The 57,671-nt window shown below is 32.0% G+C and carries 49 protein-coding genes (1 of these 49 running past the window's edge); 34 read left to right on the forward strand and 15 right to left on the reverse strand.

Annotated elements, in window-relative coordinates; translation table 11 throughout:
- A partial coding sequence (locus LBP67_03325; protein ID MDR2084006.1) for a T9SS type A sorting domain-containing protein occupies positions 1–585 on the forward strand: 585 nt, incomplete at its 5' end.
- Between the two features lie 93 nt (positions 586–678).
- Here the strand turns inward: LBP67_03325 and LBP67_03330 are convergent.
- Entirely contained in the window at positions 679–2,886 is a 2,208-nt protein-coding gene (locus tag LBP67_03330) for a T9SS type A sorting domain-containing protein (protein MDR2084007.1), read from the reverse strand.
- Positions 2,887–3,061: 175 nt separating this feature from the next.
- Here LBP67_03330 and secDF point away from each other — a divergent pair, with 175 nt between their 5' ends.
- Positions 3,062–6,220, forward strand: coding sequence for a protein translocase subunit SecDF (secDF, locus tag LBP67_03335; protein MDR2084008.1), 3,159 nt, complete (start codon positions 3,062–3,064; stop codon positions 6,218–6,220).
- Between the two features lie 128 nt (positions 6,221–6,348).
- Here secDF and LBP67_03340 read toward each other — a convergent pair whose 3' ends face one another.
- From LBP67_03340 to LBP67_03350, 3 genes are all read right to left on the reverse strand, one after another.
- Entirely contained in the window at positions 6,349–6,852 is a 504-nt protein-coding gene (locus LBP67_03340; protein MDR2084009.1) for a PaaI family thioesterase, read from the reverse strand.
- A gap of 3 nt (positions 6,853–6,855) precedes the next feature.
- The gene (locus LBP67_03345) at positions 6,856–7,578 is read right to left on the reverse strand and encodes a hypothetical protein (GenBank protein ID MDR2084010.1); all 723 of its coding nucleotides are present in this window, start codon (positions 7,576–7,578) and stop codon (positions 6,856–6,858) included.
- Positions 7,579–7,740: 162 nt separating this feature from the next.
- Entirely contained in the window at positions 7,741–8,427 is a 687-nt protein-coding gene (locus LBP67_03350) for a hypothetical protein (protein ID MDR2084011.1), read from the reverse strand.
- Between the two features lie 127 nt (positions 8,428–8,554).
- Here LBP67_03350 and LBP67_03355 point away from each other — a divergent pair, with 127 nt between their 5' ends.
- The 11 genes from LBP67_03355 to LBP67_03405 all read left to right on the forward strand — a co-directional run bounded on the left by LBP67_03355 (position 8,555) and on the right by LBP67_03405 (position 19,710).
- A complete protein-coding gene (locus LBP67_03355) occupies positions 8,555–9,547 on the forward strand; it encodes an ABC transporter permease (protein ID MDR2084012.1) in 993 nt (330 codons plus the stop codon).
- Positions 9,548–9,627: 80 nt separating this feature from the next.
- Entirely contained in the window at positions 9,628–10,557 is a 930-nt protein-coding gene (locus tag LBP67_03360) for an ATP-binding cassette domain-containing protein (GenBank protein MDR2084013.1), read from the forward strand.
- Positions 10,558–10,578: 21 nt separating this feature from the next.
- The gene (locus tag LBP67_03365) at positions 10,579–11,307 is read left to right on the forward strand and encodes an ABC transporter permease (protein ID MDR2084014.1); all 729 of its coding nucleotides are present in this window, start codon (positions 10,579–10,581) and stop codon (positions 11,305–11,307) included.
- 116 nt (positions 11,308–11,423) lie between these two features.
- Entirely contained in the window at positions 11,424–12,929 is a 1,506-nt protein-coding gene (locus tag LBP67_03370) for a GldG family protein (GenBank protein MDR2084015.1), read from the forward strand.
- On the forward strand, positions 12,919–13,884 hold the full coding sequence (locus LBP67_03375) for a DUF4340 domain-containing protein (protein ID MDR2084016.1): 966 nt from the start codon (positions 12,919–12,921) through the stop codon (positions 13,882–13,884). Before LBP67_03370 ends, LBP67_03375 begins: the two co-directional genes overlap by 11 nt.
- Before the next feature lie 189 nt (positions 13,885–14,073).
- Positions 14,074–15,408 (forward strand): cyclic 2,3-diphosphoglycerate synthase, encoded by a 1,335-nt coding sequence (locus LBP67_03380; protein MDR2084017.1) that lies wholly within the window; start codon positions 14,074–14,076, stop codon positions 15,406–15,408.
- A gap of 105 nt (positions 15,409–15,513) precedes the next feature.
- Positions 15,514–16,422: an aspartate carbamoyltransferase gene (pyrB, locus tag LBP67_03385; GenBank protein ID MDR2084018.1), complete on the forward strand. Its 909-nt coding sequence runs from the start codon at positions 15,514–15,516 to the stop codon at positions 16,420–16,422.
- A gap of 8 nt (positions 16,423–16,430) precedes the next feature.
- On the forward strand, positions 16,431–16,901 hold the full coding sequence (locus LBP67_03390; protein ID MDR2084019.1) for an aspartate carbamoyltransferase regulatory subunit: 471 nt from the start codon (positions 16,431–16,433) through the stop codon (positions 16,899–16,901).
- A 207-nt stretch (positions 16,902–17,108) separates the two neighbouring features.
- Complete coding sequence (locus tag LBP67_03395) at positions 17,109–17,720, forward strand: FKBP-type peptidyl-prolyl cis-trans isomerase (GenBank protein MDR2084020.1); 612 nt, start codon at positions 17,109–17,111, stop codon at positions 17,718–17,720.
- Positions 17,721–17,858: 138 nt separating this feature from the next.
- Positions 17,859–18,959, forward strand: coding sequence for a hypothetical protein (locus LBP67_03400; GenBank protein ID MDR2084021.1), 1,101 nt, complete (start codon positions 17,859–17,861; stop codon positions 18,957–18,959).
- Between the two features lies 1 nt (position 18,960).
- On the forward strand, positions 18,961–19,710 hold the full coding sequence (locus LBP67_03405; protein MDR2084022.1) for an RNA methyltransferase: 750 nt from the start codon (positions 18,961–18,963) through the stop codon (positions 19,708–19,710).
- Between the two features lie 128 nt (positions 19,711–19,838).
- On the opposite strand, the gene prmC is transcribed toward LBP67_03405, so the two are convergent.
- On the reverse strand, positions 19,839–20,774 hold the full coding sequence (prmC, locus tag LBP67_03410; GenBank protein ID MDR2084023.1) for a peptide chain release factor N(5)-glutamine methyltransferase: 936 nt from the start codon (positions 20,772–20,774) through the stop codon (positions 19,839–19,841).
- 56 nt (positions 20,775–20,830) lie between these two features.
- On the opposite strand from prmC, the gene LBP67_03415 reads away from it, so the two are divergent.
- From LBP67_03415 to LBP67_03440, 6 genes are all read left to right on the forward strand, one after another.
- The gene (locus tag LBP67_03415) at positions 20,831–21,697 is read left to right on the forward strand and encodes an EamA family transporter (protein MDR2084024.1); all 867 of its coding nucleotides are present in this window, start codon (positions 20,831–20,833) and stop codon (positions 21,695–21,697) included.
- A gap of 53 nt (positions 21,698–21,750) precedes the next feature.
- On the forward strand, positions 21,751–23,424 hold the full coding sequence (locus LBP67_03420; protein MDR2084025.1) for a bifunctional metallophosphatase/5'-nucleotidase: 1,674 nt from the start codon (positions 21,751–21,753) through the stop codon (positions 23,422–23,424).
- Positions 23,424–24,053, forward strand: a complete 630-nt coding sequence (locus LBP67_03425; protein MDR2084026.1) for a YigZ family protein — start codon at positions 23,424–23,426, stop codon at positions 24,051–24,053. Before LBP67_03420 ends, LBP67_03425 begins: the two co-directional genes overlap by 1 nt.
- A gap of 350 nt (positions 24,054–24,403) precedes the next feature.
- Positions 24,404–25,837: a chromosomal replication initiator protein DnaA gene (gene dnaA, locus LBP67_03430; GenBank protein ID MDR2084027.1), complete on the forward strand. Its 1,434-nt coding sequence runs from the start codon at positions 24,404–24,406 to the stop codon at positions 25,835–25,837.
- A 5-nt stretch (positions 25,838–25,842) separates the two neighbouring features.
- The gene (locus LBP67_03435) at positions 25,843–26,577 is read left to right on the forward strand and encodes an SAM-dependent methyltransferase (protein ID MDR2084028.1); all 735 of its coding nucleotides are present in this window, start codon (positions 25,843–25,845) and stop codon (positions 26,575–26,577) included.
- A gap of 122 nt (positions 26,578–26,699) precedes the next feature.
- Positions 26,700–28,097, forward strand: a complete 1,398-nt coding sequence (locus LBP67_03440) for an alkaline phosphatase (protein ID MDR2084029.1) — start codon at positions 26,700–26,702, stop codon at positions 28,095–28,097.
- 116 nt (positions 28,098–28,213) lie between these two features.
- Here LBP67_03440 and LBP67_03445 read toward each other — a convergent pair whose 3' ends face one another.
- The 4 genes from LBP67_03445 to glmM form a co-directional block, all read right to left on the reverse strand.
- The gene (locus tag LBP67_03445; protein ID MDR2084030.1) at positions 28,214–28,984 is read right to left on the reverse strand and encodes a DNA/RNA non-specific endonuclease; all 771 of its coding nucleotides are present in this window, start codon (positions 28,982–28,984) and stop codon (positions 28,214–28,216) included.
- Positions 28,985–29,129: 145 nt separating this feature from the next.
- The gene (locus LBP67_03450; GenBank protein ID MDR2084031.1) at positions 29,130–29,576 is read right to left on the reverse strand and encodes a SoxR reducing system RseC family protein; all 447 of its coding nucleotides are present in this window, start codon (positions 29,574–29,576) and stop codon (positions 29,130–29,132) included.
- 3 nt (positions 29,577–29,579) lie between these two features.
- Positions 29,580–30,776, reverse strand: coding sequence for a [FeFe] hydrogenase H-cluster maturation GTPase HydF (gene hydF / locus LBP67_03455; protein MDR2084032.1), 1,197 nt, complete (start codon positions 30,774–30,776; stop codon positions 29,580–29,582).
- On the reverse strand, positions 30,757–32,172 hold the full coding sequence (gene glmM / locus LBP67_03460) for a phosphoglucosamine mutase (protein MDR2084033.1): 1,416 nt from the start codon (positions 32,170–32,172) through the stop codon (positions 30,757–30,759). The genes hydF and glmM overlap by 20 nt, the downstream gene beginning before the upstream one ends.
- Positions 32,173–32,270: 98 nt before the next feature.
- Between glmM and LBP67_03465 the strand changes: the two genes are divergently transcribed.
- Positions 32,271–35,312, forward strand: coding sequence for a lamin tail domain-containing protein (locus LBP67_03465; GenBank protein MDR2084034.1), 3,042 nt, complete (start codon positions 32,271–32,273; stop codon positions 35,310–35,312).
- Positions 35,313–35,402: 90 nt separating this feature from the next.
- On the opposite strand, the gene LBP67_03470 is transcribed toward LBP67_03465, so the two are convergent.
- The 4 genes from LBP67_03470 to nusB are packed head-to-tail and all read right to left on the reverse strand — an operon-like array spanning position 35,403 to position 38,829.
- Positions 35,403–36,173 (reverse strand): shikimate dehydrogenase, encoded by a 771-nt coding sequence (locus LBP67_03470; GenBank protein MDR2084035.1) that lies wholly within the window; start codon positions 36,171–36,173, stop codon positions 35,403–35,405.
- A gap of 1 nt (position 36,174) precedes the next feature.
- Entirely contained in the window at positions 36,175–37,383 is a 1,209-nt protein-coding gene (locus tag LBP67_03475; GenBank protein MDR2084036.1) for a hypothetical protein, read from the reverse strand.
- On the reverse strand, positions 37,364–37,816 hold the full coding sequence (locus LBP67_03480; GenBank protein MDR2084037.1) for a DUF1573 domain-containing protein: 453 nt from the start codon (positions 37,814–37,816) through the stop codon (positions 37,364–37,366). The genes LBP67_03475 and LBP67_03480 overlap by 20 nt, the downstream gene beginning before the upstream one ends.
- Before the next feature lie 26 nt (positions 37,817–37,842).
- Positions 37,843–38,829, reverse strand: a complete 987-nt coding sequence (gene nusB, locus LBP67_03485; protein ID MDR2084038.1) for a transcription antitermination factor NusB — start codon at positions 38,827–38,829, stop codon at positions 37,843–37,845.
- 152 nt (positions 38,830–38,981) lie between these two features.
- Between nusB and LBP67_03490 the strand changes: the two genes are divergently transcribed.
- The 14 genes from LBP67_03490 (at position 38,982) to LBP67_03555 (ending at position 56,259) form a co-directional block, all read left to right on the forward strand.
- A complete protein-coding gene (locus LBP67_03490) occupies positions 38,982–39,368 on the forward strand; it encodes a PUR family DNA/RNA-binding protein (protein MDR2084039.1) in 387 nt (128 codons plus the stop codon).
- A 48-nt stretch (positions 39,369–39,416) separates the two neighbouring features.
- Positions 39,417–40,202, forward strand: coding sequence for an AAA family ATPase (locus tag LBP67_03495; GenBank protein MDR2084040.1), 786 nt, complete (start codon positions 39,417–39,419; stop codon positions 40,200–40,202).
- Between the two features lie 4 nt (positions 40,203–40,206).
- Positions 40,207–41,103, forward strand: a complete 897-nt coding sequence (locus LBP67_03500) for a ParB/RepB/Spo0J family partition protein (GenBank protein MDR2084041.1) — start codon at positions 40,207–40,209, stop codon at positions 41,101–41,103.
- Positions 41,104–41,105: 2 nt separating this feature from the next.
- On the forward strand, positions 41,106–41,681 hold the full coding sequence (locus LBP67_03505) for a DUF5683 domain-containing protein (protein ID MDR2084042.1): 576 nt from the start codon (positions 41,106–41,108) through the stop codon (positions 41,679–41,681).
- Between the two features lie 4 nt (positions 41,682–41,685).
- Positions 41,686–42,366, forward strand: a complete 681-nt coding sequence (gene dapB / locus LBP67_03510; protein MDR2084043.1) for a 4-hydroxy-tetrahydrodipicolinate reductase — start codon at positions 41,686–41,688, stop codon at positions 42,364–42,366.
- Between the two features lie 22 nt (positions 42,367–42,388).
- Positions 42,389–43,915: a signal peptidase I gene (lepB, locus tag LBP67_03515; GenBank protein ID MDR2084044.1), complete on the forward strand. Its 1,527-nt coding sequence runs from the start codon at positions 42,389–42,391 to the stop codon at positions 43,913–43,915.
- A 32-nt stretch (positions 43,916–43,947) separates the two neighbouring features.
- Positions 43,948–44,598, forward strand: coding sequence for a hypothetical protein (locus LBP67_03520; protein ID MDR2084045.1), 651 nt, complete (start codon positions 43,948–43,950; stop codon positions 44,596–44,598).
- Between the two features lie 12 nt (positions 44,599–44,610).
- Positions 44,611–46,578, forward strand: coding sequence for a fructose-1,6-bisphosphatase (locus tag LBP67_03525; GenBank protein MDR2084046.1), 1,968 nt, complete (start codon positions 44,611–44,613; stop codon positions 46,576–46,578).
- 115 nt (positions 46,579–46,693) lie between these two features.
- Positions 46,694–48,820 (forward strand): C10 family peptidase, encoded by a 2,127-nt coding sequence (locus tag LBP67_03530; GenBank protein MDR2084047.1) that lies wholly within the window; start codon positions 46,694–46,696, stop codon positions 48,818–48,820.
- Positions 48,821–48,895: 75 nt separating this feature from the next.
- Positions 48,896–49,375, forward strand: a complete 480-nt coding sequence (gene trxA, locus LBP67_03535) for a thioredoxin (protein ID MDR2084048.1) — start codon at positions 48,896–48,898, stop codon at positions 49,373–49,375.
- Between the two features lies 1 nt (position 49,376).
- Entirely contained in the window at positions 49,377–49,952 is a 576-nt protein-coding gene (locus tag LBP67_03540; GenBank protein ID MDR2084049.1) for a WbqC family protein, read from the forward strand.
- 1 nt (position 49,953) lies between these two features.
- Positions 49,954–52,005 (forward strand): HDIG domain-containing protein, encoded by a 2,052-nt coding sequence (locus LBP67_03545; GenBank protein ID MDR2084050.1) that lies wholly within the window; start codon positions 49,954–49,956, stop codon positions 52,003–52,005.
- 36 nt (positions 52,006–52,041) lie between these two features.
- Positions 52,042–52,773 (forward strand): C40 family peptidase, encoded by a 732-nt coding sequence (locus tag LBP67_03550; protein MDR2084051.1) that lies wholly within the window; start codon positions 52,042–52,044, stop codon positions 52,771–52,773.
- 219 nt (positions 52,774–52,992) lie between these two features.
- Complete coding sequence (locus LBP67_03555; GenBank protein MDR2084052.1) at positions 52,993–56,259, forward strand: TonB-dependent receptor; 3,267 nt, start codon at positions 52,993–52,995, stop codon at positions 56,257–56,259.
- 436 nt (positions 56,260–56,695) lie between these two features.
- On the opposite strand, the gene LBP67_03560 is transcribed toward LBP67_03555, so the two are convergent.
- The gene (locus LBP67_03560) at positions 56,696–57,469 is read right to left on the reverse strand and encodes a hypothetical protein (protein MDR2084053.1); all 774 of its coding nucleotides are present in this window, start codon (positions 57,467–57,469) and stop codon (positions 56,696–56,698) included.
- Between the two features lie 103 nt (positions 57,470–57,572).
- A protein-coding gene (gene sppA, locus LBP67_03565) for a signal peptide peptidase SppA (protein MDR2084054.1) crosses the window boundary here: on the reverse strand, positions 57,573–57,671 show its end. 1,677 nt of this gene lie beyond the right edge of the window; the window shows 99 of its 1,776 coding nt (coding positions 1,678–1,776); its start codon lies off the right edge, out of view; the stop codon is at positions 57,573–57,575.

A 57,671-nucleotide genomic window follows, 5' to 3' on the forward strand; every position in this document is an offset into this window, starting at 1 on the left:
TCATATACTCCTAACAACTATATTTCCACAATAATCACACAATATTATATAAATGATGAATGGCAAGATAATGCAAAAAGAACTTATTTATATGATATCAATAATAATTTGACAGAAGACATATTAAGTTCAGATTATTTTGATTCTACAAAATTTCTATATGAATACGATGAAAATAATAACGGAATAAAAGGAGGATATTATGCCATATATGGAGACGAGTGGGCTAATGGTCAGTCAAATATAGAAATGTATTACAATAATATGCAAAGTACTTATAATGATACTAGGCAATGTTGTTTGATAACTATCTCCTACACCAAAACCCCTAAACCCGCCGGAATAGAAGAAATAGAACCATCAACATCAGAAATAGCCATCTACCCTAATCCATCAAAAGATTATATTAATATCTCCGTAGAAAACGATAAAATAGAAAATGTTGAAATCTATAACATAACCGGTAAATTAGTAAAACAAGAGAAATCAAACAAAATCAATATTAATGATTTGCCTGTAGGAATATATCTTATTAAGGTTGAAACTAATTGGGGAAAAACCACAGAGAAACTAGTAATAGAATAATTGTATCTATTATACATTCAATTTTTATCAATTATGAACAGTTAATTCGTAAAAGATTAAAATTATGTTCATATTAAAATATTGTCATTTTAACTATTCTTTCATCCATTTAAATGAATTACTTCCATCTTTTCCGCTAAATTTCAGGATATAGAGAGAATTTTTCGGCAATTGTTTAACATCAACCTGATTAATTCCTACTGAAATATTTTTCGTAAACACTATTTTACCGGATAAATCAAAGATATTCAATAAATAATCATTCTCAGAATCAATATAAATCACATTATTACCCGGATTCGGATAGATTTTGATGTTAATTGGTTTAATATTTTCAATTCCTTCAAGTGTAGATTTTACACCTTCATAAAAATGTAGTCCGCCGGAAAAATTCCCGATAATCATTTCGGGATAAGAAACATTGTTAAGATTACCTACAGCAGGTGCGGTACGATAACCTAAATTTTCAGGACTCAATATTTTTTCTTTAAAAACACCTTCTAAATTATTATCAATATCGTAATAACAAAATACATTTCCACTTTCGGAACCGACAAACAAATAAGTTGTATCATTATGATTAAATGCGCATGGCGTGCTATATCCTGACCAGGAGGCACTTTGGTCGCGAACATCTATTTCACCTAATGAATCCGTTATGTGAATAAATTCATTATTTCCATCATTCTCATAATAAACTATTCTTCCACGTTCATTACCTATTACCAAATCTGATTTTCCATCCTTATTAAAATCATAAAAACAGGGAGTTGAATATGCGAGATTCATTGAACTCAGATTTAACCAATCTGCATTCCGCATAAAAAAATCATCATTTCCTAAATTTTCAAATAAAATAATAGTTCCATCCGAATTTCCGCAGAACAAATCAAAATCACCATCATTATTATAATCAAAAAATGCCGGATAAAGTCCAAGCAAATCGTAATTCGACAAAGAAGCAAAATCATCTGTAATCATAACAAATTCAGGATTGCTACTATTCCCAACATTTTCAAAATAAGCAATTTGAGAGGTATATTTACAAGTTAGATTCATATATTGATCATAAGAACATTCTTTCCAATAACCATAATTTCCAACGAATAAATCGAGATCACCGTCATTATCATAATCAAACAACAAGGGATAAGCTCCTGAGCCAACGTCAATCATCTTATCCTGAAAGAATGATTTTGTTTCCAGAACAAATTGCGGAGAATTTTCCTCAGCAATATTTTTATAAAGCCAAACAGAATTAGTGTTAGCTATTTTAGTTTGAGCAGGATCAAAGGTTGAAACAATTAACTCTTTTTTTCCGTCTTTATCAATATCCAAATAATTCATCACCGGAAATGAAAAAAGATTTATCGGATTATTATCCGGAAAAGAAAAAGTATAATCGGTAATCAAAGCTTCATCAACAGTACCTTTATTAAATAATAAACACGGCGATGTGTAATCGACATCGCCGAGTAGTAAATCTAAAAGTCCGTCCCCATCAGCATCAAAAAGCAAAAAAGTTGAGCCTGTATGTTTTTCATTTTTAGTATTATCAGCTTCTAATTCAGATTTTCCCGGACAAGTATTAAGAGTAATAACGTTAGATTCTTCGCTTTCGGCAAATCTTCCCCAGCAATCGGATTCTTTATAATACAAAAGGGAATCGGATGTACCGTAACGTTCCATCGAATAATTTTTATGAAATTCAACATAAGAGCCTAAGGGTCCGAAAACAAGAATATCCAAATCTCCATCACCATCAATATCTTCAATAGCTGGATAATCAGCTGAAGTAGCAGGAATATTGGAATAAATCTGATTATAGTAAGATTCAATAAACGGCGATGTTACCTGTTTAAATTTCAACTCATTATTATTTGATTCATTTCTATAAACTTTAATTCCGAAACGCGTATAAGTAAAAATATCGTTTTTACCGTCATTATCATAATCTTTACAAATAATCCAATTAGTAATTTTAGGAAAGGAATTAAAATATTGCGGAGAGTAGATATATTTTACAGAAGAATTTTCAAAATTTGCGACGAAAAAGAGTAGTTTATCTCCTGTTCTGTCGAAGAGAACGAGATCGGAAATTCCGTCAAGGTTTAAATCCAATTCACAAAATTGAACTGAATTTAATCCGCCCGACCAGGCAAATTGAAACTCTAAATTTAAGGTATCATAAACTTTAACCGAATCGTCAAACTTAAACCCAAAACTAATTTCATTCTGACAATAAATTAGTTGAGAACAAAAAATAATAGTTGTTATGATAAATATCTTTATTATTTTCATTAAAAAACAATTTTTCAAACATATAATAAAAATGCGAATTATGCAAAGTTAAAATTTTATTAAAAACAAAGGGAAATAAATTTTGTATATTTTGCCAATATGTCGTATATTTGCACGCTAAAAAATTAGCTTAATAAAATTAACTTAAAAGATTAATAATTAAATTTTAAATAAGATGCAGATCAAGGGTACAATTAAATTATTTGCGATTTTACTCGCTTTGGTATGCCTTTTCCAATTATCCTTTACCGTTGTAACGAGGGTTGTTGAGCGCAAGGCTGACAAATACTCCAAGAGTGAGTATGTAATGAATCAATTTAACAAGATTAAATCGGGAGACGAGCTCCGTGATGCTAAGAGTTTGGATTCGTTAATGACAGCTAAAAAAGAGTATTATTTAGATTCAATTTCCTCAGTTCCGGTTTATAATCTTTTGATAAAGAAATACACATATTCCGATTGTAAAAGCAGGGAATTAAATCTTGGTCTTGACCTTAAAGGCGGTATGAACGTTGTTATGGAAGTTGCTGTTGTTGATGTTATTGAAGCATTATCACACAATTCGATGGATCCTACGTTCAGAAAAGCTATTGATATAGCAACCGAACGCCAGGCGAACAGCCAGTCAGGATTTTTACAATTATTCTACGAAGCATATCAAGAAATAGATCCTTCCGCACAGCTTGCGGGAATATTTGCATACGAGTTTAAAGATAAAGGAATAACCACAACATCTTCGAATGCAGAAGTTTATAAAGTATTGGAAGCTGAAACGAAAGATGCTATCGACAGATCTTACAGAATTTTACGTACACGTATAGATAAATTCGGTGTGGCACAACCCAACATTCAAAGCATTCCGGGAACAGGAAGAATTTCTATTGAATTACCCGGCGTTAAGGATGCTGCTCGTGTAAGAAAACTTTTACAAGGAACTGCAAGTTTGGAATTTTGGGAAACACATAAATTTTCCGAAATATATATGGTTTTTATTGATGCTAACAATAAATTAGCGCTTCTTGAAAATATGAATACGGAAGCTTCCGACAAATCAGTTGAGGAAGCACCTGTTACAATTGAAGAGGATGTTATTATTGAAGATATTATCACTCCAGAAGGGGAAGAAAGAACCGAATTGGAAGCCTTAATTACCGACGGCGATACAATTACGGAATCCGGTGAAGATGACCAATCTTTGGCTGAATGGGAAAGCCAAAACCCATTATTTAGATATTTAATTCCGGCTTTCTATACAGGTGATGACGGTCGTCAATATCCGTCTGAGAATGCGGCTGTTGGTAGCGCATTTATTAAGGATACAGCTATGGTTAACTCTTTATTAAGAAAAGTTGACTTACCAAGGGATATTAAATTAGCTTGGACAAACAAACCTGAACCGTCAACTCCCAATATGCTTCAATTAGTAGCATTAAAGGTGACCAGTAGAGACGGAAAGCCTCCATTGACAGGTGAAGTTATTACCGATGCCCGTCAAGATTACGATCAAAACGGTAATGTTGAGGTTACGATGATAATGAATCCGGAGCCGGGAGCTCGTTTATGGAAGAATTTAACAGGCCAAAATGCCGGTCGTCAGATTGCCGTAGTGCTTGATGATTATGTTTATACATATCCGGTAGTTCGTGGTGAGATTGCCGGCGGACGTTCTTCTATTTCCGGCGGCGGTATGACAGTAGAAGAGGCTCAAGATATTGCAACTGTATTGAAAGCCGGTAAATTACCTGCTCCTGCAAGAATTATCCAAGAGGAAATAGTTGGTCCTTCATTAGGTCAACATTCCATCAAATGGGGTATGATATCTTTCGGTGTTGCACTTCTTTTGGTAATAATAACAATGGCTGTCTATTACAATAAATCAGGTTGGATTGCCAATATTGCATTATTGTGTAACGTATTTTTTATAATAGGTATTCTTGCATCAATAGGTGCCGTACTAACTTTACCGGGTATTGCGGGTATCGTATTGACAATAGGTATGGCGGTGGATGCCAACGTTATTATTTTCGAACGTATTAAAGAGGAGTTAAAAGCAGGCAAGGGTATAAAACTCGCAATTGACGATGGGTATAAAAATGCATATTCGGCTATTATTGATAGTAATATTACCACTTTAATTACGGCTATCGTTCTTTATTTCTTAGGAACAGGTCCTGTTAAAGGTTTTGCTACAACTCTTATTATAGGTATTCTCTGCTCGCTGTTTACAGCAATATTTATCACAAGACTTCTATATAATAGAGCTTTAAACAAGAAAAAAGACATCAAATTTACTCGTAAATTTAATGCTAACTGGTTTACAAATGTTAATTTTGATTTTATAGGAAAAAGAAAAATCTTCTACATCATAACATTAGTGGCTATTGTTATTGGCGGTATTTCTTTAGCAACAAGAGGTTTATCTTTTGGTATTGATTTTGCCGGTGGTAGATCTTACGTTATTCGTTTTGATCAAGATGTAAATACTGTTGATATTGCAAACGCACTTGCAGAAAATTTAGAGTCAACTCCTGAGGTTAAAACTTTCGGGCCTAACAGACAAGTAAAAATTACTACTAAATATAAAGTAAATAATTCAGATGCTGCAATTGAAGACGAAATTACAAGAATATTATATGATGATCTGAAACCTTTCTTTAATACCGAAATCTCATATGACGATTTTGCAACTGAAGGTTCTGAAAAATATTTAGGTATATTAACCGTAACTAAAGTAGGTCCGACAATTGCAACGGATATGAGAACAAAATCCATTTGGGCTGTTGTTATCGCTTTAGCCGGAATATTCTTGTATATCATTTTAAGATTCCGTCGCTGGCAGTTTGCATTAAGCGGTGTATTATCTTTGGCACACGATGCTTTTATAACAATTTCATGTTATTCATTATTCTACGGAATCTTGCCGTTCAACTTAGATGTTGACCAAACGTTTATTGCAGCTATATTGACTATTATCGGTTATTCTATCAATGCGTGCGTTGTTATCTTCGACCGTGAAAGAGAGAATATCGGTTTATATCCAAAACGCGCATTTAAAACGAACCTCAACACTGCTATTAACAGCACATTAGCTCGTTCTGTAATGACTTCCTTCACAACTTTAATAGTTCTATTAGCTATTTTTATTCTCGGAGGTGAAAGTATCAGAGGTATGGCATTCGCATTACTTATAGGTATTTCTGTAGGTACTTATTCTTCCGTATGTTTAAGTTCCGCTTGGGTATATGACTTCACAAGAAAACGTGATGATGTTTCCAAACTCGGAAAAGTAGCAAAGAAAGAAGAAGCAATTATGGGCGCAGAAGCAAATAAATAGAAATATATATCTCAATATATTAATAAAAAAGCTGTTTCAATTACGAAACAGCTTTTTTATTGTTAAGTCTTGTTAGAATTTAATTCAATCTTCGGATCAATTTCTACACTTATTCAAATTATTTCTTTCTATAAATCATCAATTACTTCCACTCTTTCCATTCCATTTTCCGGAAAACCATAACTATCAACAGATTCATCCTTAGTAAACATCCAGAAAATTGTTTCACCTTCGGCACAAAGTTCTCCTGTCCCATCATAAAGTTTAATCTCAATTGTTACGAATCTATCGCGTTTGATTTCTGTAATTTTAGATTTAAGAGTGATATTTCCTTTTTCAATAAGTACAGGTTTTTTATACTTCATTGTCAGTCGGGAAGTAACTCCTGACCTATTACATTTTACATATACAGTCCAACTTGCAAGTTCATCGCATAAAGTTGCCTGAATACCTCCATGCAAGACATCATTATAACCACAGAAATATGATTTCGGCTCCCAAACCGAAATCATATATTCACCTTCTTCATAAAAAGACATCTGCAATCCGTGCTCATTGTCCGAAGCACAACCAAAACAAGAATAATTTGGAATATCGTTAAACGGGTTTTTAATGAAATATTTTTTACTCATATATTATTTTAATTCACCGTTAACATACTTCTTTTTACCAACAACTTGACCGCCTTTATTATATTCAGTCCATTCGCCATTACGTTTACCGCTATTATTATATTCACCGGTTAACTTTAGTGTAACACCATCATCAAAATATTCTTTATAAGTACCTACAGGAACATCATTATTATACTCTTCTTCCGACATCTTTTTCCCGTTATCATAATACAAAATATTTTTACCTTGGAATCTACCGTTACTATAAGAATATTCCGCAAGAAGTTTGCCTTCATTATTATACCATTTGCTTATCCCATTTTTATTTCCGTTAACATAATTAACTTCTTCCATCAAAACAGTCGGTTTATCAGTATAATATCTTTTATATGGACCTTCTTTCACTCCCATATTATAGGTTGTAATTTCATTTAAATAATTACCTCTTAAATATTTTCTGATTTCGCCATGATAAACATCATCTACATAATGTTCTTCCATCTCGAGCGAACCCTGATTATTAAGAGTGACAGCAACTCCGTTCTTTTTATCATTCTTATACTCGGTAACATCGCGCAATAAATCTTTTTCATTATAGTGCACCCAACAACCTTCTTTTTTACCATTTACATAATTGCCGGCATAAGTCTGATTACCTGATTTTTCTTTAACATAACCATTTTTTGTTTGTCCGAAAGATATAACCGGAACCAAAATCATTAAAATAAAAAATAACTTTTTCATATGAATCTAATTTTAAATTGTTTATTTTATCTCTTTGTTTTGATTATTTGCAACTTCTATACAATAATATATTTCAATCAAAATATTATTAAAGACAGAATCACAAAATTTATATAATTAATTGACTATTAAGAATCATTTATTTTTTCAAAAATTTCTAAACTATTTCTTTCTGTTTGCAATCGATAAAATTATTCCGAGAGCAACTCCCAAGAGTGCTGCAAATAACACCTGCCATTCTTCGGGAAGAATAAAAGTTATTGTATGCGCCGGAATCCAAAAGAAAGGTATTGTTTTGGCAAATACGAAATTCCACTGAACTTTCCAGTTCAGATTCTGAGAAATCTGGCCGAAATGAATCGGAGTAAAAAAACCTTTTAATGTTCCGCCGGTATTAAGGATATGCGCATCGGTAATTTTATGTAATGTCATAAATACAGGGGCAAAAATACAATTCATTGTTGTTGATACACAAAAAGCAACGAAGACTTTCTTCCAGGTTAAAGTACCAGCAAGTGCGGTAATAGAATTTTTCACTCCAAGATATTCAAGAAAAACAGGTGTTCCGGCAGAAAAAATTGTCATCGCCATTTTTATTCCAAGCCCGAAAATTCCCCAAACAAGAGCTCTCGGAACTAAACCGAAACCTTTGTAATTATATACACCTTTAGATAATCTTAATCCGATTGCTTCTCCCGTAGTTGATAAAAGTGCGAATTTAACAAAACTCATTATCATTCCATGTTCTCTATTCAGTCTTTCATAACATTCATAAACAGCAGGGAAAATAAAAAAAGGAAGTAATACTATAATTACAACAAAAATAAAAATAAAATCTTTTTTCTTCATACAAATATCTTTTTCGTCATAAGCAAACTATTCAAATTAATTGGTTGACATAGCTTGCAAAGTAAAATTTCTGCAAATTTAATAATTATTGAAGTATATTTGCACATTAATTTTATAAATAATCGGATTGAAATTAAGCGAGCCAAACAAGCGGGTACTGAAAAAATTATGGAAGAACAAGTTAACGGTTGTTTCGGCCTCTTATATTTTTTTATGTATAATAATTGCCGTTTTCGCTTATCAAATCATTCCAGACAAAACTAAAAACGCTAATACACAAAATATTGAAATAGCCATAAAGAAACCCGGCTTTAGAGTTGATATGCTTATAATTGACTCGGTTGTTCATATTCCATTAAGCGAATACAAAAAATCAAATGATACTTTATATTATACTTCTTATGATGGAGATAAAGGATTTACGACTTCCACTAATTATAAGATTGAAAAGAAAAAATATATTTTCGGTACTGATAAGTTCGGCAGAGATGTTTTCAGCAGGTTGATTTTGGGCACAAGAATAAGTTTATCTATCGGAATTATCGCTGTAGTATTATCACTTCTGATAGGTGTTTTCTTCGGATCATTAGCAGGTTATTTCAGAGGAAGAGTAGATTCTGTGATAATGTGGCTTATAAACGTAGTTTGGTCGATTCCTTCGGTTTTATTAGTTATTGCCATAAGTTTTGCATTGGGACGAGGATTTTGGCAGGTATTTGTTGCTGTCGGGTTAAGTTTATGGGTTGATGTTGCGCGATTGGTTCGCGGACAAGTTATTTCAATTAAGGAACAGGAATATATAGACAGTGCAAAAACATTAGGGTTTAAAACAAGCAGAATAATAATGAAACATATCTTGCCTAATTTAATTGGCCCACTACTTGTTATATCTGCCAGCAATTTTGCAAGTGCAATTTTGTTGGAAGCCGGATTAAGTTTTCTCGGAATTGGCGTTCAACCTCCTATGGCATCATGGGGAACAATGATAAAAGAAAGCTATGCTTATTTAATTCTCGGAGATCCTTACCTCTCTATACTTCCAGGAATAGCAATAGTTTTGATGGTATTGGCATTTATGTTACTCGGCAATGGATTGCGTGATGCTCTTGATGTTAAATAATGTTAAGCACTTCCCCATTCATATATTTTAATATTCATTTTTCTTATTTTTGCTCCCGAAAATTTAAACTAAGATAAAACATGGACATAGAAATTACCAATTTGACGAAGAAATACGGCACACAAAAAGCTGTCGACAATATTTCTTTCAAAGTTAAGACAGGAGAAGTTCTCGGATTTTTAGGTCCGAATGGTGCGGGGAAAACTACAACCATGAAGATTATTACAACTTACTTCTCTCCTACCTCGGGAGATGTCACTGTCGGTAATTATTCTGTTACAAAAGAACCCGAAAAAGTGAAACCGTTAATCGGATATTTACCTGAAAGCAATCCGCTTTACCAAGACATGGCAATTATTGATTATCTTCGTTACTCCGCTCTATTACAAGGTGTAAAGAAAAGTGAATTAGATAACAGATTGATTGAAATGATTAGCATTTGCGGACTTGAACGTGAAAAACACAAAAACATCAATGAGTTATCTAAAGGTTACAAACAACGCGTAGGATTAGCGCAAGCATTAATTCATGACCCTGAAGTTTTAATCTTAGATGAACCTACTTCCGGTTTGGATCCGAATCAGATTATTGAAATCCGCGAACTTATCAAAAGAATAGGAAAAGAAAAAACAGTTATTTTAAGTTCTCATATTCTTGCGGAAGTTGAAGCTACTTGCGACAGAATCTTGATTATCAACAAAGGTAAGATCGTGGCCGACGGCAGTCCCAGCGAATTAAGAAACCGCGCGCATGACGCCGAAATTCTTACTATTAAAATTGAAGACGGCGAAACAAATGAAATTCACAGAATATTAATGGAACTACCGACCGTTTACTCTGTTGATATAATTGAAGGAAGAGAAAACACTTTCGAAATACGTTCAAATAAAGATTGTTCATCCAAACGCGACATATTTTATACTTGCGTAAAAAACAATTGGATACTGACTGAAATGGTGGGTATTGAAACTAAATTAGAAGATATTTTCCGCGAATTAACCAGTAATTAATAACACAAAATTAAAATTACAATGAATAAAACATGGATATTAACACATAAGGAATTGAAAGCATTTTTCGATTCTTTAATAGCTTATATATTAATTGTTATATTTCTTGGGTTTACAGGCTTTTTCACTTGGCTACCATCAGGTGCCGACATCTTTTTTCAAGGTCAAGCTAATTTAAACTCTTTCTTCTCAATATGTTTCTGGTCGCTATTCTTTTTTATTCCGTTAATAACAATGCGTTCATTAGCAGAAGAAAACAGATCCGGAACAATTGAATTATTACTAACAAAACCTATTAGTGATTGGCAAGTTGTTTTAAGTAAATATTTATCGGCACTGATTTTAATCTGCACAGCATTATTATTAACCGTACCGTATTATATTACTGTAGCAAACATCGGTAATGTAGATCACGGCGCAATAATTTCCGGCTATGTAGGACTAATATTGATGAGCAGTGCATACATCGGTATCGGAATTTTTGCCAGCAGCATATCTAAAAATCAGATTGTGGCCGTATTACTTGCATTATGTTTTGGAATATTTTTTCATTTTATTTCCGGAATTTTGGCAGGAAGTTTAAGCGGTTTTTTCGGCAATCTATTCAACTATTTAAGTACCGGTACCCATTTCGAATCATTTGCAAGAGGTGTTATTGACACAAGGGATATCATCTACTTTTTATCATTGACGGCAGCCGGATTAATAGCAGCCGAATCCGTATTAGGAAGAAGAAAATTGTCAAACTAAAAAAAGATGATAATGAAACCATCATGGCAAATAAGTCTTCCCAACGAACAAAAAGAATCCATGTGGTTACATATGAACGAATAAATTAAACATCAATGAATTAAACTTATTTTCATATGAAAACAAAAAAACAATTAACATATAGTCTATTAATAATATTAGGTGCGCTTATTCTGGTAAATGTTATCTCTGTTAATTTCTTCAAAAGATTTGATAATACTCAGAATAAAGATTATACTATGAGTAAGGCTACAAAGAATATTCTAAAAAATCTTAATGAACCTGTTACAATTACTGCATATTTTACCAAAGATTTACCCCCGCAATATTCTAAAGTAAGAAAAGATTTTCAAAATGTATTGAGTGAATATTCTACCATTTCCAAAGGAATGGTCAGGTATCAATTTATTGACCCTAATACTCCCGAATTACAACAAGAAGCAGCTCAAAACGGCATTTACCCTGTTATGATTAACGTTCGTGCAAAAGATAAGATTGAGCAACAACGTGCATATATTGGAGCAGTAATTAAAGCCGGAACAGGTGTTGAAACTATTCCAATTGTTCAGAGCGAATCAGCAATCGAGTATAATTTAACAATGGCCATTAAAAAATTAACTATTGTTGAAAAACCATTTATCGGAATTATTCAAGGACATGGTGAGCCCAACATGCAATCTTTAAACAACGCTTTAGGCGAAATATCTTATTTGTATAATATTGAACCTCTTTACTTATCCGATTCTATTAATTTAATTAAATATAAAACTCTTGTTATTAACGCACCGAAATCGGAATATTCTCTTGATGAAATTGCCAAATTGGAAGAATATTTATCTTACGGAGGTAAATTACTTCTTAATTTAGAACACAACACCGCTGACCTACAATCAAATATGCAAATCACTGCTAATCATACAGGATTGGAAGCTTGGCTTTCAAATTACGGATTAATCATTGAAGATAATGTTGTTATTGATAAACATTGCGGCAATATAGGAGTACAGCAACAACAGGGTCCGTTCAACATGACAATTCCAATGTCATTTCCATACATGCCAATCATTTCTAATTTCGGAGACCATCCGATTACTGAGAAACTTCAAGGATTAATATTTCTGTTTCCAGCATCAATTCAATATACAGGAACAAACATGGAATATACTCCTTTATTGCTTACATCAAATGCTTCGGGAACTCAAACTCTGCCGGCATATGTTAATTTACAGAAAAAATGGACTAATTCGGATTATCCTCTCTCAGGAATTGCAATCGGGGGAGTTCTGTCAGGTAGTTTCAATAATGGCCCTAGCACGTCAATTATTGTGATTGCTGATGGAGATTATATGTTAAGCCAGGGACAACAAAGGGTAAATGCAGACAATATTAATTTGTTTGCCAATTCGATAGATTGGTTATCCGATGATACCGGATTAATAGACTTACGCTCTAAAGGTTTATCTTACAGACCAATTGATGACATGGAAGATAGTAAAAAAGCATTTTTAAAATGGTTGAATTTCTTATTACCAATAGCAATAATTATTTGTTTCGGATTAATAAATATGCAAATCAGAAGATCAAAACGAGTTAAAAGAATGGAGGAAAATTATGTCAAGTAAAAAAAGCAAAAGATTAATTTTAAGTATCTGTATTTTTGTAATTCTTGCAGTAATTGTAATTTTACAATTCACTGTTTTTAATAAAAGAGGTGAGCGGAATTTCAAAGAAATATTAAATCCTGTTGATTATAATACAATTGACAGAATTGAATATATTATGCCATCTAATAATATACCTGCAATATTAACAAAAGAAGGCAATATTTGGAAAATAACAAGAAACGATACTACATACACTGCTGATTATTTGCTGGTAGAAAATGTATTAAGAGAAACTACAAAAGTCAAACCTGCGCGTATTGTAGCTGTAAGTAAAGATAAATTAGAAGAATATGATTTCAAAGACGATAAGACAATTCCGGTAAAATATTTTTCAAATGGAAAAGTTGTAGCCGAATATCATATCGGAGGTTATGAATTTTTGTCGTTACCGTCTACCGATCCGAATGGAAGACCCCGTGACGGAATGTTTACATTTATTAAAGAACCTAAAAGTGATATTATTTACTCTATATGGGGGTTTCTAAGAACATTCTTTAACAGCGATATAAACTTACTGAGAAATAAAATTATCTACAATATAAATAACAACGATGACATACTTGAGGTTGTAGGCTTGTTCAACGATGAAAGTAATAATTTTTTATTAGTCAAAAATGCTGATAATTTATGGGTATATAACGGCAATATTGTTGATGATGAGAATATTAATAAGATAAATACTTATCTTCAAAAAGTAAAATCGCAAACCGGAATCGTATTCTATCAAGACGAGTATTCCAAAGATAATGTTGAAACAATAACCATTAAGGGCAATAACTTTTCTCCTATAGTACTTAACTTCTATCCCATCGAAAACACGAAAGACTATGTATATGAGTCGAATACTTATAATGAAGGTGTCTTTTACGATAAAAACGGTTCCCAGCGAGGAAGGCTCATTTTAGAATTTTAATGTTTAAATACAAAAACACAAAGCTTTATTTCTTGAATTTTCAAAGTTAAAAAGAATTCTATTTGCGTTTTTCAAAGTTAAAAACACTTTAACTTTTTTTGTAGTATTTATTCCATTTAAAAAATTAATTCCGTTTTAAATTATTATCTTTGCAGAAAATTTTTAATAACCAAATTTATTATATTAATTATGAAAAGAAATGTAATCATTATCGGTGCAGCCGGGAGAGATTTCCACAATTTCAACATGTACTTTAGAGACAATCAGGATTATAATGTGGTAGCCTTCACTGCTGCGCAAATCCCTGACATTGACGGAAAAAAATATCCAAAAGAGTTAGCCGGAAAATTGTATCCGAACGGAATTCCAATTGTAGCAGAAAGTGAACTTGTAGATTTAATCAAGAAAAACAAAGTTGAAGAGTGTATATTCTCATACAGTGATGTAGAATATAATAAGTTAATGAGCTTGGCTTCTATAATCAATGCTGCAGGTGCTGATTTTAGATTACTTGGCTTAGATTCAACAATGTTGAAATCTACGAAACCAGTTATCGCTACAGGTGCCGTTAGAACAGGCGGCGGAAAAAGCGAAGCTTCAAGAAGAATTGTTGATGAACTTAAAGCTTTAGGTCTTACAGTAATTGCCATACGTCATCCAATGCCATATGGTGACCTTGTAAAACAAGCTGTTCAACGTTTTGCAACTGTTGAAGACTTGAAAAAACATGAGTGCACTATCGAAGAAATGGAAGAATACGAACCACACGTAATGCGTGATACCATTATTTATTCAGGTATAGATTATGAAGCAATATTACGTGAAGCTGAAAAAGAAAATCCGGATGTAATCCTTTGGGATGGTGGAAATAATGACTTCCCATTCATCCGTCCTGACCTTATGATCACAATGGTAGATCCACAAAGAGCAGGTCATGAATTACGTTACTACCCCGGAGAAACAACTTTAAGAATCGCTGATGTTGTAGTTGTTAATAAAATTGAAAGCGCTGATTTAGACGACCTTATGTTTGTTAGAGAAAATGTAGCATATGCTAATCCGAACGCTTTGGTAATTGATGCCGTTTCTCCTACATTTGTCGACAAACCTGAACTTATCAGAGGAAAACGCGTTTTAGTAATTGAAGAAGGTCCAACTGTTACTCATGGAGAAGTGGAATACAGCTACGGTAGTTTAACAGCTTTGAAATACGGTGCTGCTGAATTAGTTGATCCGAGACCTTACGCTGTGGGTAAATTGAAAGAAACATTTGAAAAATATCCGGATTTAGGTCCAATTTTACCTTCTATGGGCTATAGCGCACAACAAGTAAAAGATTTGGAAGCAACAATCGAAAATACGCCTTGCGATTTAGTAGTTATTGCCACACCTATTGATATTAACAGAATTATCAAAATCAATAAACCTTCAGTGAAGATCGGTTACGAACTTCAAGAAATCGGGAAACCTGATTTCAAAGATGTTATTGGCGATTTTGCTGCTAAACACAACTTGAAAAAATAATTTTTTAGAAAAGGCGACTCTTTGAAGGTCGCCTTTTTTTTGCCCTAATGTTAACAAAAACAACATCAAAGCAAAAAAATAAAACCAACAATATATCTTTACCAAATGAAAAACAAAAGTTTAATTTCAATTACCGATTACAATAAAGATGAATTATTGCAACTCATCAATTTGGCCGAATACTTTGAAGAAAATCCGGAACCAAGCTTGCTTCATGACAAAGTTATTGCTTCTCTCTTTTTTGAACCATCCACAAGAACAAGATTGAGTTTTGAAACGGCAATACAAAGGCTTGGTGGTAAAATCATCGGATTTACCGACGCTTCTACCTCAAGCGTGCAAAAAGGAGAATCATTACGCGATACTATTACCAACATCAGTTTGTATGCCGATTTGATAGTTATGCGTCATCCTCTCGAAGGTGCGGCAAGATTTGCTTCTGAAGTTTCGCATGTGCCTATCATCAATGCGGGCGACGGTGCAAATCAGCATCCTACACAATGTATGCTCGATCTTTTTTCCATAAAGAAAACCCAAGGTACACTCGAAAATCTTAACATCACTTTAGTTGGCGATTTAAAATACGGAAGAACAATACATTCTTTAGTGCAAGCAATGTCTAATTTTAATGCAACATTCTATCTCGTCTCCCCAGATGAATTAAGATTACCGGCTACTATCATTCAAAATATTAAAGATGCAAATCTCAAATATTACGAAATGAAATCACTCGAAGAAGCAATTCCATTATCCGATTTACTTTATATGACTCGTGTACAAAGAGAACGCTTTGCCGATCCGCTTGAGTATGAAAAAGTTAAAAACAGTTACATTTTGAAAAACAGTATGCTTGTAAATTCAAAACCAAATCTTAAAGTTATGCATCCGTTGCCGAGAGTTAACGAAATCAGTATTGATGTAGATGAAAACCCAAAAGCATATTATTTTCAACAAGCATTAAATGGAGTTTACATGCGAGAAGCACTTTTAGCAAGAATTTTAGGTCTTAAATAATAATTTAAATGATAATGGAACAAAGAAAACAATTGATAGTTTCTGCTATCGAAAATGGCACAGTAATAGATCATATACCTGTTGACAGTTTATTTACAGTAGTAAAAATCTTGGAATTAGAAAAGCTCAACGAGCAAGTAACAATAGGCTACAATTTTGAAAGTAAAAAATACGATAAAAAAGGTATTATTAAAGTAGCTAATAAATACTTTAAAGACGTAGAATTGAACAAAATAGCATTAGTTGCCCCAAGTGCATCAATTATTGTTATCAAAGACTTTCAAGTTATTGAAAAGAAAAATGTTGAATTACCCGAAACAATCGGAAATATAGTCTCTTGCATCAATCCTAAATGTATTACAAACAATCAGGAAGTTGACTGTAAATTTACATTAGTGAACAATAAAAACGAAGAGTTGAAAATCAAATGTCATTATTGCGAGAAATATACCACTAAGAAAAATATGACTTTTAAATAATTATTGATTTCTTTATATCAGTTCGATATTTAGCACGGCATTACAAAAACTTTACCATAATTTTTATCGCAAGCCTGTAAGTATGTGATAAAAAATTAATTATCTTTGCAATAATCAAAACATTAAAATTAAATAACAATGAAAAAAATATTAACAATAACTTTAACTGTATTTTGCGCAGTTATGTTATGCAAATCCCAAGAAAACATGAAATTAGAATTCAAAACTGAAAAAGAGAAAGCAAGCTATGCTTTAGGAATGCAACTAGGAAATAATTTTCAACAACAAGGTTTTTTGACAAATCTTAATTTTGATTATATAATTGCCGGCATAAAAGACCAGGTCAATAATCAAGCACAGATAGATATAAATGAAACAGATCAAATTTTAACCCAATTTTTTACCGAACTGCAAAAAGTACAATCATCCGGTAATATTGAAGAAGGGGAAAAATTTCTTGCCGAAAATGCAAAACGCAAAGAAGTTGTTGTAACCGAAAGCGGTTTACAATATGAAATCTTAGTTGAAGGAAACGGTCCAAAACCTAACGCAACAAGCACAGTAAAAACTCATTACAAAGGCACTTTACTCGACGGAACAGTTTTTGACAGTTCATACGACAGAGGCGAACCTTTATCATTTCCATTAAATCAGGTAATAAAAGCATGGACTGAAGCATTGCAACTAATGCCTGTAGGATCAAAATGGAAACTCTATGTTCCCTACTATTTAGGTTATGGCGAAAGAGGTGCCGGAGCACTTATCGGTCCGTATGCAACTTTGATTTTTGAAGTTGAATTACTTGATATTGAAAAATAATTAAATAATATTTCATTACGAGAAATATGCAATGAAATAATTTATTACTGAATTAACTTGTTTAATTGATTATTTCGGGGCTATATTTCTCGTAATAATATAAAAATATGAAACTTTGGGTCTTAAACTTTAAATTTCATGAAGATTAAAATAGCGACCTACTCTAATCCCGAAACTTCTATAATCTCAAAATCGAAAAAAATTTTAACTGATTTTCTTTTTGATTTTGATTTTACATTTACCGATAATGATGCCGATGTTATTTTTTTCGCATCGGGCGGTTCGGAGCAAGACGCTTTAGATAGCTTTTCGAGAACTACAGGCACAATTATCCTTTTAGCAAATTCCCGTGGAAACTCTTATGCGGCTGCTACTGAAGCATTATCTTATCTTATTGATAATGGCATTAAAGCTCATTTAATCAATATTGAAGAAGAAAAAGCTAAAGAAGATTTCCAAATCGCATTTAAAGAAAAAACTACCGGAAAATTAAAAGGGAAAAAAGTTGCTCTAATTGGCGAAGTCAGCGATTGGCTTATTAATTCGAAAGTTGAAGAAAAAAGTATTCAAAAAATCTTCGGAATCGATTTGATTCATTTACCTTGGAATAAATTACCTGATTACAGAACACTTGATATTGACGAAACATTCATAAACAATTTTGATAATATTAATCGAAATGATTTACTTGAGACATCTAAAGTTTACAGATTGCTTAAAAACATCATTTACGAATATCGACTTTCAGGATTCAGCATCGAATGTTTTCCAATGGCAAAATCGCATAAAACAACAGCCTGTTTACCACTTGCATTGATAAACGCCGAAGGTATTACTGCTTCCTGTGAAGGAGACCTTACATCATTAATCGGAATGATGTACATCAAAGAACTGACTGGAAAAATTCCCTGGCAGGCAAATTTAGCCGGTATAAATGGGAACAAAGTTTTATGGGCGCATTGTACTGCACCTCTAAATATGCTTAATGAAATTAATATTACAACTCATTATGAAACAAATTCCGGCACTGCAATTCAAGGTAAAATCAAAGGTGAAGAATGTAATATTTTTCGTTTCAACAAAACATTAACAAAACAATTCTATTGTAAAGGAAAAATAATTGCAACACCAAAACATAATTTTGCCTGCCGTACACAAATTGAAACAATATTACCTAACGAGTGTATTAATTTATTAAGGAACAATCCTTTAGGAAATCATCACTTAATTTGGATATAAAATGTTAGGAATTAAGCAAATAAAATCGTTACAACAAAGGAAGAATAGAATTGCTTACGGAATGTTTATTGCCGAAGGAATTAAAACAGTTTCGGATATAATGGACTTGGGTAGCAAACCTGAAATTTTATATTATATTGATGGCCCCAATATCCCTTTGAAAATCAAAGAACAAGGCGAACCTGTTGACCAATCTCTGATTGAAAGAATTTCTTGTCTAAAGACTCCCCCACCTGTTTTTGCCGTTTTCAAAAACTTTAAGGAAAATAATACTAAAATTGATCAACGCATTTTTTCCGAAATGATTAAAGATCATATAATTTTCCTTGATAACATTTCCGACCCGGGTAATTTCGGAACTATTATCAGAACTGCCGACTGGTTCGGATTCAAGAACATTGTTTGTTCCGAAGATACCGTTGAGATGTATAATCCAAAGGTTGTACAATCAACTATGGGTTCTATCGCCAATGTGAATATTTACTACGTAAAATCTAAAGATTTTCTCAGTCTTGCTAAAAGTTGTAACACAAAGATATACGGCACTTTTTTAAACGGTAAAAATATCAGAGAAGACCGGTTCGATGAGAATTCAGTCTTCATTATTGGTAATGAAGCAAATGGAATATCAAAAGAAGTAGAAGATTTCGTCAGTGACAGAATATTTATACCTGATAACAATCCATCAAAAATAAGTGAATCTTTAAATGCAGGAGTGGCATTTTCTATTTTATGTTACAGATTAAGATAGTTAATTTACAGACAAATATACTCCTAACTATACCGAAAGTAAATTTTGATATTTCCCAAAGTAAGATATTAAAAAAATAATATTCTAAAATTCCTATATCATTAAGAGAGATTTCGCAATTTCATTCGTTATGATTTAACACCTTTTGCCGCTACAAACCTGTCATTTCCCCTAAAATCTTTATTAATCGTAACTCCGTTAAAATATTGTTTAAGAAGAGTTATTATCTCTTCGGCAAAAAGGTTATTTATCTCTAAATACAGTCTTCCCGTATCTTTTAACAAAAAAGGTAAAGCATCAATAATTGCTTTATAATATTTTAGTCCGTCATCATTAGGAACAAAAAGCGCAAGTTCCGGTTCATAATCCAAAACATTCTTTTTCATCAAAGATTTTTCCTTTTCCAAAATGTAAGGAGGATTTGAAACGATGATATCAAACAGTTCAGTGCCACGGGTTTTTAATTCCGAGTTAAATATTTCGGGTTGCGAAAAGTTTTGTAAATCATGGCTTCTAATATGCATATTTACTCTCCAATCACTATCGTTTATCAGAAAAACATCACCATAAAAAAAATCAATATCAACACCTAAATGTTTCATATTCCGCCTTGCAACATTCAATGCTTCTTCAGAAATATCCATTCCGGAAACTTCAAAATTTTCACTTTCTAAGTCTAAGGTAATCGGAATACAACCCGAGCCGGTACCGATATCTAAAACTTTCAATTTTTCATCTGTTTTTTCAGAATCTAAAATCAACTTAACAAGTTCTTCAGTTTCATTACGAGGAATTAAAACATTCTTATCAACATAAAATTCCCGACCATAAAAATGTGCTTTATTTAAAATATATTGAATCGGTTCATTATTCATAAGCCTGCGGAAATAAACATCTAAAATCTGTTGTTGTTCCTGAATTTCATTATTTTCCATTAACAATAATCCCAATTGTTTCTCAAGAACACTTTCATATAAAAGTCTCAGAATACTTTCCGCTTCATTTTTGTCATACAACTTAGAAAGTAAACTCAAATGCTGTTTATAAATATTTCTTATCATCATAATTAATGGATGCTAAATTACAAAATTTTATTGTACTTTTGACAAATTTTAAATTTATGTACTATTTAATTATTGCTATTCTTACTGCCACTGCTATACTTTTGGCTTTTAAAATTGCGGGAAAATTCAATGCCAACAATTTACACATAGTTACAATAAATTATTTTGTGGCTGCCTGCTTGGGAATGATTATATCAATAAACCAAGGTTCAAGTATTAATTATTTTAATTATGACTGGTTTGGGTGGTCTATTTTATACGGAGTATTTTTTATTTTAGGATTTTTATTATTCGGATATTCTACGCAGAAATCAGGAATTTCGGCTACGGCCATTAGTTCTCGCGTATCAGTCATTATTCCGGTAATCTTCGGATTCTTTTTATTCAAGGAAGCAATTAATAATTATATTATCATAGGTATAATAGTAGCTATTTTAGCATTGATACTGATTAATTTACCTGCCGGAAATGCGAAGGCACTAAAAAATACGGGCACGAAGGTTAATATGATAATGTTTGTCCCTATCTTACTGTTCTTTGTTATTGGTATTAATGATACTATTATCAAAATTGCCCAACATTATCTGATAAAGAACAATGATTACTCCGAATTCATTTCGTCAGGTTTTTTCTTTTCTTCTCTAACCGGTGTTGTAATAATGTTAATTAAAAAGAATTGGAAAGTAAAACTCTCTTCAATCATTATCGGATTTATTTTAGGTATTATCAATTATATAAATTTCAGATCGTTAATAATCGGACTTGGGGAAATGCCTGTTACCGTTTTTATGCCTGTATATAATATCGGTGTTGTTGTTTTATCATTGCTTATAGGCATTATTGCTTTCAAAGAAAAAGTTTCGCCAACAAATATTATTGGTATCGTACTTGCAATTTTGGCAATAATTTTATTAACAATATGAACTTAAAAAAAATATTATTCATAATTATCTTACTAATAAGTATTACCCATTCTATGCCCGCACAAAAAACTGTAGAAATAATAGCAACAAGTGATGTTCATGGAGCTATTTTTCCTATTGACCTTGTAATGGATAAAGAAGATGTTCCGTCATTAACGCATATTTTTTCTTACATCAGAATGCAAAGAAATTTGAGCGACAGGGAAATTTTACTTATTGATAACGGCGATTACCTTCAAGGAAACCCGATTGTTTATTATTACAATTTTATTAATAAAGATGATGTTCATATAGGTGCACAGGTATTTAACGATATGGGATACGATTGCATGTGTATTGGAAATCACGATTTTGAAGCAGGGCATAGTGTTTATGATAAATTTAATAAAGATTTGAATTGTCCGCTTTTAGGCGCTAACGTTATCGATATCAAAACCGGAAAACCTTATTTTAAACCTTATGCTGTTTTTGAGCGCAGCGGAAAAAAAATAGCGGTTCTCGGATTAACAACACCCGCCACTCCTACATGGATTCCGGAAACAATGATTTCTGGACTTGAATTTCAAGATATGATTGAAGCGGCAAAATATTGGGTACCTTATATTAAAGAAAATGAAAATCCCGATTTATTGATAGGATTATTTCATTCGGGGGTTGATTTTACTTTTAATTATCAAGATTCTACAACATATAAAAACGAAAATGCAAGTTATTTGGTTGCAAAACAAGTTGACGGAATTGATGTTATCATTGCAGGCCATGATCATCAAGGGCATAATATAAGGATGAACAATGATTTCGGCAATGAAGTAATCATTGTTGCCCCAACAGCTAATGCAAAGGATTTCTGCAGTATAGAAGTTAATTTTGATGATAACAAAAAAGAAATCAAAACTCATATTTACACAACATATTCACTAAGTATTGATTATCCGTTTTTAAAAAAATATAATAATCAAATACTTGAAATTGAAGATTACTTCTTGAAACCTTTAGGAATAATCACAGAAAACATGAATGCTGTTGAAGGTGTATTTAAAAACGATGCAATCACAAATATTATTCATTCGGTACAAATGGAGGCAACTAATGCGGATATATCTTTATCCGCGCCATTATCAACATCAAGTAAAGTTCATAAAGGGATGCAAAAACGTAAGGATCTGTTTAAACTTTACAGATTCGACAATTTTTTGTATTGTATGGAATTTACCGGTCAAGAAATTCTTAATGTATTGGAATTTTCATATTGGCAATGGTTCAACCAGATGAAATCGAAAGATGATTATTTGATAAGATATAAAAACCCGAGCAAAAACCATTCTTTCAAAAAACATCCCACTACATTTACTCCGCCTTACAATTACGAATCTGCAAAAGGAATCAATTATATTGTTGATGTTTCAAAGCCCTTTGGAGAAAGAGTTAAGATTATTTCAATGGCTAACGGAGATAAATTCGATCTTGAAAAGAAGTATAAGGTAGCTGTGAATTCTTATCGGGGAACCGGTGGTGGCAAACATTTTACAGATGGAGCCGGATTAACTGCCGATGAGCTGAAAGACAGAATAATTTTTGTTTCCGAATATGATGTTAAGTATTATATTGGCGAATGGTTAAAAAAACATTCGCCGTATACTCCGAGCAAAGAAGAAAATTGGAAAATTGAACCGGAGAAATGGTTTAAAGCCGGATACAATCGCGAAAGAAATATGTTTAATCATTAATGAGCGATATTAAAGACACATATAAAACTTTAGCAAAAACATCAGAAGGATATTTTAGAGATAAAGGTAGTAAATTCTATGCTTTTGCTTATCCGGTAAATTCAGAAAAAGATATAAAGGATATTCTAAACGAATTAAAAAAACAATATTATGATGCTCGTCATCATTGTTATGCATACAGATTAGGAATTGAGAATGATGAGAGGTACCGTATAAATGAAGATGGAGAGCCATCCGGAAGTGCGGCAAAACCTATATACGGACAAATTTTATCTCACGAAATAACAAATGTACTAATTGTTGTTATCAGATATTTCGGCGGTATCAAACTTGGTGTTCCGGGATTAATAAATGCGTATAAAACAGCAAGTAAAGAAGCTATTGACAATAATGAAATTGTTGAAAGAATTTTATACGAAAATTGTAGAATCGAATATAAATATGACAATATCAACTCGGTAATGAGAATAATAAAAGATGAAGAATTAAATATTTCAAATCAAGAATATATTGATGATAAAATTATTACCACAATAGAAATCAGAAAGTCTAAAATTGGTAGTATAAAAGAAAAATTTTCGTCTATTTATAATGTTAATTTTTTTGATAATGACGATATTTCAGCATAAAGTTTTCTAAGTACATATTTTAGAATTTTTTACAAGGTAATTTTGAAAGAATAAAATAATAGTAATATTTAAAATATCAAACATAAAAACATGCTACACGCTGTAAAACAACAATATGCTTATTTTTATTCGATCTAAATAAACGATAGGAATTTATAACTTAAAGTGTATATTAACTAATAGAATTTTTATAAAAAATTCTCATATACAAAAAAAAATCTAAAGATAAAAGAGTCTGAAAGAATTTTTTTTAACTATTTTTTTATGACTTTTGCACAATAGAAAATATAAAAACTATTTTTTTAAAAGTACTGACTAATTACTAATTTTTTCAAAATTTAGAGGATATTATGAAGAAAGATTGCTTAACTGTATGGAATAATTGTCTTGCAATAATTAAAGATAATGTTAGCGCGGAAAATTTCGAGACATGGTTCAAACCTATTAAAGCAATTAAATTAGATAACAGCATATTAACTATTCAAGTGCCGTCGAGTTTTTACTATGAATGGCTTGAAGAACATTACATAGATATTTTAAGAAGGGTTGTAAAAAGAGAGATCGGAAATGATGGTCGCTTGGAATATAGTATTATTGTAGATAGTGGTGCGGATAATGTTAAGAACACTATAAATTTGCCCGCGACAAGCAAGAAGGAAACCAATAATCCATCTATATATATGCCCATTGATATCAATAACAACAAATCTTATATACCAAATCCCTTCATTATCCCCGGTCTGAAGAAAATAAAAGTAAACTCACAATTAGTCGACACATATTCTTTTGACAATTTTATTGAAGGTGATTGTAATCGTGTTGCTCGTTCGGCCGGATATGCAATTGCGGCAAATCCTGGTAAAACAAGTTTCAATCCTTTATTCATTTACAGTAATGTAGGATTAGGCAAAACACATTTAATGCATGCAATAGGCTTGCAAGTCAAAAAAATATATCCGGATAAAACCGTTCTATATATTACTGCAGAACAATTTATTCAACAATATGTTGAATCTTGTAAAACCAATAGTGTTAATGATTTTGTCCATTATTATCAAATGATTGACGTATTATTGGTTGATGATATACAAGCAATATCCGGTAAGGAAAAAACTCAAGAAACTTTTTTTCACATATTTAATCATCTACATCAGAACGGTAAGCAGATTGTTATTTCGTCTGATAAACCGCCGTTACAATTAGTTGGGTTCGAACAAAGATTATTATCCAGATTCAAATGGGGATTATCTGATGAGCTGCAGCCACCTGATTATCAAACCAGAATAGCTATTCTAAAAAAGAGAATATATAAAGACGGAATAGAGTTTCCGGAAGAAGTAATAGAATATATGGCTCAAAGTATTAATTCTAATATCAGAGAACTTGAAGGCGCATTGATATCAATAATAGCACAATCATCATTAAACAGAAAAGAAATAACACTGGATTTGGCTAAACAAATTATTGAAAAGTACGTCAAACAAAGCTCTCCTGATGTTACAATTGATTATATCTTCAAATTAGTTAGCACTCATTTTGGAATCTCAATTGAAACATGCAAATCTTCAACCCGTCGCCGCGAGATTGTACAAGCAAGGCAATTAATCATGTATCTTACAAAAAAATACACGAAATTATCTCTAACTTCTATCGGGCAGCAATGCGGAAATAAAGACCACGCCACTGTTTTACATGCATGCAAAACCATCAGCAATTTATTAGAAACAGACAAACTATTTAAAGGTCACGCCGATACTATTGAGAGAAAACTCAAACAAGTCTAAATATTATGAATAAACAAGCCGGAACATTATTCCTTATCCCGTCGTTAATCGGTGATAAACCGGCTGAAACTTGTATTCCGGAATATAATCAACAAATTATAAATACCTTATCAGATTTTATTGTCGAAGAGGAGAAATCATCATATAAAATCTTACGCAAAATAGGATTTAAAAATTCTTTCGATAGTGTTAATTTTTATCAAGTTAACGAGCATACAAAAGATTCCGATATAATTAACTTTTTAAATCCGGCTGAGAATGGTATTAACATGGGATTATTGAGTGAAGCGGGCTTACCGTGTATTGCGGATCCGGGCAATATTATTGTTAAAGCCGCACATGAAAAGAATATTAAAGTTGTTCCTTTAGTTGGACCTAATTCAATAATTTCTGCACTGATAAGCTCAGGATTAAACGGGCAGAATTTTGCTTTCAACGGATATTTACCGATCAAACCTCATGAAAAAGAACAAAAAATAAAACAACTTGAAAGGATATCGCGAGAATTTAATCAAACTCAAATATTCATTGAAGCGCCATATCGCAATATCCAATTATTTCAATCCTTACTAAAAATCTGTAATCCGAACACATTATTAACCGTTGCTTCCAACATTCATTGTTTTAATGAATTTATTTTAACAAAACCAATATTCGAATGGAATTTATTACCTTTGCCGGAAATTCATAAAAAACCAACCGTATTTTTATTTGAGAGTAACGGGTTTAAGATAAAATAATGGACTTCAAAACGAAGCGAAATCACAAAAAATTTAATTATTAGTTTTTTCACCTCGACAGATAAGATGTTATGAATCCGAAGGTTTAGATACGAATCTTAGAATTATTAAATATATAACTTATGAAAAAGATATCATTATCATTAATAATCGCAGTTCTGCTATTTAACGGATGTACCTGTCCGCAAGAGAAAGCTAAATACATCTTTTACTTTATCGGTGATGGGATGGGCTTAGCACAAACAATATTAGCGGAAAATTATCTTGATGTTAAAGCTTCTGATACTGCTACAATTCATTTGGAATTAAATGAAATGCCTGTAGCAGGGTTTTCTACTACATATTCTGCAAACAATTTGGTAACATGCTCTTCTGCAGCTGGAACCGCACTTTCAACAGGAAGAAAAACAAACAACGGGATGTTGGGAGTTAATCCGGATACAATTCCTTTAACTTCAATTGCTCAGATTCTACATGAACAAGGATATAAAGTAGGAATTATTTCTTCTGTATCAATAGATCATGCGACGCCGGGTGCCTTTTATGCACATTCCGTAAGTAGAAACGAATATCTTGATATTGCCAAAACTATTCCTGAAACCGGTTATGATTATTTCGGCGGCGGCGGATTATTAGCCGCTTATGAAGACAGCACAATTTATCAGTATATAAGTGAGAATGGTTATTTAGTAAGCAATGACAAGAGCGTCATTGATAATCACAAACTTGAAGACGGCAAATTGTATGCTTACAGCAAATTGCTCTGCGACGCAGGAGACATTCCATACTATATAGACGAACCTAAATATGAAATGAGGTTACCTTATTTCTTGAAAAAAGCTATTTCACTTTTTTCTAAACCAGAAGACAAATTTTTTATTATGATTGAAGGCGGAAAGATAGATTGGTCGTGCCACGGCAATGATGCTGCCACTACCCTATTTGAAGTCATTGATTTCAATGATGCATATAAAGTCGCTTATGAATTTTATCTAAAAAACCCAAAGGAAACTTTAATTGTAATGACTGCCGATCATGAAACCGGAGGATTAAGTATAGGACAGAAATCTACTCATTACAACAATTTTCCTGCATTACTTGAATATCAAAAGGTTTCAGAAAGCAGATTTAATGAAATTATTGATGAAATTTCCGGAAACAAACCGTCCTTGGATAACATATACAAACTAATTGAAGAAAATTTCGGTTTTAATAATCACGAGAAAAAATTAAGATTAAATCATGATGACTCTGCCCGAATCGAGTTAGTTTATCAAATGAAATTTAAACACGATAAAATTTCTTCCGATAAAATTGAAAAGTACGATATAAGAAAGAGGGAAACTCTGGCTTCAATTGCAGTAAAAATTATGAGTGAGAAATCCGGTACCGGATGGACAACAAACGATCATTCCGGAATTGCTGTCCCGGTAAGAGCTATTGGTGCTGGAGCAGAGAAATTTGCCGGATTCTATGATAATACTGATATTCCAAAGTATATCTTACAAATCGCACAATAAGGAAAAAATTTTAGAATTGATTAAGCGCATGAATTATTTTTTACGCTCTTAATTTATTGTGTGTTTAAAAGTAAAATTTTTGATTCGATATCTTAACTTCGGATATTAATTTAAAATTACCAGCTCCAATCATCCAAATTCACCTTAAACTCAAGGCAATCCTGAAGATTTTCATCAAGATTGACACAGAAATTTTTCTCAATGATCAGTTCAACAACATCAACTGGGACAACAAAATCTTGCAGTTTATCGGATTTACCTTTTTCATTTCGAATGAAGAAAGCCAAAGCCTGCTGAGTTTTCTCAGTATTAACCACAATTATTTTATAATAATATTCCGGAACAGCCACTCCCGAACCTATTGTACTCAGGTAATCTTTCAAATAAGCACCGGTAACTACGTAGATTGTATCGTACTCAACAGCCCAGTCGCGAACTTTCGCTTCCATTTTACTCCAAATCCCACGATTAAATGGTGGTACTTGAGGCGACATATTTGTATAGTAAAACGACTCATTCATAGCTTCTTTCGTACATGAGTTAGCAGCCGGAAAAAGGTGTCCTCTATCATAACCGCTTTTGGAATAATCCCTATCATTTGCGCAATTCTTATATTCAGGGTCAACTCTAAAATTATCAGTACGTTTTACGTTAGATTTTTCCAGCTCACTGCCAATCAAGCAATAAGACACCCATTCCGCATGCTTATACTTATCAATATAAGATATAGTAAATGCAGAATGTTCAATCAAAATCGCATTTTCAGTATAATCCGGTGCGGCATAATTAGTTAGAAAGTGAATACTAGAAACATTATCCTGCGCATAAATTGAGTCAACCAAAATAATAAACAGAATAAAGATAAGGAGTAAAATATTTTTTTTCATAGTAAAAACCTTATAACACGCGATATATTAATATTTAAATATTGTCTATGTTTAATAAAATTCATTTTAAAACAAAGATTTATTTGTACGATTAAGATTTTTTTCAAGAAACAATCAGGGAAAATTGTTACAACATTTTATCAAATTAATTCGTCTCATTAATCAAAAAAAATCTGATTTTTTTATTTTTATTTCCGAATTTCTTTAGCAATACGTAATAAATAACTAAGGCTGAAAAGGAAATTAACACCCCTAATAAATCGTTACCGGTAAGTTTTATTGTTAATATTAATACTGCAATTAAAATTATTACCGGATAAAGATATGAAAGCCGTGCGGCCGATAATCCTGCAGTTGTTGTCATTCCAAGTTGAACTTTCTGTCCGAGCGATAATTCCGATATATCAACATCACTATAATCTTCGTTACCTTTATTGACATTTATTGAAATTGTTTTAGTAGAAGATTCCGTCATACCGCACACTCTTTTTGCGGCACAACTTCCACAAGCTGCATTTGCTTCAATTTCAACCTTTATTATATCATCATCTATAGAAATAATTTTTCCGCAATGTTTAACAATTTCACTCATAATTTATTTCAAGAAAATTTTAACTGCACGCTCAAATACACCCGTCATATATGAAATAGCCATTCCGTAATTAGTTATAGGAATATTATTGTCAATCGATTTTTTCAGCCTATTTGCCAATTGTTTTTTTGTGAACATACAACCACCGCATTGAATAAGCAAAGCATAATCATCAATATTTTCAGGAATTTCACCGAAACCCGAAACAATTTCAAACTCAAGCTCTTTACCTGTAAAACTTCTTAACAAATTAGGTATTTTCACTCTTCCTATATCTTCGCAAGTCGGGTGATGCGTACATGATTCCAAAATTAGAATCTTATCTCCGTTTTTCAATTCGGAAATCTTCGGTGTCCCTTCCAAATATTTTTCAAAATTTCCTTTAAGTCGAGCCAGAAGAATACTGAAACTCGTTAATGGAATTTCCTGCGGAACAAGCTCATCAACATATTTAAAAACCTGACTATCAGTAACCACTAAAGCAGGTTTAATATTATAATCTTTCAAAACATTTTCCAACTCAGTTTCTTTACACACAATACTTATTGCATTATAATCCAGGATATTTCTAATTGCCTGAACTTGCGGCAATATCATTCGTCCTTCAGGTACTGCAGAGTCAATCGGTGTAACCAAAACCACCAACTCTTTAGGTTTTAGAATTCCATAAAACAAATCATTTGAATTATAAGATGTTTCGGGAACCTTCTCCAAAAGAATCTTAATAAAATCAATAATCACCGGTTTCTTAGACGAGAATAGTAATACTTTCTCCCCCGTTTCCTTTTCAACACCGGCAATAAATTCTTTCGAAGGAATATCAATATCAATCTTATTGTATATTAAAAGATAAGGAATTTCTCTATCATTAAATTTTTTAATAATATCTCTTTCCGGCTCGCCAAATTTCGAATTTGCAACTATTAAAATTGCAATATCAATTTGATCAAGTATCGCATGTGTTTTTTGAATCCTTTTAAGTCCTAACTCACCAACATCATCAATTCCGGCAGTATCTATAATAATAACGGGACCAAATCCGTGTATTTCCAATGATTTCTTTACAGGATCGGTAGTTGTACCGGGTATATCCGAAACTATTGCAATATCCTGACCTGTTATTGCATTAATAAAGGAACTTTTTCCGTTATTCCTTCGTCCGAAAATACCGATATGTATTTTATTTTCTTTTGTTTTCAATATTTTTGATAAGTTTTTCAATAAATTCTTTTGATTCTTTTACTATTGAAACTGCTTTTTCATGTGTTTTCGCTTCGGCATAAATTCTGGCAATAGCCTCTGTATTAGAACCTCTGATATGTATCCAAGAATCTTCAAAATCGACTTTCAATCCGTCATCTTCATTAAAAATTCCCGACTTAAAAAATTGTTTGATTTCAGATATAACAATTGAGATATCTTTTTTATCCTTCAATTCGATTTTATCTTTCTCCATAAAATATTTCGGATAAGACTTTCTAAGTTCAGTCATCTTTTTTCCTGATTCAACGAGGTAAGAAATAATTAAAGCTATTCCGAGTAATGCATCTCTACCGTAATGAAGTTCGGGAAGAATAATTCCGCCGTTGCCTTCGCCACCGATAACAGCATCAACTTCTTTCATTTTCTTAACAACATTCACTTCGCCTACGGCAGAAGCAAAATACTCACAGCCAAACATTTGAGTGAGATCTCTAAGTGCTCTTGATGATGAAAGATTAGATACAGTACTTCCTTTCTTATTTTGAAGAATAAAATCGGCACAAGCAACGAGAGTATATTCTTCACCAAAGTATTCCCCGTTTTCGCTCATAAGTGCAAGTCTATCAACGTCCGGATCAACAGCAATTCCTAAATCGCAATTATTACCCACAACAACTTTTGATAAATCAAGAAGGTTCTCAGCTAAAGGTTCAGCTGTATGAGCAAATTCGCCGGAAATCACACAATTAAGTTTAGTAATATTATCTTTCCTTATTCCTAATTGTTCCAATAAATAAGGTACGGCAAAACCTCCGGTGGAATTAATTCCGTCAACAGCGATTTTAATATTAGAATTCTTAATATTATTTAAGTTTCGTTTAATATAAGGAAGTTCTAATATTTTTTTTACATGAAGTTCCAAAACATCAGGTAATTCCTCAATAATACCGAAATCATTATATTCAACATATTCGAAAACACTTTTTTTAGCAAGTTTATTAATCTTCTCGCCATCGGCGGCATCAATAAACTCACCTTTATCATCAAACAGTTTTAAAGCATTCCAATTCATCGGGTTATGGCTGGCAGAAATCATAATTCCGCCATCAGTATTATAATAAGGTATAGCAACTTCTATTGTAGGAGTGGTAGTTAATCCGCAATCAAGAACATCAACCCCACTCATAATTAATGCATTAACAATAAGCGATTGAACTATTTCGCCGGTAATTCTTCCATCACGACCGACAATAATTTTAGGTCTGTCATTTTTTTCTCTTAATATTAATGCATATGCAGAAGTATATTTAACAATATCTAAAGGAGAAAGGCAATCCCCGTTAATACCTCCAATTGTACCTCTTATACCTGAAATTGATGAAATTAATGTCATGGATTTTTTCTGCAAATGTAATTTTTTTTTTTAAGATATGGTAATGTTGAGCATATTTCTGCAATATAATAGTAAACTTTATTTAAAATTTTAAAAGTATGAAGAAGTATATTATTTATTCAATCAGTATTATTGTTGCAATGGTTGCGGCAATAAATTCGGTTTTTGCTCAATATAATGAGTCAGATATTATTATTACAGAAATTCTGTATAACCCTCCCGGCACAGATTCATTGGAATTTATTGAAATTTACAATTCCGGAACTGTTTCATACAATCTCAACGGTTACAAATTAACCGGTCCGTTTACATATACATTCGACAATATTACAATTCAACCAGGCACATATTATGTGCTTGCTAACGATTCGGCTATAATGCGTAACGCCTTTGGTATTATTACAGGTCAATGGGGTTCGGGGAGTTTGGTTAATACAAATAAAATGATTAAGATTGTTGATAACCAGCAAAATTTAATCGACAGTTTACATTATCAAAACACACTTCCGTGGCCTGCAGTAAACAGCAGTAGCGGCGGTCCTTCGATAGAACTGAATAATATGTTTACAGATAATTCCGATGGAAACAAATGGAAATTTTCGACAAAAATTGGTGTTATGCTGAATAATGGAAATTATCTGTATTGTACGCCGGGCGCATCAAACACGCCATATATTCCTGAAGCAGAATTCAGTGTTCAAAACAGAATTATTCCGATCGGAAGTAACACAAGTTTTCAAAATAATTCTTTCGGCGATAATCTGATTTACAACTGGAGTTTTGAAGGCGGTAATCCTGGCATATCTACAACGCAAAATCCGACAATAACTTACTCTAATTACGGTATTTTTGATGTAAGTTTAAATGTTGTAAATGAAGCCGGAACAAATTCCCGCACAAAGGAAAATTATATTGGAGTTTTACAAACCGATTGTAATATTGTAAATTCATTTCCCTTAGAGGAAAAGTTTACCTCAAACCCACAATGCTGGATAATTCAAAGTGTTAATGGCATCGGAGGATGGGAGCTTTGCAATAATTTCGGTATTGATGACAATTATTCAATAAAATTTGATTGTACAAGCTTACCTGTAGAAACAACAAGCAAAATTATTACCCCGAAATTAGATTTATCAACTTTGCAATTAGCTTATCTACATTTCAACTATTTCGCCGAAATCAGTAATAGTTCTCCTGCAATTTTAAAAGTTCAAGAATTATCATCCGAACTAAACATAATAAACTCACAAGATGTTGAACTTACGAATGGATTATGGAGCACTTATAACAGCGAATTAAACCTTGGTACAGCCTACATTATTATATCAGCTATCAACAAACCGGGTAATACAAATATTTATATTGACAACTTCTCCATCAGTAATTCTCCGGCAAATTCGGTTAAAGTTTCCGGTACTTTAGTCGACATCTACAACAAGCCTGTTAGTAATTTATTGATCAGTGCAGGAAATGACAGTTATGCACACACTAATTCGGATGGTTACTATGAAATTTTTATTGAAAAATCTTGGTCAGGAATTATCAGGGCGGAAAATCCGCAATATTTATATTATCCGGAGTATCATCAGATATTTAATATCGAAGAAAATGTTGAAAATTTAAACTTTGAGGCAGCATTATTACCAAGCGGCTGGATTCACAATAAAACTATGGATTCGCATTCGTTTTGTATTTTGTATGATGCATTTCCATCTATAAATGAGATAACCACCGGTTCATGGATAGGTATTTTTTATAAAGATAATGATAATATTGAAAAATGCTGTGGAGCAGTTGTTTACAAATCACCGGGCACATATTGTCTAAATGCGTGGGGCAGAAATTTATTTACAGGCGATGAGGGTTATTCAGAAGGTGGAGAAATTATCTGGAAATTGTATGATGCTTCGGATGGCACTATTTTCGATGTTGCCGTTGAATATTCATACGGACCGAACGTTTTTCAAAATGACGGAGTTAGCATAATAAATAGTTTCAGTATTGACGTAACAACTCAAACATTAATAATCCCTGAAGGCTGGAGTGCAATATCATCATATGTGATTCCAAATAGTTTGTCTCTTGATAATATTTTTAACAAACATCTTAATCAAATTGTTGCAATTACTAATGACAACGGCATTTATTTACCCAATAATCCAAACAGCACAATAAGTGATTGGGATAGTGAAACCGGTTGGTTAATAAAAACAAATGAAGATATTATTGTGCCATTTAATGGAGGTTCAAACAGCAATTTAAGTGTAACTTTTCCTATCGGCTGGACATTATTTCCGGTAAAAACAGACGTTCCGGTGCAAATAACCGAATTATTTGCAGACATTCTTAATGACATTGATATTATTAAGGGTTATGGTTATAATGACATTTATATTCCAGGAATTTCTCCGAGTTTTGAATTAATTCCAGGAAAAGCATATAAAGCCCGATTAAACAAAGAATCTAATATAATTTTTAATCTCGGAGGTAAGGCCGGTTCCCCGATTATCTACAATCAAGATGAAAATTCGGAAAAAAACATTTACGGGAGTATAAGTCTAACATCATCTGACCATGTGTTTGTTTTTAACGATAATCAGGCATTGATTATCGGGGATAGAATATATGCATACACAAATAACGGACTTTGCGTAGGTGTTGGTGAGGTAAATGAGAATAAAACAGCTATATTTAAAGTATATGGCGACGATTTTATAACTAATTTTATTGACGGTTTATATGAAAATGAGAAAATAAATTTTAAAATAACCCGTGATGACAAAACATATATTATTAATGTTCAGTTCGCTTCTAATACTATTAATTATGATTATTTCGTACATGATGGCATAAGCTATGTTTCAAAAGTAAAAATTAATTTTGACGGATTAGAAGAATATAAAAAAGTTATAAATATTTATCCAAATCCTGCAAAGGATGTAATATACATTGAATTGGAAGAATTACAAGCACAAGATAACTTAATTGATACAATTAACATTTACGATTTCACTGGAAGGTTAATAAAAACGGAAAGCATATCTTTCAAAGAGAAAAATAAAATATTTGTAGGAGATTTAACAAACGGTATTTATATTATTAATTGTGGAAATTATAATGTCAGTTTTGTAAAAGAATAAATATCATAATAGAACACGCATTATTTTAATTTATATTCTTCTCTAAATTATTCAAGTCAGTCTGTCGGGCATACTAATGTCCGACATTCTTTATTTTAATAATGGGAGAAAATAATCTTGCCACATTATTGTTGCTTGCAAAATAAGCATGTCTTCACCATTCTTTGTGAAGCATTTCTTATCAATCCCTTTTTGAATAAATAAAGTAACGTTAGTATTGTACACCAAATCATACATTAAAGAATTTTCCTTAATTAATTCAAAAGGAAATAAATCAGATAAATCGCATGTATTTCCAATAGTACCGCAAGGGGTAGTATTTATAATAATATTATATTCATTAAAATCCAGATATATTAAATCATCATAAGAAATAATCTTATTTTCAAATAACATATACTTAAAATTGTCGGAATTACGAGAAGTTACGAGATAATCAATATTAGAATGTTTCAAGGCATAAGCAACAGCTTTAGCAGCGCCTCCGGAACCAAGAATCAAAGCTTTTTTATGGAAATCTTTTTTTATTCTATCAAATGTAATTTTAAAAGCAATCCAATCCGTATTATATCCTGTCAGTTTTTTATTCTCATCAATCACAACACAGTTAACAGCCGCTATTTCAGCGGCAATTGGAGAAAGATTATCTAAATATTGGATAATTTCAGTTTTGTATGGAATTGTAACATTGAAACCTACCAAGTCGTCGTATCCGGAAATAATACTTTGAATTTCCATAATATCCTGAACATCAAAAATATGATAATTGATATTAACATTACTTTTTTTTGACAAATAATTAAATATTTCTGGTGATAGTGAATATGAAATATTTTGACCTAAAAGTCCTAATGTTGCCATCTCAAGAATTCATATTAGCAATAAGATCAGATATAACCGGATCGTTTACAAAGTTTTCAAAATGATCGTATAGGAAATCAAATAAAGCGGCATCACTATTTTCGACATTAATAAATAAAGCATATGATTCTTGTTTATTACCTGTATAATAATAACATGCACACAACAAATACTCCGCTTGCATTTTATCTTCGCCAGACATATCGGGTAGATTTTCTTCCAATATACCAATTACATCATTGATTCTGTTTTCTTGTAAATAAAAAACAGCTATTTCCAAATGACATTCAAAAAGTGTAGGATCCAACTTAACTGCTGTTTTGAAAGATTCTTCTGCAAGCTGAGTGTTATCAAGATTAAGACTGATATATGCTTTCAAAGAATAGAATTCACTTATTTTGTCATCACAATCAATAGCTTTTTGAACAAAGTCGGCGGCTAAATTATAATTAGAATATTTAAAATATGTTTTTGCCAAAAAGTAATAGGCATATTCATAATTATTATTCAAGCTAAGCGCCTTCTTCTCATACTCAATAACGTTTTCATAATCTTCAAGATAAAAACAACACTCGCCTAAATTTGCATAAACGGCAGCGTCTTCTTCATCATACTTTAAAACTTCGAGATAAATCAAATAAGCTTTATCATATGCACCTTTAATGCAATATAAGTTTCCGAGATTAAAGTATGTGGCAATACTTTCCGGATTAAGGGCCAATGACAATTCGAAAGCATCGATAGCATTATCAATTTCATCCTTTTTTATATATACCGTACCCAAAGCAAACCAGCCCGCAGATGAATTCGAGTTGACCTTATCCAAGTAATCAGTAAAAACCTCAATAGCCTGATCTTCTTCTTCCAACATTTCCCAGCAAAAACACATCTCAAAAACAACAAAGTCATTTTCAGCATCATCTAATAAAAACTTCTTAAAATGAGTTATAGCTTTTGTATATTTATTAGTAAGCATAAAATATTTTCCCGAATAATAATGAAATTCCACATTATGCGGATAATATTTTAATGCCAATGACAAAGCATAATGCATCATTGACAATTTGTTATTATTTAGGCAGAATTTGATAATACATTCGAATTCATCTTCCGACCAATAATACTGTTGTTTGGTTTTATAAGCTGAGAAAAATTGTTTAAGAAGATATCTATTGAACTCAGCATCAAGATTATCGTCCTTTCTTAACATTTGCTTTTATATAAAGAATTGTTGTATTGGGTTGTCCATTGGTAAGTATAGATATATTCTTATTTTGAAATCCATATGTACCTTTAGAGTCGAAAGTTATATCAATATAATTTACCTCACCCGGTTTAATCGGTTCTTTAGGATAATTTGCAATTGTACATCCGCAGCCTGCTTTAGCGTTTGATATAATCAAATCGGATTTTCCTTCATTTTTAAATTTAAAAGAATATCTAATACTCTCGCCCTGCGACACATCTCCAAAGTCATGTACGGTTTTATCAAACTTAATTATCGGTAACTTACTAAGATCGGCTTCTCCCGAAGCGGTTATCGGATTATGTATTAATGCACCGGATACTTTTTTATCATTTTTACACGACACACATAAAGCCGTGATTAAAAGTAAACTTATAATAAATATTTTATTTTTCATAATAACAAATTTATATAATTTAAAGATCACTTATCAGAATTATCTGACGATCTATTTACAAGACCACGTCCTGTTTTTTTAATTTTACCTTCTTCCAGCAAATAATTATATGCTGAATCTAACACGCCATTGATAAATGTTTTACTCTTTGGTGTACTAAAAATTTTAGATATATCGATATATTCATTCAAAGTAACTCTTACCGGAATATGAGGAAAATGTACAATTTCGGTAATTGCCATAATAATAATAAGAACATCCATTGCCGATATTCTATCAGGATCCCAGTTTTTAGTAAATTTATTAACTATCTGAGTATATTCTTCTCTATGAATAATAACTTTCGAAAATAAAGATATTACAAAATCTTTATCTTCTTTTTCATCGGATACGCCGCTAATTGCTTTAAAAATTTCCTGCAAGGGTGTAAATTCATCATAACTTTCTTTATAATCATCAATAAATTTTGCCATTAAGAAATTCATCATACAAAAATCGGTATACCAATACATGTTTTTTGTTTCATAAAAATCAATAAAAAAATCGTCTTCATAAACAAAATCATTATACAAACAGATTAAAATATCTTTATCATTAGCATAACTATCTTTTCTTTCAAGATATTTTGCATACACCTCAGAACTTTCAAAATTATTCGCCAATCGTCTAAATGCCTCAATATTTTCAATCCAAGAGACTTTATAGTATTTAATCAACTTCACAACATCTCTGTTTTCTTTCCATTGAGTTAATATTCTATTATTAACGAATCTATAATTGGGATTTAAATCTTTTTCCGTAGGTAAGAATTTTCTTTTCCTATCATCTAATTTCTGCGACATAAGGTCGGCGAGTTCAATAGCAACAGATATCTGCCATACAAACAGCTCCTTTGTTTTTTCAATACTAGAAAGCAATTCCTTCTCTCCTTTGATTAAATTATCATTTTCCGAAAAAATGAAAGCATAAAGAGCTTGTAAGACTTTTATTCTGAGTTGGCGTCTATTTAGCATAATATTTCAAATAACAGAATGCAAAGGTAATCTTTTTATACTAAGCAGCCAACACTTTGTAAGAGCTTTTTTTAATTTTAGATTTTTTGGGTGAAATGTTATCAAATATCCATCAAGAATTGTAAATTTGCAGTTGAAATCAAAATTTAAATATGATGGAAGAATTCAACAAAGCAGAACAAGCGGACTTTGCTAGAGGTGAGGATGTTGTGTCGATACCGGTTAGAGCGGGCAGACGTACATATTTTTTTGATCTGAAAAAAACCAAGGCAGATAATCATTATTTAGTAATAACGGAGAGTCAGAAGAAATTTGACGATTCACAGTTAAAACATACTTTTCAAAAGCAGAAGATATTCGTTTACAAGGATAATCTATTGAATTTCGCAAAAGCTCTAAACGCTATTATTGATTATACAAAAGAAAATATAGGATTGGAAGAAGAAATTGAAAATCATAATGAAAAAATGAAATTTTCAAATGATATTTCCGACGAAGATTTTCTTAAAGAGATTGGACTTGAGGAAACAGATAATTAGCAAAGTACATTTATACGGAAAATATTTTAAGTATATATTTAATTTAATATGACAAAAGTTATTGCAGTTGCCAATCAAAAAGGTGGAGTGGGAAAAACAACGACAGTTGTTAATTTAGCAAGTAGTTTGGCCGTGCTTGAATATAAAAGTTTGATTATTGATGCTGACCCGCAAGCTAATGCTACGATAAATTTGGGTTGCGATCCTCGTAATATTGATAAAAGCATTTATGAGTGTTTGATTGACGAAATAGAACCTCAGGAAGCTATTATTAAAACCGAAACGCCTAATTTAGACATTTTACCTTCAAACATTAATTTGGTAGGTGCTGAAATAGAATTAATTAATATCACCGAGAGAGAATACAAACTCAAAAAAGTTATTGATAAGATTAAAGAAAATTACGACTTTGTTTTTATCGATTGCTCACCTTCATTGGGTTTAATTACTGTGAATGCACTAACCGCAGCCGACTCCGTAATAATTCCGGTTCAAGCAGAATTTTTTGCTCTCGAAGGATTGGGAAAATTACTTAATACTATTAAGATTATACAGTCGAGACTTAATACTTCGTTAGACATAGAAGGTATATTGGTTACAATGTACGATAAACGTGAAGTTGTCAGACGAAATGTACTTGAAGATGTAAAAACACATTTTCAACAATTAGTTTTTGATACTATAATAAGCAGAAATATCAAATTAGTTGAAGCGCCGAGTTTTGGTAAAACTATTATAATGCACGATGCAACAAGCACCGGTGCAGTTAATTACCTAAATTTAGCAAGAGAAATTTTAATGAAAAACAATTTAATATCTAAAGAAACAGTATAAATAAATGGCAAATTCAAAGAAGAAAGCTTTAGGTAGAGGATTAGGAGCAATATTGGAAAACCCTAATACTGATATCACAACCAAGGATATGTCGGGCAATTTTGTTGTAGGAGCGGTTTCCGATATCGCCTTGGAGCTTATAGAAACAAATCCTTTTCAACCAAGAACCGAGTTCGAAGAAACAGCATTAGCAGAATTAGTCGAATCAATAAAAGAACACGGTATAATACAACCTGTTACTGTAAGAAAAATCGGCAACGATAAATATCAACTTATTTCCGGAGGAAGGAGATTTAAAGCTGCCAGCATACTCAAACTTGAAACAATTCCTGCATATATTCGAGTTGCAAATGATGAACAAATGCTGGAAATGGCATTGGTTGAAAATATTCAAAGAAAAAATCTCAATCCTATTGAAATAGCATTAAGTTATCAAAGATTAATAGAAGAATGCAATCTCACTCAGGATGAACTTAGTACAAAAGTCAGTAAAGACAGGTCAACAATCTCAAATTTTTTGCGTCTGCTGAAGCTTCCCGATTTAATTCAAAGCGCACTAAAAGAAAATAAAATTACAATAGGTCATGCTAAACCTTTATCAGCTATTGATAATGAGGATGTCGCAATTGATTATCTCAGAATTATTCTTGAAAATAATTTATCTGTCCGTGAAACTGAAAAGCTAATAAACAGCAATAAAAGCAAAACGACAAAAAAAACATACGGAAAAATACCGCAAGTTCTTTCTGTACGCATGGCAAATTTTCGTCAGAACTTTTCAAACAAAACAGGCCTTGATCTTAAAATAAAGGTAGATAAAAATGGCAAAGGATCAATTACAATTCCTTTCTCATCTGAAAAAAAGATTGAGGAGTTTATGAAATTATTTGAAAATGAATAAACATGAAGGTTATCAAAATATTATCATTTATTATGCTTTTCTCTACTGCATCTCTATTCGGGCAAAATGTTAATATTGAGCAAACCACAATACCTATTGAAATTCCAAAAAAACATTCACCCAAAAAAGCCGGTTGGTATTCCACCGCATTACCGGGCTTAGGGCAAGGTTATAATAAAAAATATTGGAAAATTCCTATTATCTGGGCAGGATTCGGAGCTACAGGATATTTCATTTACACAAATGCAGTCCAAATGTCGAAAGCAAAAGCTGCTTATATATGGATGAGTAACGGTTCAGAAGGTGAAGCCCCGAATAATTTAGTAAATGAGTATGATTCTCCGGCTAAATTATTAAGTGTATATAATCAATACACATCTAATGTTGAACTATTTGCTGTGATTACTTTAGCCTGGTATGCGCTTAATATAATTGATGCCGTTGTTGATGCTCATTTAAAAGACTTTAATGTATCGGATGACTTATCTATTAATATTTCTCCTTTCGTTATCCCACCAACAGGAATCTATCCGAACTCGTATGCAACAGCAGGTTTTAGGTTAACAATCAATTTCTAATAACATGAATTACTGTATTATAGGATATGGAAAGATGGGAAAGACCATCGAACGGATTTTATTTCAAAGTGATGATAAGATCCTTACAATTGCAGACAACGACATTGATTTAAGAAATCAGATCACAAATATTAAACAATGTGATATTGCTTTCGAGTTTTCAACACCGGAAACTGCATATAAAAATATTCTTTTTTGTTTTGAAAATAATATTCCGGTAATTTGCGGAACTACCGGTTGGATGGAAAAATTAGATGAGATTAAAAAACTTTGCATTGAAAGTAACCAAAGTATGATTTATGCGTCTAACTTTTCGATTGGCATGAATATTTTCATGCAAGTTAATAAGTACTTGTCTAATTTAATGTCCAAATTTGATTTATACGATGTATCAATCAGTGAAACTCATCACATTCATAAAAAAGATAAACCTAGCGGTACCGCTTTATCTTTAAAAAATATCATTTTAGAACAAATGCAATTTGATGATATACATATTGACAGTTTCAGAGAAGGCGAGACAATTGGCGAACATACTATTAGATACAAGTCAAACGTTGATAATATAACATTAACCCATGAAGCCACAAATAGAGATGCTTTCGCAATTGGTGCAATCCTTGCTTCAAAATGGCTCATCGGTAAAAAAGGTTTCTTTGAGATGTCGGATGTAATTAACTCATAAAAAAATAAAATACAATTAAACTATGGATGGTGTAATCTTAACTTTCTTAATTATCAAATGGTTCAATCCAATTTTTGCATTTAAAATATTTCAAGATGCGGGCTACAAATGGTGGTATAGTTTTATCCCCGTTTATAATTATTATATATGGATGAAAATAACAAAACGACCTTTGTGGTGGTTTGCGATTCTGATTATTCCTTTTATTGGTTTTTTTATGATGTTCCTTTTGCAAGTTGCAACTGCAAAATCCTATGGGAAATTTGCCCTATGGCAAGAAGCATTAGCGGTCTTATTTCCATTTATTTATTTCCCTTATTTAGGCTTCAGTAAAAATGAAAAATATTATCCTGAACGCCCGAAATATAAAAAAGGCACTGTTAGAGAATGGGTTGATGCGATAATCTTTGCCGTTGTTGCAGTATCTATTCTGAGGATGTTTATGTTTGAAGCATATACCATTCCTACTTCTTCAATGGAAAAATCTCTTTTAGTAGGTGATTATCTTTTTGTTGACAAAATAAAATACGGTGCCCGGGCTCCAATGACTCCCCTATCCTTTCCTTTTGCACATCACACTATGCCGCTTACAAAAAACATGAAATCATATAGTGAAATCATTAAATTAAAATATTATCGATATCCGAAATTAAAGCAAATAAAAAATTATGTGCCTATAGTTTTCAATTATCCCGAAGGAGATACCGTTTCTACAGCATACCAAAGCAATGCAAGTTATTATTCTCTTGTAAGACAATATGGTTACACAAGAGTAAATACGGACAAACGCAATTTTGGTGATATTATTACACGACCGGTTGATAAACGCGAAACTTATATCAAAAGATGTGTAGGCATTCCCGGCGACAGTTTACAAGTTATAGACGGACATGTTTATATAAATGGTGTAAAAGAGCAACATAAAGGCAATCTTCAATTTACTTACCTTGTAAAAACAAACGGATCACAGTTTAGAGCTAATATTTTTACTGAACTTGATATTACAGAACGTCCTATCTATAATCCGAATACAAGTGAATATAAGCTCACACTAACTGATGAGTCTTATGAAAAAATTAAGGCTAATTCGATTGTAGTTTCCATTGAACCTATATACCAAACTCAAGAAGATTATTATAAAGATAATTGTATTATGTATCTTTTTCCGTATAATGCGAATTATCAATGGACTGTAGATGAATACGGACCTATTTATATTCCAAAAAAGAATGATGTTCTGGATATTGATGTTAAAAACATTTGCTTATACAAAAGATTGATAGAAACTTATGAAGGCAATGAACTTCTAATTAAGGGAGAAGATATATATATTAACGGAGAAAAAACCGATAAATATACTGTTAAAATGGATTATTATTGGATGATGGGAGATAACAGGCATAATTCAGCCGATTCCAGATTCTGGGGATTTGTTCCCGAAGACCATATTGTTGGCACTCCTTTGATTGTCTGGTTGTCACTTGATAAGAACAAACCGTTATTCCAAGGAAAAGTACGCTGGAAAAAAACTCTTAGAGTACCAAAATAAATTGATATATTAATTAATAATAAATAAGAAAAATGAAAAAATTATTTTTAGCTTTTGCATTATTTGGTTTAATAAGCATCGGCACATTAAACGCACAAAAAGTTTTTACAGGTATTATTGAATATGAAATAACATATCCTGATACTGAAGTCAATCCAATGATTGCGGCATATCTCCCGTCAAGTTCGATACTTACCATCGGTGAGAACAAGTGTAAAACCATTCAGGCGACAAGTGCTATCACAACTATGGTAATTATTGACGGAAATGAAAGTTTATATCATATTCTTATAAGTGCTATGGGACAAAAATATAGAGCAAAAGAAATTATTGATACGGAAGAGTTAAACTCAAATAAACCTCAGCTTGTTCCTATTATAGGCGAAACAAAAAACATTGCCGGTTATGATTGTGTTAAGACCGAAGTGATTGTTGGCTCGGGAGATAATAAGACTTCATATTACGGATACTTTAATAAAGATATTTATAATCCGATATATGCTCTCGCCGGAGATTTAGGCACCGAAGGCATTCCGCTTGAACTTGAGATTAATTTGGGCGAAATTAAAATGAAAATGACGGCAAAGAAAGTTAAACAATCTAAAATAAAAGACAGTGAATTTAATATTCCGGACGGATATACTGAGGTATCAATGGATGCATTACAGGGTTTAGGAATGTAAAATTTATTTGCCATGAACAAAACATATACTGACGAACAAATCAAATATTTGAGTTTATTGTCTCAGAAATTCCCGACAATACAATCGGTATGTACTGAAATAATTAACCTTGAAGCTATATTAAATCTTCCCAAAGGCACCGAACACTTCTTAACTGATATACATGGTGAATATGACACTTTCAGTCATATCTTAAGAAATGCTTCAGGCGTTGTTCGAAGAAAAATCGATCAAGTTTTCGGTCATACTATAAGCGAAAAGTCTAAAAAACTTCTGTGTACTTTAATATATTATCCGGAAGAAAAACTTGAATTGGCTACAAAAAATATTGACGACTTAGAGAATTGGTATTCAGTAACTCTAAGACGACTCGTATATGTTGCCAGAGCTTGTGCGGATAAATACACTCGCTCTAAGGTACGTAAAGCAATGCCTTCCGATTATGCCTATATTATTGATGAACTTCTTAATGAAAATCCTGAAAAGAAAGAACAATATTACGATAGAATAATCAATACGATAATCGAAATTGATAGAGCAAACCACTTTATTATTGCTCTTAGTAAGTTTATTCAACGACTCACTATTGACAGGCTGCACATTATAGGAGACATATACGACAGGGGGCCGTATCCCGATAAAGTTATGGATACTTTAATGCAATATCATTCTGTTGACATTCAATGGGGAAACCATGATATATTATGGATGGGCGCCGCTACCGGAATTAAATCCTGTATTGCGACAGTCGTACGTATTTCCGCAAGATATGATAATCTTGATACTCTTGAAGATGCATACGGTATCAATTTAATTCCCTTGGCAACTTTTGCCATGAAAAAATATCATAATGATGCCTGTGAATGTTTTATGCCGAAGATTAATTCAAAAGAAAGTTATGATTCACTTAATATCAAATTATTAAGTCAAATGCATAAAGCTATAGCTGTTATTGAATTTAAACTTGAGGGACAAATCATTAAGAGAAATCCCAAGTTTCAAATGGATAACAGATTACTTTTAGAAAAAATCAATTATAAAAAAGGTACAGTTACTATACAGGGAGTTGAGTATAACTTAAAAGATAATTATTTTCCGACTATAGATCCTAAAGATCCTTTTAAGCTTTGTGCTGAGGAAGAAGAACTTATGGAAAAACTTAAATTTTCTTTCCTGAACAGTCAGTACCTACAAACACATATTAAAATATTCTTCTCAAAAGGAAGTATGTATCTAAAACACAACTCTAATCTACTATTTCACAGTAGTATTCCATTAAACAACGATGGTTCGTTTAAAAGCATGGAGATTGAATGCTCTGAATATAAGGGTAAAACTTTATGCGATAAGTTTGAAACAATAACAAGAAGAGCATATCTAAACAGATGGAATACGGAACTTAATGTTCAAGACCAAGATTATGTTTGGTATTTATGGTGTGGTCCATGCTCCCCCCTATTCGGCAAAGATCAAATGACAACTTTCGAGCGTTATTTTATTGAAGATGAGAAAACTCACAAAGAACATCTGGATCCGTACTATAATTATAGAGATAATAAGGAAACCTGCAAAATGATTTTGGAAGAGTTTGGGCTTGATCCCGAAGTTTCCCATATAGTAAATGGACATGTGCCTGTTAAAGTAAAAAAAGGAGAAAGTCCGATAAAAGCAGACGGTATATTGCTTGTTATAGACGGAGGAATGTCTAAACCTTATCAAAAAGTAACAGGTATTGCAGGTTATACATTAATGTATGATTCATACAGCTTAATTGTAATTGAGCATGCGCCGTTTGTTTCACGACAAATTGCAATTGAAAACGAGTTGGATATTGTTTCATCAAGATCATTGGTAACCAGAAAAAATGACAGAATTAAAGTTGGTGATACGGATATCGGTATTGAATTAAAACAACAAATAACCGATCTTAAAATGCTTTTAGATGCATACCGTGAAGGTGTTATTAAAGTAAAAGGTTAAAAAGATATTTTATTAACAAATTGTTAATATAATTAATATAAGTTGGCATAAAAATTGTATCAATTATTTTTTTTTATTATCTTTGCAGTCAGTATTAATTAAAACATAATTATAAATGAAACTTAGAAACTTTACATTAGTATTATTAATGCTTGTAACGATCGTTACAACCGTTAATGCAAAATCAGTAGATAAAGCAACTGCTGAAGTTACAGCAAAAAATTGCTTTTATCAACATATAAACAAGTTTGAAGCTCCAATTAATTTTAAAAGTATTTCCATTCAAAATACAACTCTATTAAAAGTTGGAGAAACACCTGTTATTTACGTTATTGAATTTGACGGAGGTGGGTATGTACTTGTTTCCGCACAAGAAGCAGAATATCCTATTATTGGTTATAATACTCAATTAGGTTCAAAATTTGATATTAATGGAGCTGGGCCTTCATATAAATATTTCATTGAAGACAGAATGAATTCAATTGAATATATCGTTAAAAATAACATTCCTCAAGATCAAGCTACTATAGATGCATGGAAAACCTATAGCACAGAAGATTACGGTTCTTTATTAAACACAAAAGACGATGTTGAAGTAGGTCCGCTGTTGTTGTCAACTTGGAATCAAGATTATCCGTATAATTATTATGCACCACTTGACCCTGTAGGTCCAGGTGGAAGATGTTATGCAGGTTGTGTTGCTACGGCAATGGCTGTTGTAATGCACCACTTTGAATGGCCTCATCAAGGTGTTGGTTCTTCTTCATACTATGCATCAGGATATGGCATTCAAAATGCTTATTACGGAGATTCAACATACAAATGGAATGCTATGCCTATAGATTTAAAAACATCAAGTCCGGATGAGAGTATTCTGGCTTCTGCCCTTATACAATATCATGCAGGCGTTGCCGTAAGAATGATGTTTGGAAATGATGGTTCTGGTGCATATTCAGCAGATGTCCCTAGTGCTCTTAATACATATTTCAGATATTCAGGCGTTACCCAAGCTTTAAAACAAAGCTATACAACACCTAATTGGGAACAATTACTGAAAACCCAATTTGATGCAGGATATCCATTATATCATCACGGACAAAGCTCAGAAGGTGGTCATGCTTGGAATTGTGACGGATATAGAGTTGTTGGTTCTACAACTACCTTCCATCATAATTTTAATTGGGGCGGTTATCAAAATGGTTGGTTCACATCATCTAACCCAAACGGATATAGTTCATACCAAGGAGTTATGCTTAATTTCTATCCGACATCATCTGATTATCCTCCATATGCTTCCGGACAAACTGTAATGACAACTAAAATCGGTAGAGCAAACGACGGTAGCGGCCCTTTACATAATTATTTACAAAACACAGACGCTTCATGGTTGATCTCACCTCAGAACGAATTTGATTCTGTTGCATCTATTGATTTAACATGGGAAAAATTCGAACTGACTGCTAGTGATTATGTGAGAATTTATGACGGTGGAACCACAAGTGACGAATTAATTGGTGAATACTCTGGTACTACTATTCCGGATGCCTTTAAATCAAGCGGAAATCAAATTCTTATCACATTCCATTCATCAGGTTCAGCTCCCGGATTTATCTTTTCATACAAATCTAATTATCCGAAATATTGTAATACAACAACCAACATAAACCAAGCTTCTGCTGAAGTTTATTCTAATCCTGAAAATAAATATTACGTTCCAAGTACTCTTTGTCGTTGGAATGTAGTATATTCAGCTAGCGAAGGCGGAATATTAACACTCCATTATGTTGACACATATAATGAAAACGATTATGTAACTGTTTTCGACTATGACACTGAAGAATTACATACATTTTACGGCAATGTAAATGATGTAGATATTGAACTTTCAAAAAAGGGATGTTTAGTTGTATTTGTTAGTGATAATATGTACACCTCTGGCTATGGATTACACTTCTCATATAGAGATAATAAATTAGGAATTGAAGATATAAAAATTGGTGATATCAATATTTATCCTAATCCTGCAAAAGATGTTCTTAATGTTAGAATTGACTCTGATGAAGCACAAGAAGTTTCATTACAAATTACAAATATTGTAGGAAGCGTTGTTTACAAAGAATCTTTCTCTCATAATAATGTAACAAATCATTCTATCAATGTATCTTCATTAAAATCAGGCATATATTTAATTACTATTAAATCTGACAAAGGTACTGAGACAAGAAAAATTGTTATTGATTAATACTAATTTATAATACACAAAAGTAGAGACATTGGATTACGATGTCTCTACTTTCTATATAAAACCTACCTATTTATGCAAAAAATATATTTAATATTAGTTGTAATAGTTTACTCAATATTCAACAATAACATATATTCACAAACAACACAACCGACTAAAGTTGAATCTGAAGAAACAATTGAAATAGTACATCTTACTAAAGAAACTTTTAAGGAATTGATTTGGAACTTTGAAGCTAATCCAAAAAATTGGACTTTCGAAGGTGATCTTCCTTGTATAATAGATTTTTACGCAAATTGGTGTGGCCCTTGTCGTCAGCTTGCTCCGAAATTAGCCGAACTTGCAGAGGAATACAAAGGACAAATTGTGATATATAAAATTAATACCGACCAAGAAAAAGAATTAGCAGCAATATTCGGTGTTAGAAGCATCCCTGCCATTCTTTTCGTTCCCAGTAACAGCCAGCAACCGCAAATGGCTTTAGGTAATCTGCCGAAAGAAACTCTTGTTGAAGCAATCAATAATGTGCTTCTTCAAAAAAACAATAAATAAATTGACTCTAATTCCACTTACATATTTCGGCCCAATAAGTTGGTGGAAAATACTCTTAGCTAATAATGATATAGTGTTCGACATTTACGAAAACTATATTAAGCAAACCTATAGAAATAGATGTTCAATACTTAGCGCTAACGGGTTACTTAACCTTAGCATTCCTGTAAAAAAGACCAACGGAAATCACACAGTTTTTAAAGATATTAAGGTCGAAAACAATCAGAACTGGCAACATATTCATTACAAAGCTATTATGAGCGCATATAAAGCGTCTCCGTTTTACGATTATTATATTGATGATATACAGCATATTTGGACTACAAAGTATGACTATCTATTAGACGTATGCTTGGAGTCAATTAATATTATATCTAAAATCACCAAAACAACACCTAAATTTATTCTATCAGATTCCTATATTACTGCCAATTCTGATGATTCGGACTTTCGTAAATCACAAAAATATATTTTGGAATCAGATTTTACTGTAAATCCATACACTCAAGTATTTAGTGACCGTTTTAATTTTATTAGCGACTTAAGTATCCTCGATAAAATATTTAACACAAATTAGTATGAGAAAATTTTTTAAATATATAATAGATAACTATAACCTTATTTTAAAATTCATACTTGTTATTTTAATAATTTGTTCCGCAGTGTATTTTATGCCGCAGAAAAATACATTCAACTATGTTTATGAAATTGGTAATACATGGAATTATAGCGACCTTATTGCTCCTTTCGATTTTCCGATTAATAAAAGCACTACACTTCTTGAACATGAAATCAAAGACATACAAGAAAACTCAAAACAATATTACTATATTGATAAAGATGTAACAAATACTCAAATTGATAAATTCAATCAAGCATTAAATAAATACTCGGAAAACAATAAAATTGACTCCGTTAGTTTAAAAAATATTAAATACACTTTTGAAGTAATTGTTAATACCGGTATCATTACACATGAAGACATAATAAATAATAAAAATGACGATTACATTATTTATCTGATTTCGGATAATACAATCAGAAAAGTTTTCCTTAAAGATATTTTTACTATCCAGTCGGCAAATATAAAATTTTCTAATGTTTGTTCTCAGCTAAAAAATATTGATAATACAGCAATTAATTTACTTGCCGAAACTCATTTTACCAATAATGTTTACTTTGATAGAAACAAAACAAATCTCGAAACTAAAAAAACTATTGACGACTTATCCGTTTCATATGGGAAAGTACATAAAGGAGAGTTAATTGTCTTAGAAGGTAGTATCATAAATAAAGATACTGCCATTATTTTACAATCTTTGGAGAATGCTTATAGCTTTTATGACAACACGTTAATTAACAATAGATTGAGCAGAACTGTCATATACTTAATTATATGTCTTAGTTTTATGGCTTTTCTAACAATAAACAGACCCAATATCATAAAATATAACAAATCGTTTTTATTAATTCTTTTAACTATAGTTATAATAATAGCTTGGATTTCAGCTATACTTTACGGTAATAATCCAAAAAGCGTTTATATTGTTCCGATATGTATTGTTCCGATAATTTTCAGGGCATTCTTTAATTACAAGATTGCAACCTGGGGTATGCTGTTAACAACGTTGCTGGCTGCTGTTATTGTACCAGATCCGTTTTATTTTTGTATATCAAATATAATTACCGGAATTATTGTTATTTCGTTTATTTCCAAACTTGAAAAGCGGTCACAATACTTTATTGTAACGCTTGTAGCTTTCACTTCTTATTGTATTATTTATGTTGCATACAATCTAAGTAAAACAGATACAATTACTTCCGTTTTCTTCCCTTTTATTCAACAATATTTATTAAATTCAATACTTTTACTTACCTCTTACCCAATAATATTTTTTATTGAGAAAATATTCGGATATACTACGGATATAAGTTTAATTGAACTTTCAAATACTAATAATAAGATTTTACGAAGATTATCAACCGAAGCTCCGGGTACCTTTCAGCATAGTATTCAGGTAGCTAATCTAAGCGAAAATGCTGCAAGAAAGATCGGCGCAAATGTACTTTTAGCCAGAGTCGGTGCATTATATCATGATATAGGTAAATTGGATGCTCCTTATTACTTTTCCGAAAATCAGATAAAAAACACAAATCCGCATGAAGATCTTCTACCGGAACAGAGTGCTAAAATTTTAATTTCGCATGTTACCAAAGGTATTGAAATTGCTACAAAAAGTCATCTGCCGGAAGTAATTAAAGATTTCATTCGTTCGCATCACGGAACAAGGTACACTTCATTCTTTTATAGAAATGCTATCGAACAGTATGGTAAAGAAAATATTAATGAAGAAGTATTCAGATACCACGGTCCGAAACCTTTTAGCAAAGAAACAGCCATTGTTATGATGGCAGATTCTATTGAGGCCGCATCTAAAAGTCTTCAAGACACAGATGAACAACAACTCACATATTTAGTAAACAACATCATCGACAAACAGATTGCTGAAAAACAATTCACTAACACAAATATTACTTTAAAAGAAATTGAAATCGTAAAAAAAGTTTTCATCTCAAGTCTTAAAAGCAGCTTTCATTTACGTATAAAATACCCAACCGTCGAAAATTAACAATTAATTTATCACTCCTTTTAACTCTTAATTAATATGCAAGGTATAGTATTAAAATCGCAAATACCACTTAGAGCCGATAAAAGTCATCGAAGTGAAATGGTTTCTCAAATACTTTTCGGAGAAACTTATACGATATTAGATAAAATGGATGATTGGCTTTTAATTAAAACTAATTATGATAACTATATAGGCTGGATAGATAATATTTCTTACGAAGAATTAAATTCAGAACAAAAAACTTTTATCATTCGTAACAAATATATAAAAGCATTGGATCGCAACAATCTTGAAATTATTATTCCTGCAGGTTCAGCAATCACAGAACCTAATAGTGATAATTTTTTTGTCATTAATAATAATATTTACAAGATTTCTGATTATTGTGAATTGATAAAGAAAACAAGTATTGCGGAATCGGCAAAATATTTTCTTAATTCTCCTTATTTTTGGGGTGGTAGAACATTCATGGGTTTTGATTGTTCCGGTTTTGCACAGATAATATATAAAATTAACAATATAAATATACCGCGTGATGCTTCTGAACAAATTAAGCACGGCAATGCCATACCTATTATACAAGAAGCACACGAAGGCGATTTAGTTTTTTTCGGGAATGAAGAAAGTATAAATCATGTAGGTATCTTATTAAGCAGCGAAAAAGTTATTCATTGCTCCGGTGAAGTAAAAATAGATTACATTGATAATACGGGGATTTTTAACGGGAAAAAATATACGCATTTCCTAAGAGGAATAAAAAGTTATTAACAATTATTTGGTTTTATCAACAATTAAAATTGTAATCAACTATTCTTTTGAGCATTACAAAAAAACCGATTTAAAACGAACAGCTTAGAAATCTTTAACAAAAATTTGTTAAAGATTTCTTTTTATTACTACTTTTGTAAGCTTAATTATGAAAGTTTTTAATTAAACAAATATAATTGATTATTAACTAATATTTATTAACTAAAAAAACTATTAAAGATGAAAAAGATTCTACGAATTGTTATGATGTTTACAGCAATGTTTTTTGCTATTTCGTCTATTGCACAGGTTACTACATCCAGCATGTCGGGTAGAATAACCGACAAAAATGGTTCTTTACCGGGTGCTACCGTATTGGTAAAGCATATTCCATCAGGCACTTCATACGGCACAGTTACCAATAATGACGGCCGTTATATTATTCAGGGTATGCGTGTTGGCGGTCCTTACACTATCGAATTTTCATACGTGGGATATAATACTGCCAAATATGAAAATATTCAACTATATTTGGGTGAACCATATATTTTAAATGTTAGGTTGGTGGAAGGCAAAACAATTGAAGGTATAGAAATTACTGCTGAATCTATGAATTCTAATATGAATACTGAACGCGCAGGAGCAGTAACTGCTATTGACCAAAGAGCAATTACATCTATTCCAACTACAACAAGAAGTTTAAACGATGCTATTAAACTAACTCCTCAAGCTACTTCTTCTGCAAGTGGTCCGGCTTTAGGTGGCGGTAACTATCGTCAATCATACGTTAGTGTTGATGGTGCTGCATTTAACAATGCTTTCGGTATCGGACAAAATATTCCTTCTGGTGGTAGTCCTATTTCTCTTGATGCACTTGATCAAATATCAATAAGCCTTACACCTTATGATGTTCGTCAAAGCGGATTCTTAGGCGGTTCTATTCAGGCTGTTACAAAAAGCGGTACAAATAAATTACATGTTTCTGTGTACGATTATTTCACTAACGACACATTTTTAGGAAAAAAATATGGTGATAAAGACAGTACAAATAATTATCAAAAACTTAACTTGAGCGAAACTTTAAAGAATACTGTAGGTATTAATATAGGTGGCCCTATCATTAAAGACAAATTATTCTATTTCGTTAATTTTGAATATGAAACAGATATTGCAACAGGTCAAACAAGATTAGCTCGTGAAAACGAAGATCAAGAATGGGGCTCAGAGAATCAATATAACCGCCCTACAGTTTCACAAATGGATGAAATAAGAAATTATTTAATGGAGAATTTTAACGGTTATGATCCAGGTAGATATCAAAACTATTCAACAAATACTCCCGATTATAAATTATTGGCTCGAATCGACTGGAACATTAATAAAGACCATAAACTTAATGTTCGTTTCACACAAACAAGCAATAAATATTCAAGCGATCCATCAAGCTCAATAAGTCCGTTCTCCAGCAATGTTTATAATAGAAATACTGTAGGACGTACTTCAATGAACGCTCTTTATTTTGAAAGTGCACGTTATTATCAAGAACAAAACTTTATGTCTATTGCTGGTGAATTAAATTCAAGTTTCCTTAATGGAAAACTTAATAATGTATTCCGTGCTACATATTCAAAACAACATGAGCCGAGAAGTTTTGTAGGAGATTTATTCCCAACTGTTGATATTTTAGAAAATGACAGCGTTTTAACAACTTTCGGTCCGGATCCTTTTACATACGGTAATCTACGTGATGTTTCCACAGTAATTGTAACCGATGAAATAAGTTATCAATTAGGTAAAAATACTTTCACCGGTGGTCTTCAATTCGAATGGGATAAAACTAAAAACGGTTATATGCAAGGTGGAGCGGGTTATTATGTTTATAATTCATGGCAAGATTTTGTAGAAAATAATGCCCCAAAATCATTTATGATTACTCATCCTAATAACAATGAACTTACACAGGAATATCCTTCATTCACATACATGCAATACTCTGTTTATTTGCAAGATGAAGTAGCATTTAGTGAAAACTTCAAAGGTACTTTGGGATTACGTGTTGAAGTTCCTACATACCCGTCTTTAGCTAACAATTACAATATAGAATTTACAGAAGGATGGACTGATGGCGATGGCGTACATCATGAAACATTCCCCAACTATGCAACTTCGGATATGCCTAGCGCAAAAGTAAACTTCTCTCCGCGCCTTGGTTTTAACTGGGATATCTTAGGCAACCGTAATTTGGTACTTAGAGGAGGAACAGGTATTTTCACCGGTCGTCTCCCATTTGTATGGATCGTTTCAGTTGCAGGTAACAGTAACGTAATTCAAGCCCAATACATTGCTGAAAACAATGTTCCTATTACATTTTATGATAATATTGACGGTATTCTGGAAGCATTATATGGTGGTGCCTTTGAAAAACAAGAACTCTCCGCACCAACAAGTCCTACCTTACTTTCTAAAGATTTAAGAATGCCTCAAAATTGGAAATCTTCTTTAGCTTTAGACATTAATTTATTTTGGGGAATTAAAGCTACAGTAGAAGGTATTTACAGCAAAGAATTAACTTCAGTTGCCGTAACAAAATTAGGAATCGAACAATCAGGATCAGTTGAACTAATTGAAGGCGTTGATGAAAGAGAAACATGGGTTTCACAAGGTATTAGAAATTCTTTGGGAAGAAATATCACTCCTTACTTAATTGAAAACACTGATAATAAAGGTTGGTATTATTCTGTAACAGCTATGTTGGAAAAGAAATTCGACAAAGGTTTTACTGCAATGGTTGCATATACAAGATCTGAAAGTAAATCTGCAATTGACGGAAGCGGCGACCAAATTACTTCTGCATTCTCAATTGACAGTTATGTTTCTGGAGCAAATAACCATGATCTCGGATATTCATCATATGTTACTCCCGACAGATTTATTGCAAGTGTCAGCTACAGTAAGGAATATGCAAAATATTTTGCTTCAACTATAAGCTTATTCTATGAAGGATACAGATACGGTTATGCAGGAACTTGGGGATATTCAAGATATTCTTATACTTTAAGTTCTAATGTTGTTGGTGATGGTGGTGCATCTAACTTATTATATGTACCGACAGAAACCGAATTAGACAAAATGAATTGGGCTTCTGAAACTGATAAAACTAATTTCTGGACTTTTGTTCAAGAAGATAAATATTTAAGCTCAATGATAGGTAAATATACAGAACGTAATGGTGCTATTATGCCTTGGAGACATACAATTAATCTTAAATTTATGCAAGATTTTTATTTCTTCATTGCCGATCAACGCAACACTCTTCAAGTTGGTGTTGATATTTACAATCTTGCTAATTTATTAAATCCGTCTTGGGGAAATGTTTCTCAACTTAGTTCAAATGCAATTTTAGCTTACAACAATGGAGAATATTCATTTACCAATCCTAAATGGAATAAATATGCAGGTACAATGTCAACTTGGGCAGTATCGTTCAGCTTACGCTATATCTTCTAAAAAAGAGTTTAATAAATAATTTATATAAGAGGCTACTCAAATGGGTAGCCTTTTTTTATGGATTGGCAAGATATATAACAATTAGCCGAATTAATAATATCTTGCTAAAATAATCTTACATTACCAAACATACCCCTTAACCAAGAGTTTCTGAATTAATTATATGACTATAAATTCCACATATATTAATTACTTTATTGTATTTTCAGCCAACAATATTGGTTGAATAAATTATTAACAACTTCCAATAAAAGAATTAAAAGGTAAAGGTAATCTCGGATATTTTGAAATAAATCTAAGTTTTAAATCATTGTAACTTCCAAGTTACATATAAATTCATAAAGGGAGAGATACATTATTCATCCTTAGTTTAATGACAACACAAAAAAAGCTGTCCGATTGGACAGCTTTTTTGAAATATAATTATAATGTTTTATTAATTCTTATATTCACCTGTAACTGTTCTGTCGGATGTACCAACCAATACACGTTTAGTAGGATTAATCAAATAATAAGTACCATCAGATTTTTTGGTAGCAATTACATAGTTAAATGTTTGTGTATCGTCTTTAGCAGGAATTAACTCAAAGCTATCAATAGAAGTAGCAGCGTCAATTGCAACAGCTAATGCTTCTTTTGTCGTAAGAGTATTCCAAACTGTTACATCAGTAAACTGAACTAGTTTTGTACCTTCAGCAGGAGTAATCTTAATCATAAAGTCAGTAGTGTTGGTTTTCCATTCCAAACCGAATACATCTAATCCTGTTCCCGCATTCGTACCTGAACGGTGCCATGAAAATGTTTCAGGAGCTGATAATGGTGTATCCACTGGAACGATTGTTACATTAACATTAGCCGAAGCTGTTTTATTAACTGTTTTTACAAAAACTTCAATCTTAGTCATTCCTTCTTTTGCAGCCAATTGTTCAGGAGTAAAGGTAAATGCATAAGTAATACCTGAAAACTGAGTAACAGATATTTCTGCCCATGTATTATCCTCAAATCTAGATGTAAATGTAACACTTTGGAATTCATCCTCAGCATCAATAACAATAGTTCCTGCTAAAATTTCAACATCCATGTTGTCAAGATCAATTGTAATTTCAGTTGGAACAGTAATAACAGGTTCTTCATAAACCGGGTCTTTGCATGATGTTAGTCCAATAGTTAAACCTAAAAGAACTACAAGTAATAAATTAAATTTTTTCATAATTTTCATTTTTAATTAGTTAATATTTAAACGTGTTTCAATTTCAATAAATTTTGTGCAAATGTAGTTATTTTTTAAAAAAGTTATTCACAAAAAATTATAATTAACGTATTTCAATTCTATAAGGAATTCTTGCCTGAATGCCCGACATCTGTTGTATTTCACGCATAGTTTGATATAATGGGTATAATTCACCTAATTC

The sequence above is a fragment of the Bacteroidales bacterium genome (genome assembly GCA_031276035.1).
GTDB lineage: Bacteria > Bacteroidota > Bacteroidia > Bacteroidales > BM520 > RGIG7150.

Excerpts from the sequence above, each read along its gene's own strand:
- LBP67_03330 (MDR2084007.1), bottom strand. The coding sequence starts at position 2,886 with ATGAAAATAATAAAGATATTTATCATAACAACTATTATTTTTTGTTCT.
- secDF (MDR2084008.1), top strand. The coding sequence starts at position 3,062 with ATGCAGATCAAGGGTACAATTAAATTATTTGCGATTTTACTCGCTTTG.
- LBP67_03340 (MDR2084009.1), bottom strand. The coding sequence starts at position 6,852 with ATGAGTAAAAAATATTTCATTAAAAACCCGTTTAACGATATTCCAAAT.
- LBP67_03345 (MDR2084010.1), bottom strand. The coding sequence starts at position 7,578 with ATGAAAAAGTTATTTTTTATTTTAATGATTTTGGTTCCGGTTATATCT.
- LBP67_03350 (MDR2084011.1), bottom strand. The coding sequence starts at position 8,427 with ATGAAGAAAAAAGATTTTATTTTTATTTTTGTTGTAATTATAGTATTA.
- LBP67_03360 (MDR2084013.1), top strand. The coding sequence starts at position 9,628 with ATGGACATAGAAATTACCAATTTGACGAAGAAATACGGCACACAAAAA.
- LBP67_03365 (MDR2084014.1), top strand. The coding sequence starts at position 10,579 with ATGAATAAAACATGGATATTAACACATAAGGAATTGAAAGCATTTTTC.
- LBP67_03370 (MDR2084015.1), top strand. The coding sequence starts at position 11,424 with ATGAAAACAAAAAAACAATTAACATATAGTCTATTAATAATATTAGGT.
- LBP67_03375 (MDR2084016.1), top strand. The coding sequence starts at position 12,919 with ATGTCAAGTAAAAAAAGCAAAAGATTAATTTTAAGTATCTGTATTTTT.
- LBP67_03380 (MDR2084017.1), top strand. The coding sequence starts at position 14,074 with ATGAAAAGAAATGTAATCATTATCGGTGCAGCCGGGAGAGATTTCCAC.
- pyrB (MDR2084018.1), top strand. The coding sequence starts at position 15,514 with ATGAAAAACAAAAGTTTAATTTCAATTACCGATTACAATAAAGATGAA.
- LBP67_03390 (MDR2084019.1), top strand. The coding sequence starts at position 16,431 with ATGATAATGGAACAAAGAAAACAATTGATAGTTTCTGCTATCGAAAAT.
- LBP67_03395 (MDR2084020.1), top strand. The coding sequence starts at position 17,109 with ATGAAATTAGAATTCAAAACTGAAAAAGAGAAAGCAAGCTATGCTTTA.
- LBP67_03400 (MDR2084021.1), top strand. The coding sequence starts at position 17,859 with ATGAAGATTAAAATAGCGACCTACTCTAATCCCGAAACTTCTATAATC.
- LBP67_03405 (MDR2084022.1), top strand. The coding sequence starts at position 18,961 with ATGTTAGGAATTAAGCAAATAAAATCGTTACAACAAAGGAAGAATAGA.
- prmC (MDR2084023.1), bottom strand. The coding sequence starts at position 20,774 with ATGATGATAAGAAATATTTATAAACAGCATTTGAGTTTACTTTCTAAG.
- LBP67_03415 (MDR2084024.1), top strand. The coding sequence starts at position 20,831 with ATGTACTATTTAATTATTGCTATTCTTACTGCCACTGCTATACTTTTG.
- LBP67_03420 (MDR2084025.1), top strand. The coding sequence starts at position 21,751 with ATGCCCGCACAAAAAACTGTAGAAATAATAGCAACAAGTGATGTTCAT.
- LBP67_03425 (MDR2084026.1), top strand. The coding sequence starts at position 23,424 with ATGAGCGATATTAAAGACACATATAAAACTTTAGCAAAAACATCAGAA.
- dnaA (MDR2084027.1), top strand. The coding sequence starts at position 24,404 with ATGAAGAAAGATTGCTTAACTGTATGGAATAATTGTCTTGCAATAATT.
- LBP67_03435 (MDR2084028.1), top strand. The coding sequence starts at position 25,843 with ATGAATAAACAAGCCGGAACATTATTCCTTATCCCGTCGTTAATCGGT.
- LBP67_03440 (MDR2084029.1), top strand. The coding sequence starts at position 26,700 with ATGAAAAAGATATCATTATCATTAATAATCGCAGTTCTGCTATTTAAC.
- LBP67_03445 (MDR2084030.1), bottom strand. The coding sequence starts at position 28,984 with ATGAAAAAAAATATTTTACTCCTTATCTTTATTCTGTTTATTATTTTG.
- LBP67_03450 (MDR2084031.1), bottom strand. The coding sequence starts at position 29,576 with ATGAGTGAAATTGTTAAACATTGCGGAAAAATTATTTCTATAGATGAT.
- glmM (MDR2084033.1), bottom strand. The coding sequence starts at position 32,172 with ATGACATTAATTTCATCAATTTCAGGTATAAGAGGTACAATTGGAGGT.
- LBP67_03465 (MDR2084034.1), top strand. The coding sequence starts at position 32,271 with ATGAAGAAGTATATTATTTATTCAATCAGTATTATTGTTGCAATGGTT.
- LBP67_03470 (MDR2084035.1), bottom strand. The coding sequence starts at position 36,173 with ATGGCAACATTAGGACTTTTAGGTCAAAATATTTCATATTCACTATCA.
- LBP67_03475 (MDR2084036.1), bottom strand. The coding sequence starts at position 37,383 with ATGTTAAGAAAGGACGATAATCTTGATGCTGAGTTCAATAGATATCTT.
- LBP67_03480 (MDR2084037.1), bottom strand. The coding sequence starts at position 37,816 with ATGAAAAATAAAATATTTATTATAAGTTTACTTTTAATCACGGCTTTA.
- nusB (MDR2084038.1), bottom strand. The coding sequence starts at position 38,829 with ATGCTAAATAGACGCCAACTCAGAATAAAAGTCTTACAAGCTCTTTAT.
- LBP67_03490 (MDR2084039.1), top strand. The coding sequence starts at position 38,982 with ATGATGGAAGAATTCAACAAAGCAGAACAAGCGGACTTTGCTAGAGGT.
- LBP67_03495 (MDR2084040.1), top strand. The coding sequence starts at position 39,417 with ATGACAAAAGTTATTGCAGTTGCCAATCAAAAAGGTGGAGTGGGAAAA.
- LBP67_03500 (MDR2084041.1), top strand. The coding sequence starts at position 40,207 with ATGGCAAATTCAAAGAAGAAAGCTTTAGGTAGAGGATTAGGAGCAATA.
- LBP67_03505 (MDR2084042.1), top strand. The coding sequence starts at position 41,106 with ATGAAGGTTATCAAAATATTATCATTTATTATGCTTTTCTCTACTGCA.
- dapB (MDR2084043.1), top strand. The coding sequence starts at position 41,686 with ATGAATTACTGTATTATAGGATATGGAAAGATGGGAAAGACCATCGAA.
- lepB (MDR2084044.1), top strand. The coding sequence starts at position 42,389 with ATGGATGGTGTAATCTTAACTTTCTTAATTATCAAATGGTTCAATCCA.
- LBP67_03520 (MDR2084045.1), top strand. The coding sequence starts at position 43,948 with ATGAAAAAATTATTTTTAGCTTTTGCATTATTTGGTTTAATAAGCATC.
- LBP67_03525 (MDR2084046.1), top strand. The coding sequence starts at position 44,611 with ATGAACAAAACATATACTGACGAACAAATCAAATATTTGAGTTTATTG.
- LBP67_03530 (MDR2084047.1), top strand. The coding sequence starts at position 46,694 with ATGAAACTTAGAAACTTTACATTAGTATTATTAATGCTTGTAACGATC.
- trxA (MDR2084048.1), top strand. The coding sequence starts at position 48,896 with ATGCAAAAAATATATTTAATATTAGTTGTAATAGTTTACTCAATATTC.
- LBP67_03545 (MDR2084050.1), top strand. The coding sequence starts at position 49,954 with ATGAGAAAATTTTTTAAATATATAATAGATAACTATAACCTTATTTTA.
- LBP67_03550 (MDR2084051.1), top strand. The coding sequence starts at position 52,042 with ATGCAAGGTATAGTATTAAAATCGCAAATACCACTTAGAGCCGATAAA.
- LBP67_03555 (MDR2084052.1), top strand. The coding sequence starts at position 52,993 with ATGAAAAAGATTCTACGAATTGTTATGATGTTTACAGCAATGTTTTTT.
- LBP67_03560 (MDR2084053.1), bottom strand. The coding sequence starts at position 57,469 with ATGAAAAAATTTAATTTATTACTTGTAGTTCTTTTAGGTTTAACTATT.